The sequence below is a fragment of the Lysobacter enzymogenes genome, assembly GCF_017168095.1.
In the GTDB taxonomy this organism is placed as follows: Bacteria; Pseudomonadota; Gammaproteobacteria; order Xanthomonadales; family Xanthomonadaceae; genus Lysobacter; species Lysobacter enzymogenes_D.
The window spans coordinates 1-52,070 of record NZ_LXSD01000654.1 but is presented as its reverse complement, the minus strand read 5'-3'; the positions used below and the strand labels follow the sequence as shown (position 1 = coordinate 52,070).

Sequence of the window (52,070 nt, the reverse complement as noted above, 5' to 3'; positions counted from 1 at the left end):
AGGCCGATGCCGTGGCCCTGCACGCGCTCGTCGCCGCGCACGCCGCGCTGCAGGATCGTGGCGACCTTCTCGGCCGGAATGCCCGGGCCGTCGTCGTCCACCGCCAGCAGCAGGCCGGGACGGCGGTTGGACGCGGTCTCGCCGGGCTTGACCGTCAGCAGCACCCGCGAATTGGCCCACTTGAACGCGTTTTCCAGCAGGTTGCCGAGCAGTTCCTGCAAGTCGCCCGGCTCGCCGTGGAATTGCACGCCGTCGGCCAGATCGAACTCGCACAGGATGCCCTTGGACGCGTACACCTTCTCCAGCCCGCGCACGATCTCTTCGGCGTGCGGCTCGATCGCGATCGGCGCGGCGAACAGCGCATGGCCGCCGGACGCGGCGCGCGCGAGCTGATAGGACACCAGCTCGTTCATGCGCCGCAGCTGCAGGTCGAGGTCTTCGCGCAGCTCCGGCTCCATCTTCGCGCCGCTGTCGTCGTCCAGGCGCGCGCGCAGCACCGCCAGCGGCGTTTTCAGGCTGTGGGCGAGATCGGCCAGGGTGTTGCGCTGGCGGTCCAGGTTCTCGCGCTCGCTCTCGATGAAGGCGTTGATGCTCTCGGTCAGCGGCTCCAGCTCGCGCGGGTGGCGCTCGCTCATGCGCGAGGCGGCGCCGCGCTGCACGCGCTTGAGTTCCTCGATCACGCGATTGAGCGGGCGCAGGCTCCACTGCATGATCAGCGCCTGCAACAGCAGCAGGATCACGCCGGCGCCGCCGAGGTAGCGCCACAGCGCCTGGCGGAACACGCCGACCTGGTGGCGCAGCGCGCTGGTGTCTTCGAGGATGTAGATCGTGTACTGGAACTCGCTCTTGGGATCGCCGTCGGCGCTCCAGATCAGCCCGCGCCCGTAGCGATAGGCCTCGCCGGACTTGCCGTTGATCTCGGTCAGCGGCAGCGGGCCTTCGAACGATTCCTGCGCCGCCCTGAGCATGCCGCCGTCGGGCAGCACCGGCCCCTGCGCCGACATCGAATCCCAGTGCCCGTTGGGCAGGATCACCTCGGCGTACAGGCCGCTGCCCGGACGGTCGAAGCGCGGATCCGGCGGGTCGTAGGGCGGGATGATTTCGCCGCCGCGGCCGAAATCGGTGTCGGCGGCGTAGGCCAGCGCGTAGCTGGTCAGGCGCTGGCGCAGGTTGTTTTCGGCGGTTTCCAGGAACGCCCGGTCCAGCGCGACGCCGGCCAGGGCCAGGAACGCGAGCAGGCCGAGACTGGCCGCCAGCAGTTGGCGCGCGCGCAACGAACGCGGCTGGCCCCAGCTCATGCCGGCCGCCGCGCGGTCGTGGCCGCTGGGGCCGCAGCGGTGGAAAACGCGGGCCGCATGGGTCCGAACTGCTCCTGGGACCGAACTGGGGAAAGAAAACGCCGCCGCAAGTGCGGCGGCCTATTGGATCGCCGCCGCGCGGAGGCTGTCAACGCGCGGCGGCGGAGCGGGCGATGCGGGAAAGGATCAATCGCCGCTGCGGGGGATGGCGAAACGGTAGCCGCGGCCGCGCACGGTCTCGATCGGCTTGAGCGCGCCGTCCGGATCGAGCTTCTTGCGCAGGCGGCCGATGAAGACTTCCAGTACGTTGGAATCGCGGTCGAAATCCTGCTGGTAGATGTGCTCGGTCAGGTCGGCCTTGGAGACCAGTTCGCCGGCGTGCATCATCAGATACTCGAGCACCTTGTACTCGTAGCTGGTGAGATCGACGTTGCCGCCGTTGACGCTGACCGTCTGCGCGGCCAGGTCCAGCATCACCGGGCCGCATTCCAGGGTCGGCTTGCTCCAGCCGGCGGCGCGGCGGACCAGGGCGTTGAGGCGGGCCAGCAGCTCCTCGACGTGGAAGGGCTTGACCAGGTAGTCGTCGGCGCCCTGCTTGAGGCCCTCGACCTTGTCCTGCCAGCTCGAACGCGCGGTCAGGATCAGCACCGGGAATTTCTTGCCCTCGTCGCGCAGCGCCTTGATCAGCTCCATGCCCGACATCTTCGGCAGGCCCAGGTCGATGATGCCCAGGTCGAACGGCACCTCGCGGCCCATGTACAAGCCCTCCTCGCCGTCTTGCGCGGCATCGACCGCGAAGCCCTCGCGCTTGAGGCGCGCAGCCAGGGTCTCGCGCAGCGGCGCTTCGTCTTCGACCAGCAGAATTCGCATGGGCACTCCCTTGATAAATTGCGGCCCGACAGGATCGTTTTGCGGACCGTCGGAGCGAAGGTTAGTCGTTATTGTTGTCGTCGCGGCGTGTAGGGCGGTCGTCGTCGCGGCGCCCGCCCCGCTGCTGCGGGTCGTCCATGTATACCCGGACCCGCCCGCTGGAATCGACCACTTTCACCCGATTGACGTCGCGGCCGTCGAAGGGAACGCGCTCGGCGCTCAAGACCTGGCCGCCGCCGCTTTCGCGCTCGAACCGACGTACCGAGTCGGACAGCGAGCTGCGTTCCTCGCGGCGCTCGTGCCCGCGCCAGCGGCCGTCGTCGTGCTGCGCCCAGGCGTTGCCGGCCGCCAGCGAGGCGACGAGCAGCAGCGACGGGACGCGGGCAGAGCGGATGCGCATGGCGTTCGGACGAGCCCCCAGCGGAACGATGAAGTGGCGAATAAGCGACGTGCCGGCATTTTCGGAACGCAGCGGTGAATCCGATCTGAACTTTTCCGGCCCCCTCGGGACGGCATTCAGCCCGCCCGGAACCCGGTCACATCGTAGCCGCACGGGCGTGCGCGGGCTTCAGAACACCTCGCCGACGCAGCATCGCAGCGAGCCGCCGGCGGCCTCGATCGCGTCCAGTTCGACCGCGACCACGGCGAATCCGGCCGCCGCCAGGGCCTGCCGGGTGGCCGGACGGGCGGCGCGCGCGGCGCCGGCGCTCATCCAGACCGTATACGTCGACAGCGCGATCGCGTTGGCGACGAAGCCGGCCTGCTCGGCCGCGTCGAGCACGATCCCGCGCGGGCCGTAGAACCCCGCGATGGCCGCGGCCACGGCCGGGTCGGCGAAACCGGCGGGGCTCACCAGCGCGGCGCGGCCGGCCAGCACCGCCAGCACCACATTGGTGTGGTACTCGCCCGGGGCCAGGTCGAACAGCAGGGTCGCGCGCAGGCCGAAGGCTTCGTGCATCAGCGCCGCGCCGCGCTCGTCGCAGCGCTCCGACAGGCCGGCATAGCCCAGGCCGCGGGCGCGGTCGATCACCAGCGCGCCGGTCAGCTCGCACGGGTGGCTCTGCCGCGACAGGTCGCGTTCCTCGTAGCCCAGCACTTGTTCGAAGAAACCGCGGATGTCGGCGCGCTCGGCCTCGCGCTGGCGCACCGGGTGGCGCATGCGCCCGACCAGGTAGCGCGGCGCGGCCCCGGCCGCGCGCACGGTGGCGAAGACGTTGTTGGGGAACAGCGCGTCGGGGGTGTCGGCGTCGCCGGCGAAGCTGATCGTCGGCAGGGTCTGCGACAGCGCCAGGTGCAGGGCGCGGTGCTGGGCGCCAGCGCGCCCGGGGTCGAAGTCCGCGGCCGCGGCCATGTAGCGGTTGTCGCCGGCCGACTGCTCGGCGCGGGCGAACCCGTCCGGGGCGACCAGGAACGCCGCGCGCGCGATGGCCGCGCCGAAGTCGGGCGCGAGGGTGCGGGCGTGCTCGAAGAAGGCGGTCGGGTCGCGGGAGATCATCGGCGGGCGCTCAGGCGGAGGGTCGATACGCGCCGCGGCGTCGGCTGCGGGCGGTGGTGCGGTCGGGCAAGCGCGGCCCGCGGAACGGCCGGCCCGACAGCGGCTGTTCGCGGCGATGGATGGAAAGGGACTGAGCCGCGAACGGCGAGGTGGAAAACGCAGGCGCGCGCTCAGGCCGCATCGCGCGCGGCGAAGGATTCGGTGACCTCCAGCGCGCGCTCGATCAGCGCCCAATCCGCGCCGGGGCGGTGCGCGCCCTCGCTGAGGATCTGCCGGAACGCGCGGCCGCCGCGCTCGCCATGGAACAGGCCGAGCAGGTGGCGGGCGATGTGCTTGAGGAACACGCCGCGTTCGAGTTGGGCTTCCACGTACGGGCGCAGCGCGCGCAGCAGTTCGGCTCGGCTGCGCTCGATGCCGCCGAACCAGGCCACGTCCAGGCGATGCAGCAGATACGGGTCGTGGTACGCGGCGCGGCCGAGCATGGCGCCGTCGGCGTGCTCCAGGTGCGCGGTCGCTTCGGCCAGGTCGGCGATGCCGCCGTTGACCACCACCTGCAACTGCGGCCGCTCCTGCTTGAGCCGGTAGGCCCAGTCGTAGCGCAGCGGCGGCACTTCGCGGTTTTCCTTCGGCGACAGGCCCTTGAGCCAGGCGTTGCGGGCATGCACGACGAAGCTGCGGCAGCCGGCCGCGGCGACCCGGTCGATGAAGTCGAGGAACACCTCGAAGCGGTGCTCGTCGTCGACGCCGAGCCGGCACTTGACCGTGATCGGAACGTCGCAGGCGCCGATCATCGCCGCCACCGACTCGGCGACCAGGTCCGGCTCGCGCATCAGGCAGGCGCCGAAGCGGCCGGCCTGGACCCGGTCGGACGGGCAGCCGCAATTGAGGTTGATCTCGTCGAAGCCCCGGTCCGCGCCGATCCGCGCCGCCTGCGCCAGCAGCGCCGGCTCGCTGCCGCCGAGCTGCAGCGCCACCGGGTGCTCGACCGGATCCATCGCCAGCAGGCGCTCGCGGTCGCCGTGGATGACGGCATTCGCGTGCACCATCTCGGTGTAGAGGCGGGCGTGCGGGGCGAGGCTGCGGTGGAAGACCCGGCAGTGGGAGTCGGTCCAGTCCATCATGGGCGCCACCGACAGGCGGATATCGCCCGGAATGTAAGCCCCGCGCGGGTTTTGGCCTGAATTGATGGTGGCTGGCGCGCCGGGGATCGTCATGCGTTTTCCGGGGTTTTCTGACGTTTGCCGAGAGGCGGTGCTACGCTGAGTGCTACGAAACGGACCGCGTAGCACTGCCTCGATGGGAACCATCAGCACCCGCCGTCGGAGGGACGGCAGCCAAGGATACACCGCGCAGATCAGGCTCAAGCGCGACGGGAAGGTCGTCCACTCCGAGTCGGAGACCTTCGATACCCGCGCCCTGGCCAAGGCCTGGATGGCGCGCCGGGAGGCCGAGCTCCAGGCCCAGCGGTCGCGCGGGCAGCCTGCCGGCAAGCGGGTGACTCTGGGCGACCTGGTGGCCTGGTACGAGACGCGGGAGCGGCCCGAGGAACCCTGGGGCCGCAGCAAGAAGGCGGACTTGAAGCGGCTGAAGGCGGGAGCGCTCAAGGACCGGATGGTCGACACGATCACCCGGGGGGACTTCATCGCCTACATCGACGGCCGGCGGAACGCCGGCGCCGGACCGGCCACCGCCGGGAACGACCTGATCTGGCTCCGCGGGGTGTTGAAAGCCGCGGCGGCGGTCCTCGAGATCCCGGTGCCGCTGCAGGAACTAGACCTGGCGGCCGAATACCTGCGGCGCGAGCGCACGATCGCGAAGCCCAACAATCGCGAACGCCGCCTCAAGCCGGAAGAGGAAGCAATCCTGCTCCCCTACCTCGATGATCGGCGCGGCCCGACGCCTATGGGCGACATCTACCGGTTTGCCCTGCTATCGGCGCGGCGTGAGGGCGAGATCACTCGGCTCTTGTGGACGGACCTCGATCGAGCGCACGGCACCGCCCTGCTGCGCGACGTGAAGCACCCGCGCAAGAAAATCGGCAACCACAAGATCTTCCGACTACTGCAGGAGGCCTGGAACATCATCGATCGGCAGCCACGCAAGATCGTGTTAGGACCCAACGGCGAGAAATCACTGGACCCGCGGATCTTCCCTTTCAACGAGAAATCGGTGAGCGCGGCGTTTACGCGCGCCGTCGCCGTTCTCGGTATCGAAGATCTCGACTTCCACGACGCGCGACACGAAGCCACTTCACGCCTGTTCGAGCGCGGCTACTCGATTCAAGAGGTCGCGCAGTTCACCCTGCACGAATCGTGGGCAACGCTGAAACGCTACACGCATTTGCAGCCGAAGGACGTACCCGAGCGCGCGCGGCCGCCTTCGAAGCAAAATGCGACCGAGCCGCCAGCTACGGATTAGGTCGGCTGCGCCCAGGCCAGCCCGCCAATCCGCGGCCCGAGGACCAGCTTCCATCTTGAGCCCTGCACCCGGTGCTTTTCTGCCCAGGTGTCGCCCCCAGTCCCCTCGACGTACAGGAGCCGCCGGCGCACCAGCCGGCCCGGCTCGCCCCACTCGTCAGGCTCCCGCTCCTCCTCGATCACGGCCACTTTCTCCCCGTCCTCGAAGGATCCTGGGACAGTCGTCGACTCAAGGCGGCAGGGGTAGCGGGAGTGGCAGATCGGCATGGGCGGCATGGTACCGCCGGCTGTCTCACGGTTTGCGATTGGCGCCGGTAGGATTGCCCCGGGCCACAAGGAGGCACCCCGATGCCGCTATCGATCCGCCGCGCGAAAGCCCGAGCCGCGCAACTGCGCGAAGCCCTTGAAGTCGGCGAGACCTGGGATGCCTCAGACGCCGAGCGTGCATTCAACTTCAGGAAGCGCTGGGACGAGCTGATCGCCCAGGCGCCGCGCGGCAAGCGCGAGCACTACGAGATGCTCGGAGCGCTGATCGCCGAGGAATCGCCGACGTTCAAGCGGCTGGTGTGGTCAACGTGACGAAAACGCCCCGCTCAAGGCGGGGCGAAGTTATCCAGTCTCGGACTGGGTTACACGCTGGCGCGGGAAGTCAAGGGGTTCTGGGGGTGCGCCGCTGCTCGATGATGCCTGCATGGACTTCGGTCCACACTGTCGCCAAAGACTTGCCTATCTTCTTGGGGTCCGAATCCCCCAAGTAATTCAGTCCCTTTTCGGTCGACAAGAGTGCAACAACGATCTCTGTAGCCTGCTCTTCTGCTGTCTTACTCATCTCCTGCTCCTTGCGTTGATGGTACACAGATCCTACAACGCGTTTCGAAAACGCGCTCCCCTAATCGTCTAGGGCTGCACCCATCACGTCGTCCTACTCGCATTGCGCAATAGTCGAGAAAGAACAACCAGCCGCCCCACCTTCTCCGAGAGCCCAACAAAAAGCCCCGCATTACGGGGCCTTCTGTCACTTTTTGAAGGATTCGATGGCGCCTTTCATTAAATCTACAAAAAGTTTTCCTAGCTCAGTTGTTGGCGCTTTCAGGTCAGGAGCTTCGCTAGAAGGCTTGTCGCTGATCATCTTCACCAATGCCATCAGGAGGGTCATCGGAATCGCTGAAAACAATGCAAACAGGGCCCCCATAAGAACCAATCCGTGCCATCCCACGCTGCTGCCATTCGCTGCGCCGACAACTGCTGCAAGCGCGTTTCCCGACAGCGCCTTGACGAAAGCCACGAGCAGAAACACCAAGTAGATCAGGCTGACCACCCCGATAACGCCGAACGCGATCCAACGCATCGATCGGTTCGCTGCTTGGGTCTGCTGGATTTGAGAATTGAGGTCCTCCGTCCACGCAGTCTTAGGCGTTAGATCGACCCAAGACGGATCCTCTTGGCGCTGTCCCGCCAGCTTCTCTTCAACCTTGGCTGCAGTCGGAATTTCGCTATAGGGATTTGAATCAGTTGGCTGCTGCCTCGTTCGCGGCCTCTTCTGTTCGATCCCTGATCCTCGCGATCTTTCGTTCATAGAACGCCTTGATTACGTCGTCGTCAATGACTGCGAAGTACTGCGATCGGCCATCGTCGTCAACCCAAGCAGTCCACCATGGCGACCCTTGGCGATGCGTCATGTCCGATAGTTCGGTGCCGCTGTAATGGCCATAGCCCTTCCACACCATATCCAATAAAAGAGCGGTGTTCTGATCGACGTCGGTGTCCTTAGACCACGGAAATCGTCCAGTCGGGAGGAGCTCGCGCACCGCCCCACGACCGTAATGCTTAACTTGCTTGTACAACGAATGCACAACAGGTCCATAGCGCCATGCCTGGACCTCTTCATTCAAGAGGGGCCGCCCTTCATAGCCCAGATGCCAACCATGCGCGATGTACACAAGCTTCAGCAGTTGCATGGGCGTGAGCGCCCGATCCTCCGCCGAGGCTTTGTTCAAGAAGTAGTTTGCGATGACTGAGGGCGAGTAAGACATGGCAGCTCCTGAGACTGCTTGGGGGAGCGCGGCGGAAGTCCTTGTGGGACCGCGGGAATATAGCAGCACAACCTGTGGATAACCTGTGTGAAAGTCAAGGTGGTGCCAGTCCCAGGGCGTCCTAGGAAGGCTCCTGGAGGCCCATGTTCGCGAGCCCTGATCTCTCAAACGGCGACGGTGGCGAAGGCCAGACTTAACTGAACAGGTCACCCTGGTGCAACCTACGTATGGCTCGGTACGCGTTGCCCCATCGGGCGCCACCTGGTCTAAACCGCGGCAGGGACCGGCGCTAGGATGGAGCTTTCGAACGGGGCCGCACCATGTGCTACTCAGCCAAGGTCCGCGCGGAGTACCGCGCCTACGTCAAGGAGTTCGGGGCCCACCTGACCCTGGACGAGTACGTGAAGGAGTACTGGGAGCAGTTCGGCGACGAGTGGGTGCCGAAGCTGCCCCAGGCGATCCGCGCCTGGTTCGACGACCCTACCGTGCCCGGCCAGGCTGAGCTCCACGAGGTGGTCGCGGCCTGGAAGGCCCGCACGATCGCGAAGACCGAGACGGACCTGTTCGCGCAGGTGAAGCGCAAGGCCGATGCGGAGCGCGCGCTCCAGGCCAAGATCACGAAGAAGGCGCAGGAAGACCTGCGGATCTCGACCAACAAGATCGGGCATTTCAAGACGAAGCTCGACGACCTGAAGCGGTCGGAGCTGAAGCCGCGGGACTCGCGCATCTACCCGGGCACCCTGGTGCCGGTGATCGTCTGGGAGGATGGCCGGCGCGTGATCCGATTCATGCGCTACCAGTGCCGGCTTCCGGGCTGGAACGAGAAGACCGAGCGCCAGTACCCGGGCACCTACAACGCCCGGCGCGACAAGCTGGAATCGTCCTGGTCGCAACTCTTCGGCCGCCGGCACGGGATCATCCTGGCCGACGCCTTCTACGAGCACGTGCCGCGGCACAAGCTGGAGCAGCGAGAGCTGGGCGCCGGCGAGGCCGAAGAGGACGTGGTGCTGGAGTTCAAGCCGCGCGGCATCGGCACGATGGCCGTGGCGTGCCTATGGAACGCATCGCCGGTCGACGGCCGCCCTGACCTACTCTCGTTCGCCGCGATCACCGACGAGCCGCCGCCGGAGGTCGCCGAGGCTGGCCACGATCGCTGCATCATCCCGATCAAGCGAGAGAACATCGACGCCTGGCTGCAGCCGGACCCGAAGAACGTCGCCGCCAGCTACGCCATCCTCGACGACCGCGAGCGGCCGTACTACGAGCACGAGATCGCGGCGGCGGCCTAGGTCTGAATTTCGTCGCCGGCGATCAGGCCGGCTTCGGACAGTATCGCGTTCTGGAACAGGAACGCGGCGTCATAGGCGTCGTCAGAGATTCGCCCGGCATCCTCGAGGATGGGATCCACCACCGCGGCGTAGGCGTCCCAGAACGCCTCGCCAGGGTACTGTGTCGCGAGCATCGGTAAGTGCTGGCGCAGCTCGGTGAGGCGCAAGCTGATGGCTTCGTAGTCGGTGTCGGTCATCGGGTTGCCCTGTACGGATTGCTGGCTATGCGCTCACGCAGAATGGCGTCCACCTCTTCCCTGATCGCTGGACCGTACTTGCGCAGCCAGCCTGTGACGTAGTCAACGCCGCGGTCGAAAGTGCGCGTCCAGACGTGGTGCCGGCCCGACAGGGCCTCACGATGGTCGCCGATATGGGCCACCCAACCCTTGCCCGTTACAAGCGCGGAGACCAACGCGACGCGCTTTCCCTGGTACCAGACGCCCGCCAGATCTCCGGGGCGGTGATAGTCGTAGAACGAGCCGCCCCAGGCGAAACCGTCCGGCAGCGCCGGAAGGCCGTCGAGGTCGGCCGGAGACCAGCCGCGGTCGCCAAGGGGTGGAAGTTGCGTGACCATCGGCACATTCTGCGCGTGGTCGTCACACAGGATGCGACCAATGGTCGGGTGCAGCGAGAGCCTCAGCAAAGGACTCATCGGACACTGCCAACGTCACCGCTCCCGCTTCAGCACGCCCCCGAGATTTCGAAGAACCTCCGCATAGGTCGCCGCGCTGATTCGCTCTTTCTCAAGGCCGACCGTGGACTCCCCTTTCTCGAGAATAAAATTACGCTCTGTCTTCACCAAATTGTCGATAATGGAAAGGAGCACAGGCTCGCCTCCAGCTTGCTTGGCCATTGTCACAGCGGCCCATTTAAACTCAACATTGGTCAGTTCATTCTGATAGTACTTAATTTCTTCTATCGATTGCTTGTACAGTCGGAGGAAAAAATATGCGAACACCTCAATCATTATCATCAAGGATATCCGCGGCACCAAACGAATGACTTCACTCTCAATTGAGGCCGCCCCCCGGATTGCTACCACAGCTGCGGAGGGCGCCTCAAGCACACCAAGCATTACAGCAACACCAGCGAATGCAAGAAAAAAACCGATAATGAGATTAATGTTACCTCTTCGACCCTGACTACGAATCTCTTCAGACAGGCGAACACTTATTTTGTGATAGAAAGCCTGCAACTCGAAATACTGATTTTCCTTTGCTTCTCGCTCCGAATCACGCCTTAGCTCATCTCTAATTTCATCGAGCTCTCGATTGATTGCCTCTCTAACCAACCCCTCCTGAAGGCCCCGAACCTCAGCACTCGGGTCGAAGTCAGCTGAAAATCGTATATTCGCCTTTGCAATCTCTAGACCGACTATCTCCTCGACAAGCTTGCGGTCCAGCCTCTTTGAAAGGGCACGAAATTCTTCATCTGCCAGAAAGACATCTGTTGAACTAGAAGGCCTGAGATAGATCAACATCGCAGCAGCGATAATACTTGCAAATAAAGCCGTCAAAGCAGCCAATTTCTCAGACCCTTTGAAAGCCCCCTGGAGTAACTGAGGAAAAAGATAGGCCGCGGCACTCACCAACATTGCCCCGAGCGTAAAAAAAATGACTATCCTCAACTGGCGCCGCACCCGATCGTTGTCCATAACCGCCCTCGTATGTATTCCTACCCGTCGTTAGGAAAGCCGCCCAAACAATACTTTGAGCGTCTAGGTGCCACTCATCTCAAGCGACCTATCGCAGCGATTGTTCACGCCTGCCAGATGAATCATCAATCTAGAGCGCCCCAACATCTATCACCAAAAACGCATAGTAACGCTGGAAGTAAGATCCCAGGTCCACGCTGCCAATGGCGTAAGGTCCACCGGTTCCGAGCTGGGCGAACTCGCCATGGAAGGTGTCGCCCGACGCCCGCGCCAGCCCGCCCATGACGAACTGCTGGACGTTGGCGGCTGGCTGCCCTGGCGGTGGCGGCACCGGCGCGTAGAAAGTCTGATAGACGAAAGCGCACTGTAGGAACGCAACCTGCTTACCAGGGTAGGTCAACGTGCCGAAGTTATGGCCATTGATCACGTCGCCCTGCACTTGGCCAAGCACCCTCACCGGGCGGCGGCCGGCATCGAAGGCGATCGATCCATCTTCTCGAATCACCTGCAGGCCGAAGCTCGAACCACCGGGCGCCGGCCTGTCGAAATGGAAGAACTCGACATCCGTGGGGGTCTGCGCGAGCACGGTAACGGTGAAGGTGTAGCTGTTTCCGTTGATCGTCGGTGCGGTCAGCATCGCCAGGGCAGAACTGCGCAGCGCGATCATCGGCATCTCGCCCGTTACCGTGAACGTTCCCTGCCTCGTGATGGGGCTCCATGTGGTGTTGCATGTCACGATGCCCTTTTGCCGGAACTCCATGTTGTAGGTATCAGTGTCGATCTGCACCGTCTGCAGGTCGCTTACGATTTGGATTCCGACTGGCATCAGTACGTCCCGTAGATGATGCGCACGGCGCGCGGCGGCCGCTGCGATTGACTGTCGTAAGTCCAGCTCAACGTCGTACCCGAGATCGAAGGGATGGGCGGCTTCGACTTCGTGGTCGTCACCGCCTCGATTGCCTCGAAGTCGAGCAGCTGAAACCATCCCTTTCCGTAGGCCAGGCGAGGATCTGAAATCGAGCCGGCCGCGGGGCCAATGATCGCGGTTCCCAGGACCAGGCTAATCCGGTCCGTGGTGTCGATCAGTGCCGCGCCGTTCTCGTCGAAGACTTGAATACCGGCCGGCATTACCAGAACCCCATGCGCACGCACAGCGCGCCATTCGGGCGATAGACCTCAATCCGCGACTGGGTGATCAGGAGCCGGCCGCCGCCCGCGGCGCCGTTGATCTCGATGTTTCCGTTCTTGTCGATGCGCCAGCCCTGCTGCCCGGCCACGTAGTTGTTCGATTGGATCACGTCGCCAATCTTCGCGTTGGTGATCGTGCCGTTGGCGATGAACGCGCTGTTGATGAAGGTCTGTCCGTTCTCGATCACGAACGGCGTACTGAGTGCGTTGTTCGTGACGTTGATCAGGGCGAAGCGGTCTGCCTGGAACAGCACCTGCGTCTGATAGGTCCCGTCGGGTTGCTGCTCAACCCCCAGGCCCATGCCGGCGGCATAGAGCAGGCCGTTGGATGCGACCTGCGCGCGCAGCGTGTACGTCGCGCTGATCCTGCCATTGAGGTCGACCGTGGCCTGCGCAACCTGCTGCACCGTCGCGGACGTTGTATTCACTTGGGCCTGCACGGTGTCGACGCGCTTCGCGATCGCCATGTCGCCCTGCTGTTGCGCGTAGACCAGGGACCAGACGCCGGCATAGCGGACTGCGTCGCCGGCGAATATCGTCGCCTGGCCAGCCATGTCCGGGGTGATCGACTGGATCGGGCCGAGCAGATCCTGGGCCAGTTCCGTCTTCCCTATCTTGCCGGCCAGATAGGCCAGGATCGGCGCCGCGTCAGCGCTGCTCTGGCCTTGGATGCCAGCGTTGGCGGCCGCCGGGTACCAGGGGCCAATGTTGCCGGAGCGGTCGACGAGCCGCCCCCAGAAGTAGAAGGTGACGCCGGCGGCCAGGCCCATCATCGTGTGGCGTGCCTGCGGAAAGGCGAAATCGCCCAGCTTCACGGCGGCGCCGCGGTTGTTGGTCGCCGAGTAGTAGATCTCGGTCCGCTGGGTATCGTCGGAGTCTTGCGGGAAGCCCCATGCCAGGTTGATTGAGAAGATCCCACCTGCCGCCGTCAGCGACGTCAGCGCCGGCGGCGGCGTGATCTTGCCCGTAATTGCGGTCAGCACGCTGGTGCCCGCGATGGACAGCGTCCCCAAGGCGTTCAGCGCGCGCACGCGCGCCAAATACTGGCCGGCGTAGATGCCGCGGACCTCGATGCTTGTTGCGCCCGTGCGACCGGCCTTGACCCATTCGAGCGAGTCTCGTCGCCACTCGATCTCGTAGGCCACGGCCTTCTCTGCCGGCGCCCACTCGATGGTCAGCACGTGCGTGGCGATGCCCTGCTCGATCACGCTGCGGCTCGACAGCGCCACGCTCGCCGGCGGCGGTTGCACGCTGGGCGGCACCACCGAAATTGGCGGAAGTTCGAGCCGCGTGCCATCGTCGATAGCCGCATATTTCTGCGGTACGTGCTTCAGCGCCGTGATCTTGAACGAGATCTCGTCGGAGTCCGAGGGTTCGATTCCGATGATTCGGACCGTTTGCGGCGCCAAGTCGGAGTTGGCCACGATCCAGATGGCCTGCGGCGACGGGACGGTTGACCAGGGGGCGTTGACTGCCACCACGGCGCCGTCGACACCGGTCACGGTGCGGGCTTCGTTGCGCCCGTTCGGCAGCATGACGCGGATCGTGTCTCCCACCGCCAACGCCGGGGGCACAGCGTCCAAAGTGGCCGAGAGGGCCGTGGCCGCGCGCAGCCTCCCGCCATTGCGGCGGCCAGCTCGGTTGGGGTCGGCCACCTGCACCACGTCGAAGGGCTGCACGTCCGCCCCTTCCAGGCCTACCTCGAAATTGACCGTTTCGTCTTCGAGGTTTTCCGAGATGAGCACGTGGTTACCGACGCGCTGCGCCTGCGAGCGCCGGGTGCATCCGAAGGCCGACATCGAGGTGTCCTGGAGGCCGTGCCGACGCAAGCCCTCGCGGTGGACCACAGGCTCAGCCTTCGGCCGCCCGAAGTCGTCGGGATCGTTCCAGGACACCAGAGCGAAGTTGCGCCGTGCCTTGCGCGCGGTGCCGAGGTAGGTGAATTTGCCGTCTTTCACGTTGGCCGCGGTGTAGAGCTTCACCGGATCTACCGGCATGTCCGCCGCGGCGACGATCTGGCCCTGGCCGTAGTAGGAGACGCCTCGATAGCAGCTGGCGATGTCCTGCAGCAGCTGCAGCGCCGCCGCGCGCGTCTGGATCTGCTGATCGAGCAAGAAGCGCGGCTCGAGCCCTCCGTGGCCGTCGCTCACCATCTGATCGCAGTACTGGGCGATCTGGTACAGAGCGTACCGGCTGATCATCGCGGCGGTGACCTCGGCGCCCAGGCCATAGCGGTCGTTGGTCGCGATGTCGTAGAAGACCCACGCGGGGTTGTTGCTGCAGGCGCGCTTGAACGTCCCGTCCCAGATGCCGCTGTAGGTCCGGCTAACCGGGTCATAGTTCGAAGGCACCTGCACCAGGATCCCCTGCCAGCGCACGCCAATGGTCGGCAGCGACTGGAACTGGCTCGCCTCGAACTCCAGGTAGAGCAGCGCGCGGTTCGGATACCGGAACTTGCCGTCGATGATCGTGGTCAGGGACTGAACCGTCATCGTGTCGGCGATGGTGCTGCTGTTCTGGTTCGGCGTCAGCCGGCGAAATCGGATCTGCCACGACGACCCCGGCGGGAGTTCGACCCGGCGCGATCGCTCGTAGCCGTTCGTCGACTTGCCGTCGAAAGCGTCGCTCAGCACAGTCGTGAAGGCGCCGCCGTCGGTTGCGATATCCACGGCGTACTCGATCCGGTAGCCGGTGATGTCGCCGTTCTGGGTGTTTGCCTTCTGAAGTTGCGGAACGCCGATGCGGTAGCGGATCGCGGACAGGTCGGCGCCGGTGATCGTGCGCACGACCGGGCTTCCGCTGCGCAGCTCCACCCCCACCGCCTGTTCGCTCTCGACGGCGGGGAAGCCGGCGATGTGCTCCTGGTGCTGGGTGCCGGGCCTCCATTCCGCCCGCACGTTGTCGAAGTTCATCGTGCCGTCGGAGTTCTGGATCGGCGTGTCGTTGAGGTAGACCGACTTCAGCAGATTGCCGTTCGGCGGCCCCTGTACCTCGCCCTGGGAGACCAACAGCAGCACCTTGGCTATCGCGGTGCTGCGCAGGCTATCGGGGCTCTCCACCGGTTGGCGGCCGCCGCCGGCACCCTTCTTCGCGCCCTGGATCGACGTCACTGCTGATCCTCCGCGTAGATGCCTGCAGAGAGGATCGCGCCGCCGGCCCAAACACCCTTCCTGTCATGCCCCTCGCCGTATAGGAGCGGGACCGCGGCGCCCTGCGCCTGGGTGTTCACGATGCCACTGAACATGTAGCTCGGCTGGCTCTCGGGCCGCTCGCGCGCGTTGAGCCCCTTTGGTTGCGGAGACAGCAGTTGCACCGCGCCGCCGATGGCCATCGACCAGCCCATGCTCGTCAGCGCGCCGGCCACCGCGACATTCAAGCCAGGGATGAACGCGGCCGCGATCAGCGCGGCACCGAGGACGATCTGGAACAGGCCGCCGCGCTTTGCGCCCACGAGGATCGGCGCGATTCGAATCGGGTGATCGCCGGGCGGGTCGGTGAGCTGGGATTCCACCAGGTTACGGCGGCCCAGGAAGACCGCGAAGCCCAGACCCCGCGCCTTCGCTTCCTGCAGGTATGCGCGGAAGCCCGGCAACTGGATGCAGAGCGCCTGGATCGCCTCGGCCGGGCTGGACACGACCAGGCGGAACTCGCGGCCGAAGCGCGCGCCCAGCGTTCCGTACAGGCGGATCAAGCGGGCTTTCTCAGCCATGGTCGATCCTCGATTCGCGATGTCGCAGGTGCAGCCGCGTCGCGTTGCGCCAGTAACCGCCGTAGGGCACACGCTCGGACAGGCGGCCGTAGAGGTGGTGGATCATCATTCCGTCGCCGAGGTAAACGCCGGCGTGATTCGGCACCGGCGCGCGCACCTGCATGACGATCAGGTCGCCGCGGCGCGGTTCATCCGAAACTTGTTCGAAGCCTTCGGCGCGCAGGCGCTCGACGCTGTAGAGGTCGCCGCCCTGGTTCCACCAGTCGTCGGTGCGCTCATGGTCGGCCAGGGCGATGCGCAGTTCGCGCGCGTAGAAGTCGCGGACCAGCGTGTAGCAATCGAGCACGCCGTGGGCGAACTGGCGACCAACCAGCGGCGCGACGAACCCGCAGGGTTCGATGGTGATCACCTCGCCGCCGCACTCCGGCCGGCCGTCAACAGCGCCGACGCTGACGATCACCCATGGCAGTTCGGACGCCTCGCACTGGACGCGGTCCGCGTCCGACGGCGTGGCCGGCGCGTCGGGGTGGCTGTGCACGACGGCCAGCACCGGCCCGACGTCCTCGGCAGCGGCGAAGTCCTCGGCCGCGATGCGGAAGTGCTCTGAGGGCGTGGCCGCGCGATTGGTACAGGGCCAGTAGGCCTGGCCCGCCGGCGCGGCCACGACCAGGCCGCACGCCTCGTGCGGGTACTCGGCCTCCGCGTGCGCGCGAACCGCGGCGAACGTCTGCTCGGTCAGGTTCACGTGCGCAACCTCCCGGCGCCGGGGAAGCCACCGTATGGGAGAGGGTTGTTCTGGCCGAAACGCAACTTGCAGCCGCGCACCAGGCCGCTGCATGAGTCCAGCGCCGGATCCGAGGTGGGGTTGTCGTCGCCGTCTGCGACCGGCGGTCCGCTGTAGCCGCAGTAGGGCCCGCGGTACCCGCCGCGCTGGATCCAGTTGCACATGTCGGCCACGACCTGCTCGCTCGGCAACTGCGCGTCGCCGAAGTCCGCAGGCGACCGCAATTCAAAGACCACGGACTCGGCGTCCTCGCTGACCTTCCGCTCGATGTACCAGATCTCGTCCTGGAACTGCTCATCAGGGTCCGCGGCCGGGTTCCCGCCCGGGAAGTTCGCGGCGTCCAGGTACTCGGCCAAGGTCGAGCGCCGAGTCAGCTTGGCATCGAGCAGATCGCCGAACAGGATGCAGAGCGACGAGATCGTGCCATCGATGTTGCTGACCCGCAGCGTCGGCGTCGGCTGCTGCTGCGTCGTGCGCGCGAAGCCCTCGGCTACGATCGGCCAGGGCGAGTACTCCTGCCCCTGCCAGAAAATTGGCCCGGCTTGGGCGTGCCCGTGGAACAGCAAGAGATCGGCGCCGATCGCGCGCGCGTCGAGCTCGTAGAGCCGCACGCGCGCGCCGGGCTCCAGGCTCTGGATGCGGTCGGTGATGGTCATGCGCCGGCCTCAAGGTTCGCGAGCCGGCCTTCCACGTCCGCCAGCCTTGACGCCAGGCCACGGCACAGGAACATGCTGAACTCGTCGGGCCGCAGGCTGTAACGGTCACCAGCCTCGCGCGCCGGCTGGATCTCAAGCCCCTCGGCGTCGACCACCGCCGGCTCGTCGCCCCAACTGTCGTAGCAGACGAATCCGTATCGGAACGGATCGAGGCCATGCTGCTGCATCACCTGCATGATGCGCTGCACCGTCTGCCCGACGTGCACGCGCGCGTCGTAACCCTTCGCCTGCACGGCCTGCAGCCACTGGTACGTCCCGATCTCGCCGGCGAGCTGCTGGGCGGCCGCGCACTCGGCCGGCGTCAACGGGTGTACTGCGGTCTTCTCGCGCGCGTCGGACGTATTGATCGTGCCGGTGACCGCGCAGACCACTTCCCATCGACCACCGGCGGGCACGCCGCAATACCCGCTGTTGTCCACGACGGGGACGATGTGATACCCGAAGGTCACCACGCCATCTGCGCGAACTACCGCCTGTTTCGACGTGGAATCGGCCCCGTTTGGACGCAGCGCAATCGACGTCCCCGGCGCGCTCAGAACGCAAGGCATTCCTAGGGTGGTGCCGTTGAAATGATTTCCGGCGACCTTGGACCTGCCGCCAACCGTAGAATCGCCGGTGCTGCTGGTGGTGCCGGTGACGGAGAGGCCGTTCGACACGGTGGCGGCGCCAGTTACCGCCAGGCCGCTCTTGGCAGTGACCTTGCCACTCTCGTCGACGAGGTTACCCAGGGTCGCGTAGTTCTCGCTGAAGTTCTGATTGACCTTGTCGAAAGCGGCGCGAATGGTGTCGCCATCGGCGCCTCCCGGCGGCGTGCCGAGGACGATTAATTGCTTGGCCATGCTGTGTCCCTTAGGGCTGGTAGCGCTGGGTGAAAGTCGCGCGCAGTCGCCAAACGCCGCCGCCGAGGTCGTCCGTCTGGTACTCGTCGCATTGGAAGAAGGCGAGCGGCCGGCGCGGTGCCTTCCACTGGAAGGACACGCCCGCGTGCGCATCGAGGAACGCCTCGATTTCTCCGATGGTCGCGGCCGCGAAGACGAAGACCAGGTTCCAGGTCTGCCCCACGGCGTTCAGACCATCTCGAACGGACTGCGCGTAGCCGTCGCCGAATTGAGTTCGGCGCACGCGGAGCGCGGCGCCACCTGTCGATTCGGCCGTGGCGCGCCAGTTGAAGGTGTCGGTCATCGGCGTGCCCCCTGGACCATGTTCCAGATGTGTCCCCCGGGCCGCGTGTCGCGCATCATTTGCTCGCTGTAGTACGCCTTGAGGTATTCCCCCAAATCTTTCCCGAGCGCACCGTCGGCGGTTGCACTGGCATCGGAGCCGCCATCCGGGTAGAGGTTGACGGTCACGCCGACGCTGATCGTCGTGGCGGCAGCGTTCCCTTGAGCCGACACCCCTAGGCGACCATCCGAGCCGCGGCGCAGCGGCATGATTGCCTCCGGCCCGGCTTCGCCGAAGACGCCGGCACCCTTGGCAAACGCGAACAACTGCGGCCGGTCATAGACTCCACCGGAGAATGCCGACAAGCTCGGACTGCTGTAGACGTTGCCCTTGGCGTTGGCGCGAAGTCCGCTGCTCAACCAACTGGTGTTGTTGCCGAACGAATTGGCGAACGCGGCGCTCACTCCGGCCCCACCCCCGCCGCCCGGCAGGAAGTTGGAGACCACCTGGAGCAGCGACGCGATGCCCTGGGTGGCCTTCATGCGCGCCAGCTCGGTCAGCACGCTGGAAACCAGGTCTTTGATCGATCCCTTACCCTTGGTGGCGAAGTCGACGAAGGCGGCTCCGGCCTGCTTCAAACCGGACGTCCACAGGTCGCGGGTGAGGCCGGCGGCATCTTGCGCCGCGGCTTGGTAGTCGGCGATCGCGCCACGCGCGCCGTTGACCCAGTCCCCCTGCGCCGCCTTCATGCGCTCGTATCCGTCCGCGACAATCTGGACTTGCGCGTCGGTCGCGATTCGCAGGCTCTCAACGCGATCTCGGTACTGGCGCTCGTCGATGTCGAGCGAGGCGCGCTGCGCGGCGAGGTTTCGCAGCTCGTCGGCCTGCTTCTGGTAGATCTGGTTGACCCGCTCTTGCTGCTGGTATTCGCGCTCCCCCATGCCGACCCGCGCCACAGCCGAGTCCTGCTGCCGCTGCAGCGCGTCCGTCTGGGCGCCCAAGGCCCGGCGATAGCCCTCCAGAGCCTCCTCGCGCCGGCGCAGGGCGTCGGCCTCTTGGATGCCCAGCACTTGGACCGCGCTCGCGCCGTCGGCGCGCACGCGCGCCAGCTTGGCCTCCAGTTCGCCCAGCTCACGCTGGACGTCGACGCTGTCCTTGCCGGCGACGTTGCGCTTACGAAGGTGGTCGATCTGCCCCTGAAGCGCAGTCTCCTGGGCGGCGCTCCCGCGCGCGAGCAGCTCTCGCTGCCGGCGGTAGTAGTCCTCGATGCTCACCAGGCGCGCGCCGTACTCGGCCTGAAGCACGCGCGAACCGTTCTGGATCGATGCCTGCTCTTCGGCCAGGTCGTCCTTGATCGACTGCAGGGCTGCGCGCGAGGACGCATTGTCCAAGGCGCGGGCAGCGCTCGCCGCGCCGCGCCCAGACCGCGCCTCACGGTCTGCGTAGACCTTGCGGATCTGAGCCTCGGCCGAAGCGATGTCCTCGGCCGACTTCTTGGCCGCGGCGCCGCGCTTGCGCATGGCGTCGATCTCCAGCTCCATCTGCTGCCGCGCGGGCAGGAACTGGCGGATTGAGCTGTCCCACGCGTCCGTGGCCTTCTTGGCCGCTTCGGTCGCCTCTTTGCTCGGCGGCGGCGCCGGCCGCGACAGCGTCGCCGGCGCGCCCGCTGCGGACTGCATCGCCCACAGGCTGCCGATTCCGCCGCCCTGCATGGCCTGGGCCAGGCGCGAGAGCGTGCCCAGGCCTTCCTTCGCCACGCGATCGACGTCGGCCAACCCGCTAACGATTCCGTCCCAGGCGCCAGCGCCGGTATCCTTGATCGACTGCAGTATCGCGCGCGTCAGTTCGAATTGCGACACGACCTGCGGCGCGCGCTCGTTGATGGTGTCGGCGTAGAGCCGCACCGCCTCGCTCGCAGCGTCCTGGAAGCGCCCGCCCTCCTGCAGGGATTCGACGTACTTTCGCTGCTCCTCGGTGGCGAACCCGTACTTGTCGCCGAGGGTCTGCAGGGCTTGCGCCGGGTTCTTGGTCAGCTCTTCGAACTCGGTAATGGTGTCCGAGATCGCGGCCCCGGTCGCACGGCGCCAAGTCAGCGCCGCGCCGGCCACTTCATCGAGCTGGTCGCCGGTGAAGCGCGCCGAGCGGACCACCGTGGCCAGCGCCTCAGTGGCGGCCCCTTCGGTGATGCCCGGCGCTTCGGCTAGGTGCTTCGCCATGTCGCGAAGTTCTTCGCCGGTGACTTGGGCTCGATTGCCGACGACGATCAGAGCTGTGTTGAGCTCTGCTGCCCTGCCCTGCGCCTCGTACAATGCGAAGGCCATGCCGCCCAACAGGCCCGCCGACAGCGTCAGCGGGTTCACCATCCCGATCACCTCGGCGCCAAGGGCGCGCGCGGCAAGGCTGGCGCTGCCGAACTGGTCGCGCAGCTGGCCGCCCTGCTGCAGGAACACGGTCAGCGGGTTCTGGCCGCCCTGCAGTGACGTGACGATGTCGGTGATCTGGGCGGGAACTCCGCGCACCGCTGCGTCGTACTGGCCTTTGCTGATGTTGCCGTAGCGCGAGGACTCCGCGGCCGCCGCCCGGCCGGCGGCGTCGGCCCGAGACTGGTTCGCGGCCGCCGCCGCCTTCGCCGCGGCCTCGTTCTTGGCCAGCCGGCGGGTGATGTCGTCGAGCAGCGCGCCCTCCGACTTCAGCGCCGCGTTGTACGCGACCTGCTGCGCCCGGGTGAGCCCGACGGTGTCCGCCTGTTTCACCAACGCGTCGACGCGGCGTCGCTCCGCCACCGTGAGCTTCTGATACTCCTGCTGGGCCGCGGTCGACATGTCGGCCACGCGGTTCTTTGCCGCCTGGATGGCGGGATCGAACTGCGCGGTGTCGAGCATCACCTTGATTGAGGCGGTGCCGAGAGTCTGTTCGGTCATGGTTACGCCTTGTGGATGCAGTCGAGTGCAGCCGTCTCGATGACGCGAATCGCAGCCATCACCTCACGACGGCTGTCGCCGGTAAGGCCCATGTCATCGAGCTCGCGATAGACGACGTTGTAGTCCAAGCCGATGGGGCCTCCGGCGCCGACGCGCCACTGGGTGGAGACCCGGGAGAAAAGCTCGATGGGTAGCGCGCACTCCGGCCAGAGTTCGACCACTGGCGCCGGAAAGTGCTTCGCTTTCAAGCCGAGCTGTGCAAGTTCGGCCTCGGTGGGGGCGCGCCAGTACAACGCCCCCACCGCCTCGATCAGTTTCCCTTGCGCGCGACCGCGATGCTGTCGTGATAGCCCTGGATGATCGCGACCACCAGGCCGATCTGCTGTTGCTCGGCGAAGCGAACGCCGTTCGCATCGAGCGGAACGTCGGCGTCCCATTCGGCAACCAGCTCGAGCAACGCATCGGCAGGCGTCTTCTCGCCAGCGGCCAACGATTTGAACAGGGCCTGGTAGCCGTCGGCGTCGAAGTGCCGATACGTCAGGTTGAGCTTCTGCTCACGGCCGTGGCCCACGATGGTCAGCACGGCCTTGAAGGTGTCGGGAGCTTGGACGGTGAACATCAGGCCTCCACCAGGACCGAATCGCTGAGGGCCGCGAAGCTGGCAGTCGTCAGCATTGGCGTATTCGAGCCCATGACCGGATCGCCGTTGTACGAGAGGTAGCCGTACCAGTACAGGACATCGCCGTTCAGAAACTTTGCCCGCAAGATGACCGCTTCATCGCTACGCGCGTCGACCGACTTCAGAGCGCGATACCACGGCTGCTTCGGATCGTAATACAGCGGGATCGCGAGCGTCTTCGGAGACTTGGTCGTCGGCAATTGGATCGACTGGCCTGACGGATCCTCCAACAAGGTGCCGGACCAGTACTGCTGCTCGCCGCCGGACATGGTGGGATCACCCTGCTGAGTGAGGTCGACGAACGGGCCGGCCTTGAACAGCGAGCCCGCGCCGCTCACCCCGGGGTACAGCACGACGTCCGTGGTGTCGATGCCGAGTAGCTCAATCGCGCCCGCGCTTTCTGCACCGCCTTGCGCAACACGATTGTTCAGGGCGCGCCACCCTGGTACTTGGATCAGCACTACGTCACCGGAATCAACAGCGTTCGCCGCGATACTGGCGAGCGCGGGATTGGCCTTGGAGACGCCGGTGGTCGGAATCGCGACAGTAGTGACCTGCGCGAAGCCGAACTGGGTTCCCTTCGGGAGCTTGAGAGACATGGTGTGTAACCTCGCTGGGTGAGAAAAACCCGGCGCGAGGCCGGGGGTTCGGTGAACTGCTGTTGTGGATCAGGGATCCGGATACCAGAGCCCGAAGTCGAGCCTGGCGCCGTATTTCTTGATGGCATCCTCGTACGTCGCTACCGCGGCACCGAAGGGCTCGGAATGCGGCAAGCCCGCGCAAATCGCCCCCTCGATTGACCGGATGAGGCGCATTGTCTCGGCGCGACTCGCCGACCACACCGTGATCTGCACACGCGCGTGTTTGTGATCAGGCATAGCGCCCTCGCTGAACCATAGGGCCCGGCCGCCGACTTGCTGATAGACGCCGCATGGGTAGACCACCGGCTCGCGCGGCACGTCGGGATAGAGCCGGCCGTCGAGGATCGGCGCGATCAGCGCGACCAGCTGCGCCTCATAGCTCATCGGGCTTCTCCGGCTGGCTGGCCAAGATCTCCGCGAGACGTTCGCTGCCGCGCGCCAGCATCGCCTCGCGCGCGCGCGGCATGGCCGCGTCGTAGGCGGGTCGGAGGAAGGGCTTTGCGGCCACCCACTTCGGCACCGGCAGCGGCGCGCCCCGGCGCCATTCGCCGGCGGCGTCCAAGTAGGCCGCGTGGGTCTGCCAGTGTCCGAACTCGACGAGATGCCCGTGGGGCGCCCTCTTCGCGTTCCAGGAGACCTGATAGACCTGGCGCGACTCGCCTGACTGGCCGTCACGGTGCGCGAGATAGATCGCGGCGCGCAACGCACCGGGAACATTGTGGCTGCCGTCTACGTTACCGACCGGCGCCCGCAGCTTCGCCTCGTCCCGAATCACCTTGCCGCCGGCGACGGCCATCGATCGCGCCAGCCCTACCTTCGCCTCGGCCAGATTTTCCAGGCCGGCCATTGCTGAGCTGAAGTCGGTGATTGCCTTCGTATTGCTCATCCAGCGTTCCCCCCCTGCTCGGTGAGGATGTAGGCCTTGCCGCGATGCTTGAGATCCCGCACCACGCCCTTGATGTCGAAGATCAGGCCGTCGTGCTCCATACGCATCCCTTCGTTGACCCCGAGCTCGCGGACGCTCTCGAATCGAGCCTCGAAGCTGTAGCGAGCGATCGATGCTGGGACGTTTCCTTGTAGGCTCGAACGAATCGCCCCCATGCCTGTTTCGTTGGCGATGCTGACCCACAGGCTCCCCAGTACCTTCCAATCGTCTGCCGGCTGGCCCGCATCGTCGTTCGCGTCGACGCGATACTTGACGGTGGCGCGTCGGTTGTATTTTCCAGCGCCCATCAGAACCTCGGCGGCAGACGAACAACGTCGAGCAATGCATCGAGATAGCCAACCGGAAGTAGCGACGCCACCTCTCCGGTGCTTGCCAACTCCCGGTTCTCGTACGCCAGACCGGCAGCCAGCGCGATCCATTGCAGAACAGAAGGTGCCTGCTCCGCATCGATGCCGGCGGTCACAACGACGTGCACGTCTTGCGCCGACGCGGCAAGGCGGAGAAACGCCTCCCGGCCACGCCACACAATGGTCGCGCCGTCGACAGCGGCCCCAGCCGCTGTCACCGATTCCAGCGTGCGCACCGCCCCAAGGTCGAGTGCGGTATCGCCCGCCGGCAGCGACGCCCACTCGCTGGCATAGCGCCCCAACCGGATCGCTGCGCCGCTGCGTCGCTCAGCCACCTGGCGCGCGGCCGGGATCACGATCTGCGAAAGCACCGAGTCCTCGCCGTCATCGGCCTTTTGCCAGAGCTTGAACTGCTCCAAGCTCAGTGGCTCGGGGCCGATGTGCTCAATGAGCCTCACTGGCCCGCCTTCGCCTTGCCGGCGCCGGCGCGAACGGCGGCCTTTTCTTCGCGAGGCATAGATGCATGCTGAGGCACCTGGGCGCTGGCGGGACCTTCGGCGTCCTGGGCCACGGCCGCAGCTTCGAGCGACGATTGCTTCGCCTCGTTGGGATCGAGGCCGAGGTCGGGTGAAGCGGTCGACGTTCTTTCCAGAGATAGCTCCGGGGTCGAAGCCGGCGAGTCCAAACTTGCACTTGCGAGGCCCTCACCACCGCTGCCAGTCAGGCTGGCCTTTTCCTCCACCAGCACGTGCATGGCCACGCCGCCTTCGACGAGCCTATCGGCGTGCTCGGCCGTAAAGCCGGCAATTTCCCCGGGGTTGTACTGGCGATACGCCTTCGTGAACCTGATCAGCTTGTTCGACATGTGATTCTCCTCATGAGGCAGCAGGCGACGAGACCGCCTGCTGCCGGTTTTTCGCGCGACCGCGTGGCTCCGCTTACGCGCCCCAGACCACCTTCTGGATCACCGAGATCGACTCGACGTGACGCGGGCCGAAGTCGTGCTGGGCGATCACGCGAACGAGCGTTTGGTCGCGCTGGAAGGCAGAGACGAAGGTGTTGCCGTCGTGGTAGGCAGCTTCGGTGCTGAAGGCGATGACCAGGCCAGACTGCTCCGCGATGAAGGTGTCGCCGAAGTCGGTGAAGTAGATTTCGCTCTCGTTGCCGCCGGCGCCGAGGTTGATCGGGATCTGCGAAGTGATACCGACCGGGTACCCCTTCAGCGTCGGCTCGCGCCCCTCCAGCGTCGGGTAGACCTTGGCGCCGTTCGAGTTGCGCAAGCCCTCCAGGAACCGATACGTGCGCGGCGCCATCGCCCAACCCGGGGCGTACATGTTCGCGTCGGCGTTTTCCAGGCGGAGAATGGCCTTGTTGAGGTCGACCTCGATCTGCTGCAGATCGGCGCCGGAGCTGGCGTCGAAACGGTTGGCCGCGAGCGACCAGCCCAGCAGCCCCTTCGGCAGCGTCGCCGAGCCGGCGCTGCGCAGGAACGTGACGTCTTCCTTGGACGCCATGCCGGCGGAGATATCGCTGACCACGAGCTGATCGACGTTGGGATTGACGCCCGAGAAGCCGAGGAGCGTGTTGCTGATAGGCACCAGCGCCGCCAGCTTCTTCGCCGTCAGCGTGAGGTCATCGAACTGCTGCTGGGAACTCGGGATGTCGGAGTCCTGGCCGATGTACCCGACGACCGCACCGCCCTTGAGCCGCGGGATCGTGATGTTGCCGTTGTTCATCGGCATCGACCGGGCACCCAGACGGCGGACAACCGACCTCGGCCGCAGCAGCTCGATCACCTCGCTCGACATGTTCTCGGGCACGAGCACGCCGCCCGCTTCCGGGGTCAGGGTGTTCAGCGCCATCGACACGTCGGCGCCGTAGCCGTTCTGCTCTGCGATCTGCGCGGCGAGTTGCTGGTTGCCCTTCGCCTGGACGAGGGACCGGACCATGTGCGAGAACGAGGCTCCGCGTACGGCCGGCGCCTTTGGGGTCGCCGGCTCCTGCGGCGCGGTCACGCCCGGATTGACGGGCTGCGCCGTGGCGGCCTGCATCCGCTCGGCCCATTCGGCGCGCTCGATCTGGGCGGTCAGGCTCTCGAACTGGCCGGACAACTTCTCGAAGTCTGCGAGCTGTTCGGCGGTCAACTGGCCGCCCTCGACCTCGATCTTGGCGAGCGCCTGGACCGCAGTGTTCACCTGCGCGCGTTCGCTCCGGAGCTGGTTGATCAGGGACATGGGATTTCCTCTAGTCGTAAAAAAGGCCCCGAAGGGCCGCGGTATTGAGTGCGAACGCGCTCAACTCTGGTTGGCCAGGGCCATCGCCCGGGCCTGGTGGGTAATACGCCGCGGCGGCGCGGCCGCGCGACTGGCGCGGGCTGCCTGCACGGCGCCGGCGATGCGGTTGACGGCCGCTTGGGGCGGCTCCAAGCGATCCGCGAGCCCAATGTCGATGGCCCGCTGGCCGAAAAAGACATTGGCTTCGGTCGCCCTCACCGCCTGCTCCGGCATTCCGCGGAACCGCGCGACGGCGGCGACGAATCGCTCGTAAGACGTGTTCACCATGTCCTGCAAGAACACCATCGACTGCTCGGTGAGGGGCTCGTGCGGGCTGAGGTCGTTCTTGTGCGCGCCGGCGAATACCGTGGTTACTGATACGCCCATCGACTCGTTGCGCTTTGAAAAGTCGGCGTGGCGCGCGATGACGCCGATACTGCCCAGACCTCCGGTCTCCGAAATCACCATCTCGGTCGCGGCGGCGCCCAGCAAGTAGCCGCCGCTGTACGCGGAGAAGTTCGTAACCGCCGTGATGGGCTTGACCTGCCTGGCGGCGAAGATGTCTTCGGCCAACTCGAACGCGCCGGCGGCGCTGCCGCCTGGGGAATCGATGTCCAGGACGATGTGCTCGACCATCGGGTCTGCCAGAGAGCGCTGGAGCTCGCGCCGCAGGTTCTCGTAGCTGGTCGTCTGCTCGCAGGGGTTCATGTTCATGGTGCGCGCGACGAGCAGGCCGTGGATCCCCAGCACCTCGACGCCGGTTTCCGCAACCAAGGCCTGGCGCCGGTCATCTTGCGCCCGCATCTGCGCCGCGGGATCGGCATCGTCGGAGAACAACTGCGCACCAGGCGAGTTGACGACATTCAGCTGCATGGCCTGCTCGGCCCAATTCGCTACGAAATTCAGCGCATCTGGCCGCACGAACAGCGGGACGTTGAAGATCAGATTTTGCAATCGGGTGAAAGACTTCATTGTTTGAGGGCCCTCGCGACCTCTTCCCGGAAAGATTGCGCAACCCGATCGGCGCCGACTTCTGTGCCGGCGCCGACCATGTTCATGGGCTGCAGGTAGGTTCCTCCGCCCTCGATTGGCGGCAGATTTTCCAAGCGACGAATGTCGTTGACCGACAGCCATCCCCATTGCCGGCCGATCGCGTACGACTCGTACCGGGATTTCTGGTCGCCGCGCATCAGGCCGGCCACGTTGAACTCGATGTAGTACTGCTCCCGCTCGCTCGGCAGGAGAAAGTCGCGCATCATCGCTTCTTCGTGACGCTTCAGCCACGGAAGCAACCCGTGCCCAACGTACTGGATGGCCTGGTGCTCGATGTTGCTGAAGGTGGCCCTATCGAGGTCGCCGATCATGTGCAGGGGGATCTTGTAGATCCGCGCGGAGTCCGCCGCGGTGAGCTTCAGCGCTGCGATCAACTCCGAGTCCACGTTCGTCATGGCCAACGGAGTGAACTGCATGCCCTCCTGCAACAGCGCCACTTTCCCCGAGTTGTTGGAACCCGCGTAAGTGCTCTGCCATTGGCCTTTGATTCGCTCGATTTCTTCCTGGTTGTGGATCGGCGTGGCTTCCTTCGGCCGAGTCAGGACGCCAGACAGCGCCGTCCCGTTCACGAACGATCTCGAAGCGTGGTCCCGGATAGCCATTCCCATGCCCAGCGCGTCCCTGTGCAAGATCACCGGTGCAATGCCGACGTAGCCGTTCCGCGAGATCCATCGCACATGGTGGATGTTCCGTGCTGGCAGCAGCTCGCCGCCGTCGACCTGATAGAAGGGCTGGCCGTTGGCCGCTCGGTACAGTTGGACAGTCTTGCCCTGGATCGGGATAAGCGCTTTCACAGAAGCGTCGCCGTTGCGCACGATCTCGCTAAAGCAGTTCCCGTTGAGGCCTAGATCAATCTGGCTACCTTCCTTGAATTCGAATGGCGTTTGCCAACCATTCGGCTCGTGCTTCAGCACGCGGTAGAGAGTGTGGTCAGTCGCCCTCTCGCGCTGCCCTTCTCCTCGCCGGCGGTACAGCTCAATGGGGAGTTGCGCCACCGAATCGGACAGCGTGGTTACACAGGCCTGCACCGGCACCATCGCCAGCGCGCTATCCGCGTTAACCAGCGGGCCCGCCGCCGATCGCTGGCCGCCAAGCAAAGACGAGATCCACGTCCCGCCACTGCACGAGAACGGCGGGACTTGCCTGAACATGCCGGAGGTGAACATCAGTTGGCCCTCGCCAGGAGGTAGGACCATCCCAGCAGGCCCACACCGGCCACGATTAGGCCCGCCGCGGGGTGAATCAGCGCGACGCCGGCCACCAGGCAACCGAAGCCGATGGCGCCGGCGCCGAGCGACAGCACGTCTTTCCTCGTCATATCGTGACCCCTTCGTCGTAGATGCTGTTCCGTCGGCGCGCGACTGGGTTAAGCGACATCAGCGACACCGCGTTCAATAGCGCCATCAGCGGATCGATCTTTGCCGAACCGCTGACCTGCTTGGTGATGATCTTTGCGTTGCCGACCGGGACTACTTTCGCGTTGCCGACGCACCAAGCCATCAATGGCTGGCCGCCATGGATCAGGGTTCCGCCGGCCAGCGCGCGCTCGGCGGTTCCGATGGCGCCGTTGAGCTTCCAGCCCTGCGATACAGCCACAATCCGCTCAAGCAGGATTCCCCGGTCTGGGATGGTCAGCTCATCGACGATTGCGCCGATGCCAGCCGGGTCGACACCGATTGCATGCTTCTCCGGCAGCAGGCCGGCGGCGTCGACTTGGCAAACGATGTCCGCAACTTCCTCGACGTCCTGGCCAGGTAGCTCAACGATGGTCAGATCACCGGCCTTCTCCAGGTCGCGCAGCTTCGGCTCAAGCTCCTTGCGCCGCTCCAGCACGATCTCGTGCGCCCATGCATGCGCCCAGGCCAGCCAGCGGCGAGACCCGCGCTCGCGGCCGACCAGCACCAAGCCCAATAGGTCTTCCAGGCCGCCACCGTCGATGCCAACCGTCACCACTTCGCAGCGCTCGACTAGGACCTCTGGCGACAGCACCATCTCCGCTCGTCGTTCCCAGAATTCCGCGCCTGCCCACCCCGCGGCGGCGAGCGCTTGTCCGATCTGGATATTCAGGTGCTGCGATGCCCAGATGCGGAACGCGGCCTCGCCCTTCTGCTCCTCGTCCGTGGCCGAACGAGTCAGCCGCTCGATGTCGATGGAGCGGCCGACGTTCGGCGTCACCAAGCCCCAGTTCGCGGGATCACGCCAGGGCTTGGCGCGATCCGCCTGCATCGACATCGGAAACTCGTACAGCACCGGCAGCACGGGCGACTGCCTCTTACCGTCGCGCACTGCCCGTGCCCGCTCAAGATCCTCGGCGAACACGCCGACAGGCGGGTCATCGCTCTGAGTCGTGATCGTGGCAAGGAAAGCCTCCGGGAACGGCTGCATGCCGCCGCGCAGTTGGACCATCGCCTTCGCCGCGCGCGCCATTTTTCCCAGTACGTGCAGTTCGTCGATCAGGGCCGCCACCACCTTTCGGCCGGTGATGATGTCGGGGTCGAAGGTCACCACCTCCAAGCGAGCGCCCGTCTCGCGATGCACGATGACCTTCAGGTGGTCGCGCACATGCAACTTCTTCTCGAGCACCGGATCCAGAGCGATCGCGCCGGAGATTGCGCTGAACGCCTCGTCGGCCGTCTTCTGCATCGGCGCGGTGAGGAGCATCGGCGCGCGGGGGCGCTCGTTGAGCAGTAGCGCCGTCAGCATCAGCAGAGCGCCGTTGGTGGTCTTGCTGTTCTTCTTTGGGACCAGGAGGAACAGCTCTTCAATCATCCTGCGCTTCGTCGCCGGATCTATCGACCCGAACAGCGCGCGAACAATGTCGCGGAACCACTCCCCGCCCGCTTCCCCGAAGGTGGGCGTGCCGGTCACGTCGGCCAGCCGCAGGCGATCCATCACCGCCACCGCCCGGTTGCCCGCTTCCCGATCAATCGGCAGATCGGGCACCAGGGATCGGCCGGCACGCATCCGCGCCTCCCAGTCGCGGCAGCTCAAATCCCACATGCGTCAGGCGGGCTTCCGGATCGGAGTTACGTTGCCAGGCGGCAGTAGGCCGTCCCATCCTGTGCCGTTCTGAGCGGTGCCGGCGTCCTCCTGAGCCTGCTCCTTCTTCCCCTTACGCGGCTTCCTGCCAGGCTTCTCTTCCTCCGGAGCAACCATGAACTCTGGCTGGTTGGCCAAGTACGCGCGCGCGGCTGACGTGCTGCCCTTCTTCGCTTGCGACAGCAGCTTTTCCAGGACTTCCATTCGCCGAAGCGCCGCGCCAGACGACAGCTCAACCTCGTAGTGCTTTCGCAGCGTCGGCACCGAGATCCGCAGGGCGTTGGCGATGTCTTCCAGGCGCATCCCGCCGCCTGCGGCTGCCGATACCCGGCGCCGCGTCGCCGCCGTGGCCTTGTGTTCGGGTCGTGCCATAGCCTCAGGTCGTTTTTTGCTTCATGAATGGGCCGCCGTGATTTTCTGCGGCGAGAAAAAAACCCGCGCGTGCGGGGACAGCCGGTCTAGGCGTCCGGCCGCACCAGACTTTCGACCCGCCCCCCCGTATGGTTCCACGTCGGCCGACCCGGGCAGCGTTCCACGCCGTCCGGTCTCGACCCCACCTGCGACTTCAACCCGCACTCGGTCGATGGTCAGCGTCACCGCGGTGTGCTGCCCTGCGCGGGCGCTCATCGCGATGCCCTGCACGCTCAGGACGGCGCCGTCGCTCAGCACGGCCTCCATGTGGCCGTCGGGGTGGATGCGCAGCACGTCGACGCGCACGCAGCGCTGGGGCGCAGCAGGAGGCTGGTACGGCGTGCCCTGGTACGGCATCCCCATGACCAGCCCGTCGACCACCCAATGACCTCCGCTTGCGTGGCTGTAGCCGTTACCGCCCATTGCTCTGCTCCTCTCGCTGCTTGTCCCGGCTGTGGTGCGTGGCACACAGCGCTTGATGGTTGGTCCGATCCCAGAACAGCGCCTGGTCGCCGCGGTGCGGCCGGATGTGGTCGACCACTGTAGCCGCGGTCACCCTGCCCTCTGCCTCGCACATGGCGCACAGCGGGTGCGCCGACAGGAAGCGCAGGCGGTATTGCTGCCAGCGGTAGCCGTACCCACGGGCCGTGCTGCTCTGGTCGCCGGTGCGCCAGCTGCCCGCCTGCACGCTGGCCAGTCGGGAGGGCATGCCCTGCAGGCGGTTGGGAACTGTCCTCAAGCGCGCCATGTAGGTGCCCGTTCGGAAAACGCGCAAGAGGACTCAATCGACTGCGGCGTCGATCCTCTCCCCAAGCCGTCCGATTGCCGGCCGGCATTCAGTGGAATCGCACCGCCATGCAAGTAGACATCTGCTCGACCGCCGAGTTGTTGATGCACCTGGGCCAGCTGTTGACCTCGATCGCCGCTCTGAGGCAATGCAGGAGAGACCATGCCGTTGTTTGGCGCCCAAAGTGCGGTCGTCCTGGGATTGAGTACGATAGGCATGACCTCAACGGAGTGAGCACGCCAATGCACCCTGCCCATCAGCAACAAATCCTCCTGAGCATCGCTGCTGGACAGTCGGTCACACGAGACGAGCTGACCTGGGCGGTAGAACTGGGGTACGTCGTGATTCACCCGGACAACTCCGTTGAGGTAACAGAGAAAGGCGTGCAACTCCTCAACCATCTGGCTTAAGGCTGAGAAGTCGCCGCGGGCTTGCCCTGCACCAGCTCGATGCGATCCAACTGGGCCTCGTACTTGCCCAGGCACTCCTTCCGCTTGTTGGCCACTTCCATCGCCTGGGACGGCTTGCCCGTACGCGGCCAGGTGCAGCGCTTGGTCAGCTCCGAGGCGATCGGGACGTACACGTGCACCGGCACCTCGATGACCGCCGGCGCCGGCGGGTTGGCCTTCGGCGCGGGCGCGCTGGCGCAGCTGGCGAGCAGGACGGCCGCGGCCGCCATCATGATCAGGCGCATCAGAATCCCCCTTGGCCGGAACAGGCCTCGTCCAGCACTTCCAGCGCGGCCTGGCAGGTCTTGGGTCGCTTGTCGTACCGCAGGCGCCAGGCCTTGGCATCGGTCTCGGCCTTGGCCAAGTCGTCGGCCAGGCCGGCAAGGGCCGCGGCGCTCTCGGCGCGCAGGGCCTTGAGCTTCTCGGCCTCGGCGCGCAGGTTGTCTGCGATCTGAGCCAGGCGCGCGTCGCGGTCCTGGACGTCCTGCTGCAGCTGTTGCTTGTCCGTGTCGCACTGCGTGGAGATCACCACGATGCGGTCACCCAGTTCGCGCGCGCGCTGCTCGGCGCTGTAGGCCGCGAGGCCGGCCGTGAAGGAGCAGAACGCCAGGAAGGCGCAGAGCACCTTCAGCAGGCTGCCTGGCTTCCTCAGCCATGCGATCTGCCGGCGCGCGCGATCGACCACCATCTCGGCCGTGTCGACCACGAAGCCCACGACGCCGCCCAACAGGTCTGCGATCTTCATTCCTTCGCGCCTCCACCGATGCCGCCGGTGACGCGCTCCAGCACCTTCAGGTAGCCGGGGAGCATTCGGCGAATGACCACACCCGAGATGCCGGCCAGCGGCAGTTCGGGCGACCCTTGCAGGAACGGGAACCAGCTCGACGCCAGCGCCACCGACCAAGCAGCGACGACGGCATAGGCCAGGACCACGCCGAAGATGGCCACCAGCCGCACGCCGAGCTGCAGCGCGCGCGGCGCTCGCTTCAGGTGCGCCGCCGGCTTGACCCGGTCCGTGTCGCGCTCAGGCAGCAGCACAACTCCGATCAGGGCGCCGGCGACCGCGACCAGCAGGACCGACCAGGAAACGCCCACGATCGGCGCCAGCTGCTCGGCCTTGTTGGCGGCGTCGGCCAGGGCCGGCACCGCAGCGCCGGCGGCGAGCGTGCCGGCCACCAGCTTCACTGCGCTGATGGGGTCGCTCATCGCACGCCCCGAAGCGCCTTCTTGGCGCGCTCGTACCGCTCGCGGCGGTCGGCCGCACCCGCGGCGCCGCCGTTGATGCGGCGGGTGATGGCATCGAAGTCGCCGGCGTCGGCCAACGCGTTCAGGTCGTGCTCGCGCCAGTACATGGCCGCGGCCAGCGCGGCCCAGCGCGGCTCGCTGAGCGCGTCTGGGAGCGCGACGAAGTCCGGGCAGTCGGCGATGCCGAGCGCGCGGAGCCCGTCGCGCACGGCCTCGTAGTTGGCGCGGCCCGTATTCTGGATCAGCCCGCGGCCGCGGTAGCGCCAGCCGTCGCCGCTCGCCTCGTCCCGGTTGCCCATGCGCCCGCCGTAGGCCGCGTTCGCGAGCTTGGCCGGCTGTCGCGCCAGCTCGGCCGCGCGCGGGCCGAGCGAGCGCCACCGCGTGCCCGGCCTGGCCTTGGTCGCCAGGTCGGCGATGCGCTCCGCGCTGTAGCTCAAGTTCTCGGTCGTGGTGCTGAAGCCGGCCGACTCGTGTCCGGTCTGCGCCAAGAACGGCGCCAGGCGCGCCAGCGTGCTGATGTCGGCCAGCCGGTACGCGTGCGCGAGGTACGGCGCCCACGTCGCGGCGAGCGCGCGCGTGCAGCCGACGGCCGCCGCCAGCTGGTCTGCGGTGATCGGGATCATCGGGGCTCCAGAAACAGGAAGCCCCGCGATTGCTCGCAGGGCTTGAGGGGCGGCGCGCGCGGCGCCTGAAACGGCGAAGCCCCGGCTTTCGCCAGGGCTTCAGATACAATTACTGACCGTACGAAAATCCTGCTACTTCGTTACGTCATTGTCAACGCTTTTCGTCGACCCCGGACTAGCGGCTTCTTCTGCCTGCGCAACCTCATCGGGCGCCTCTGGCTCACTGGCTGAGCCTTCGCCTTTAGCGCTAACGTCGCCTTGTTTTTCGTCGGCAACCGCAGACTCGCCATGCGTCAAGATAACTTTGCTCTGGCCGCTCTCACGCATCTTGTTCGCGTCGGCAGCCGCTGCGATCGTCTGCAATATCCTCATCCATGCTGATGACGCCGAGACGATATTGGACCCAGGGCTTAGCTTCAGCCGCGACCGACTTAGTTCTCCCTGAGCTTCCGAAAGTGCACGCCGAAGGTTCTCTTGCTCTGAGCGCGCCGCATCAGCTTGGATCGTCCCAAGTTGCACCTCCTGCGTCAGAGTAGCGATGCGCGCGTTCAGCTGATCGATGGTCGCTTTGAGCGCGGCCTGTTGAGCATCTTGCTCGAGTAGAACACGAGCTTCCGGAACGATATCGATCCAGTTCTCTATGGACGAAGTGGTCTGATCTTGGAGCGCACGGCAATTCTCGATGACCTCGTCATAGCTTCTTTGGACCACTTCCGGCGAAGGTGTGGCGTTTGAGAAATCGCTCTTAAAACTTTGAATGCGAGCTTCTAGCGATGAAGCCTGACGAAGCAACAATTTGAGACTACGCACAGCTACCAAGCCTTTTGCCCCAAGGAGCCCGGGCTCGGCAAGCTCGGCCCAATGCTTGGCGATACGACCGCCTAGCACACCGGATAGAACCGTTTGCGTGGTGAAGATCAACGACAACGCGAGAGGCGTGACATTCTTTTCCTGCGACCGATCAAATAGCCACCAGATCGCAACGATCAGTCCAATGGTCCAAGGCTCGAGAACGGCAGATAAAAATTGGGCCCAACGACCCGCCAAGGCAATCAAAGGATCGAGCAGCTTAGGCGGCAGTTTTTTCGAATGATTGCTTGTTTGCTTGTGAGTCATCGACACACCTTCCGTTGGCCAGGCTCATGCCGCCCGCCTACCTCTCATCCAGTCCAAAGCCCGCCCAAGTTCATTGCGATACTGGCGCAAGGTCAGGCTCCCCCCATACTTTCTGGCAACTGAAGCTGCCTTGTCCGCTTGAGTTCCAACACCACAAAACTCCTCGCGGATGATCAAAGCTCGTACTGGCGTCTCTCCGCTGCGCTCCAGTTCTGATAACGCAATATCTATCCAACGGAGGTCATCCGGCGTGCCATGATCGACGGCGGCGCCGTCGCCGAGCCGGAGATCCCTCGGTGGACCTGCATCGTTCCGCGCCGGCATCGGATCGCAAGCCCAAGTCGGTACCATATCGAGGATCTGCGCGCCGCTGCGCTCATCATAGAGCTGCCGGGCCATCAGGCGCCGCCGCGAGCGGCCGTCGCGCCCAATCAGCTGCTTCGCCACGTTCTCCCGCGTCATCGGCGCGAAGGCGCGGGCGCGAGAAATCGGGTTCTCCTCAGCCGGCTCGTCGTCGTCCGGAGCACGGTAACCGCTGTCCGGTTGACCTGATGGAAGCCCCAGGACCTGAGCTGCGCGCGAAGATCGTCCGCTCGCTTCATGCCGCCCTCGCCCACCCCTGGGTGCTTTCGTGCCAGCGCGCCAGCAGCAGCGCGTCGGCGCGGCCGTTGTCCTTCTTCCGCTTGAGGTCACCGGCAGCGCGCGGGAAGAGGCGAATGGCCAGCTCCCGGCCAGCGTCCTTCCCCTGCCCCAGCAAGCCGTAATGCCGTTTCCACACCGCGGGGATCGCTCGGCTGTACGGAATGGCCAACGATTCGAGCACGCCGACGATCCGGCCCGTTCCTTCGCCAAAGCGGAAGGCCGAGGTCGCGCCGTCTGTCGGCATCGCACCGACCTTCTCGACGCAGGCGGTGAAGTGCGCGCCCGGATGCGCTTCCCGGACCTGCCGCAGCCAGGCCACCAAGGCGGCGGCGTCGACCTCGCCCCAGTCGCCGACCTTCCTCGTCGGCATGTCCAGGAACGGGCCCGGCTCGCCGTCTATCAGCGGCCAGACGGCCCCCGACAGGCCGGGGTCGATGCCGAACGCAACCCGGAGCGTCATCGGCCGGCGCTCCGCTGCAGGGCGACGAGGTTGTAACCGTGGTCCCAGGCGTCCCGCAGTGACCGCAGTTCGCTGGTGCTGCCGTGTTTGTACGGATTGGCCTCCCTGCTCTTGCCGGCGCGGCGCGCCTGCTGGCCGAGGTCGAGGGCTTGCTGGTATCGCTGTTCGTTCATCGCTGCATGCTCCTGAGTCGTTCGATGAGCCGGTCCTGGTACTGCTGCCAGCCGGCGGTGCCGCGCGCCGCGCCGTCGCCTAAGACCTCAGCGGTCCAGGCGCGGAACTCTCGCGCGTGGTGTTTGAAGCTCGGGCCGAAGCGCGCGCGCATCTGGTCGCGCGTGTGGCCGGGAAGTTGGTCGCCGTCGTGGTGCCAGGCGCCCAGGGCGACGACCTGGTCCTGGCCAAGCTGACGCTGGCCGTGGAGGTCACCGAAATTGACGTGATGAATCTGCGTCGGGCCGCACTGCCGGCCCGTAGGCTGCAGGCCTCGCGCGGCGCGGAACCGGCAGACCAGGCAACCGAGACCGCGGGCCACGTCCTGGTACTGGGCTTGCGCCTTCGTCGCGGTGTCAATGGCTCGGCGCATCAGGCCGCCTCTCCGAATAGCGGCGCCTGGCCAGCGGCGGCCGCGCGCGTGCGCCGGCGCGTCTCGGCGTGGTGCGCCTTGTCGTAGTTCAGATGGCAGCGCTGGCACCAGGCGCGCAGGTTGTCGTCGCCACAGTTTTCGGGGACGTGGTCGAGATGGCCGATGGTCAACACGACTCGGCTGCCGGTATCCGGGTGCGGCTCGTAGTTCGCTGCGCGGCAATCCGGATAGTCCGAACTGCCCTCGCAGCAGTTGCCGGCGCGAGTCAGGATGCGCGGCCGGATCTCGGTGCTCCAGTTCGCCGGGTAGCGGGCGCGGTTCTCGGGTCGGATCGGCATCAGCAGCCCTCCACAGACTGGCCAGTTGCCGGCCCGCCGAGATCACCCGAGAATTGCTCTACCACGTGAACAGGGGAAGTTCTGCTATGGAATTTTGTCCGCTGGAAGCTAATTGGGGAAATATCGCTGATTGGGCCAGTGTCGCCATTACATTTTTTCTTGGCGTAGTCGCTGCACGCCTCACAAGCGCAGCGAACAGGATTGCCAACGAGACTCACGAGGCAAATAGATCGAAGCACGCAAACGAGCTTGAGCAGCTTCAGTACGAACTTTTCAAGCTCTCTTCTGAGGTCGAAAGCAACGCTGATCGAATTGTCTTTTGGGTCCGAAAAGACAAAGACGGGGTTCGACTGAGCGAGTTCCGGCGCGACCTGTTTCGCGACCTTGCAACATTCAAGGAGGAACGTTTGACGGCCCTGTCCACTCGCCTCCCCATCCTTAGCGCTGACGCATTGCGCGCTGTGCAAAGCATGGAAACCCAGCTCAGTTACCTTTTGCCAGCAATCAGGGATGCATACACAGGAACGGAGCTCGGCGAAGCAAGTCTCGATTACATTGAAGGTGGGTGCGCTCGCGTTCACAACGCTGCCCGCGAGGTACAGCGCTCCATAGGCTACGTCGTCTTCGGCGACGATCATTGACCGGCTCCGTTAGTCATCAAAACGTACTCGGTGCGCACCTCATCGGTAAGGCCCGCGACATAGGTCATGTCGATGTGATTCGTGATGCCGCGGAAGAACTCGGCGAACTCGTCCTCTTCCATCTCGTCAAAGGCAAGGCTGCGCGCCACGGTCACCGGCACGCAGCCGACCGGCACGGCCAGGTCTCCGATACGGATGGTGCCCAGGTCGACTTCCTGCTGTTCGCAGCACACGCCGGCTTCGCGCTGCACGCGCTTTATCGCGTCATGCGCGCTCAGCGATTCGAAGCCGTCGACGTTGTCGACTAGCAGGTGGCCCAGCGCATGCGCCAGCCGGTGGAACTTGACGTTACGCGCCTTCTTGAACTCCGCCCGCGCCTGGTCGCCGCGGCGCCAGCCGCGTTCTTTCATCAGCCGTCCGTCGATTGGATGCTGGGTGACGAAGGCGACGCGCTGCTCGCCGGTCTCCAACACCGCGACGGCGACGAACTCGCCGTAGATCGGCCGGCGCGCACGCTTCGCCTTGATCTTCTTTGCAGCCGCCGTCTGCTTCATTGGGCACCTGCCGCGGCGTCCGCCGCCGGGTTGCCGCCCTTGCGACCACCCATACCGCGGCGAGCCGGCTTCTTGCCTTCGGGATCGGCCGGCAACGGCTCAGGCTCCCAGTCGCTTGGGAGGTTCTCGAACCGGAAGCGGTCGCCGCGGTAACGCGCTCGCACTTCCGCGGGCGGGCCATTGCGCTGTAGCGCGACGATGATTTCGGCCGTGCCGCGATAGCGGCTGCCCGGGTTATAGACCTCGTCCCGGTACACGAAGATCACAACGTCAGCGTCCTGCTCGATTGCACCGGAGTCGCGCAGGTCGGCTGGGATCGGCCGCTTGTCGACGCGCTTCTCAAGGTCGCGATTCAACTGCGACAGCAGCAGGATTGGCAGCTTCAGTTCGTGCGCCAGTAGCACCAACTTACGCGTTACCTCGCCAAGGCCTTGAGCGCGGTTGTCGCCGCTGGTCTCGATCAGCTGCAGGTAGTCGATGACCACCAGCGACAGGTCTGGCTGCTTCGCCTTTAGCCGGCGGATCTGCGCGCAGATCGAACCGATACGCGTGCTGCGCGGCCGGGACATGAAGATCTTTGCCCGCTGGATCTTTTTGATCGCCCAGTCGGCACGTCCCCACTCGTGGTCGTCCAGTGTTCCTCTTCTGACCGAATCGGCGGGGATATCTCCCACGGACGAAATCATTCGATCGCCCTGCGATTCAGCTGTCATCTCGAAATTGAAGAACGCAACGGGGCGGTGCAACTCAATGGCCAGATGCTCGGCGATGTTCTGCGCGAGCGTCGTCTTGCCCATCTTCGGCCTGCCCGCAAGGACGTACAGCCCGGGGCTCAGCCCGTTGATGGCCAGGTCAAGGTCATCGATCCCGGTGCCGAGGCCTTGAATCTGTCCGCCGTTGGCGTGACGTTTCGTCAGTCCTTCCCATACGCGAGACATGACCGGCGAGATGGGTTCCAGCTCGCAGGGCTCGCCGACCATTAACGACGAGAACTTCGTCTGTGCGTTGCCGACGAGGTCGATGGTCTCGACCGCGCCTGCAAACGCCTCATTGACGAGGTCGGTTCCGAGCTCGATTACTCGCCGGCGCATGGCCTTGTCGCGGACGATGTCGGCGTAGGCCGAGATGTTCGCCGCCGATGGTGTGGTCGTCGACAACTCGATCAGGTAGGCGCCGTTCGCCACCTGCTCGGCCAAGCCCTGGGCATGGAACCAGTCGCCCAGGATCACCGCGTCAAACGGCTTGCGCCTCTCGGCGTGCTCGCTGATGGCTTCGAAGATCAACTGGTGGTCGCGCCGGTAGAAGTCGCTGGCCGCGATCGTGCCCTCGATGCGCGAGAAGGCGCTGGGCTGCAGCAGCAGTCCACCTAGCACCGCCTGCTCGGCTTCAATGCTCTGCGGCGGCACACGCAACTGCATGAGGTCGCGCGGATCCTGTTCGCCCGGGCGCATCATGCGGCCTCCGCTTCGGCGCTGCCCTGCACGCGGCGCCAGGTCTCACCGACGGTGGTCAGCGCAAAGCCGCCCTGCGGCTGCGACCACCACAGGCGCAGCCAGTTGCCCTTCACCGCGTTGCGGAACACCGCGCGCCAGTCGGCGTACTGCTTCGCCTCGGCGCTGTAGCGGTCTTCGAACGCCAGCCAAGCCAGCGTCAACCACTCGTCGGGAATGCCCGCCTTCTCGGCCCAGGCGTAGATCGGGTCAGTCGCCGGGATGGCGTCGCCCTCGGGGATGGTCTGAATCCAGGTCTTGAAGGCCTGCTTCTTCGCCCTACCCTCTTTGGCGGTTCTTGATGGTTCTTGACGGTTAGTGTCCGCCTGGCGGACAGGTTCGGTTCGCGAGGCGGACAGGTTAGGTCCGCCTGCCGGACCGGTTCGTTTGGCGGACCGGTTCGCCTCGCGGACAGGTTCGGGCTCTAACCTGTCCGCCTGCCGGACCGGTTCGCCTCGCGGACCGGTTCGCCTGCCGGACAGGTCGCGCTCGACGATGACCTGATATCGGGTATGCCGGCCGTTGCTGCGGTCCGCCTCGAGATAGCCCTCCTGCTCGAGCCAGCGGATCGCGTCGATCACTGCTGTCTTCCCGAAGCAGGTTCTGGTGCAGATGTAGGCGAGCGACGGAAAGCAGAAGCCGCGATCGTCGGCATTATCGGCCAGCGAGATCAGCACCGCCTTCTGCGTCGGCGGCATCTGCAAGGGCCAGCACGCAGACATGACCATCGTCGACATGGGCTTATGCCCTCCGCAGCGTCGACACGTTCGACGGCGCCGGCGCGTCGATGACCACGGCCGCAAGCCGTGTGTGCAGTTGCAGCGCTTTGGTCAGCAGGTCGCCGAGTTGCTCCAGCGCCGGGCCGATGTGCTGCAGATCCGACGCGTCAACCTTGCCGTCCGCGAAGATCGGCGCCAGCGCGATGGCGGTCTCGCCCATCTCGGCCAGCAGTTCGCCCAGGTTCGCGGTCTGCTGCGCCGGCGCGGCCGCGGCGCGCGGATCTTGCACCGGCAGGTGGCCGCGGCGTGCGGCCAGATCCTGCTCGCAGTGCTGCCGATACGGCTCCGGCAGGCATTGCACCCAGGCGTCCTCGAGGTCGGCAGGGAACGTGTGGACGATGCCCTGGACTAGGCGATCGATCACCTGGCCGTTGGCTCGCTGCGCCTTCAGCGCCGCATCCATCGTTTCGCCCTGCTCCCGGAGGTTGACGGTGCGCTGGTCCGGTCGCGTGTCGGCGAGGTAGCGCTCAGCCACCGCTTCCGAGAACGGCAGAACCCGCAGCGCCCCGTCGGCGACCGCCTTGCGGGTGTGTCGGAGGATCGTGCGCGAGCGCGGTTCGCCGGGGTGAGAAATGTTCGTCATGGCGGGGTTGCGTCTCTGGTGGTCAGATGCGCTGCATGGACAGCACGCGCATGGATGCGGCTCAGCGCCGCGGGCAGTCAGGGAGGGAGGTCGCAAGGCGATCACGCTGCGGAGCGGTTATGCTCGCGTCGGGCAAAAAGGAATCCCGCGCATGGGCCTCTGGAGCAGGTTCAAAGGGAACTACTGGGACGACGAACTCGTGTCCATCGACTCGGCCAATCAGGCGCATTTCCGCGTGCGCTGGCTCAAGCGTTGGTTCGGCCCAGCCGTCGCCCACTGGCAACGCAACTGGCAGTACTGGCTCAACTGGGGGCTGGCCGCTCTCACCTGCTTCGCAGCAGTGGCAACGCTTTGGCTGCAGCTTGGGAAAGACTGCGACTGCGACGGCAAAAAGCAACAGCGCGAAAAGCACCCCGCTCCCGCAAGCCGCTCCAAAACCGACAAGCCCGCCTCCGCCCTCAAGCCGAGTAAGCCGGCGCTCTAAGGCCTCAAGCCTCGCACGCTCTTCAGGCAGCATCGGGCAGCTCCTCGGCGAAAGCACGCAGGCGCGGCGGCGGGCACGGAACGCCCGCCCCACCGCCGCGCGAAAAGGTGGACTCACGCTGCATCGGGCACCGGGTCGTCTTGATCGATGACGCTCGGCGGACAGGCACCGACAGGGACGCGGTAGTGCGTCGCCAAACCGGTCTCGGGATCCCGGACCCACTCCAGATCCGGGCGCAGCAGTTCGCAGGCCACGCCTGACACCGCCTCGATGTACGGGCAGTGCGCCGGCGCAATCGGCCGCAGGCCAGTTCTCCACTGGCTGACAAGAGCCGCGGAGATGCTCACGTGCGGGGCGATCTGCTTGATGGCGCGGACCAGCGCGGAGGCGCCGCCCTGCGCGTCGACCGCTTGCTGAATGGGGTTCAAGACTAGTTCCAGGTCGTCGGAGACGTCCGGACGATAGCAGCTTTGATAGCACTGCTTCAATACCGATTCGAATGAGCCGTTAGCATTGCTATATGAACGCCAAGGCCAAACTTGACCCCTTTGCAGAGGCATTCGCGCTCGCCGCGGACAACAAAGGCCTAAAAAATGTGGAGATCGCGAATGCGGTCGACACGAGCCAGGCGTTCGTCTCGCAATGGCGGCACGGCCGGCGCGGAATTCCAGCAGACCGAGCGCCCCATGTGGCCCGACTGCTCGGAGTTCGCCCAGAACAGATCAGCGAGGCATACGCGAAGCTGATTGAGTCAGCTGGCCCCAACGAGATCTCGTCGGCCCTGGATGCGAGCGCCGCCGGCGTCCCTCAAGGGCATGTCTCAATCCCGGCGCTCTCCGAACTCACTCGAAACACGAGGCTCCATCGGCTCGTCCTGCCCGAATTTCTTGTTCGGCAGAAGGTTGGCGCAACGCCCATTCAGCGCGTCCGATGGGGCGTCACGCATTCAGATTCAATGGCGCCGCTGATCGAACGCGGTTCCATAGTGTTTATTGACGTGGGAGCCTTGGACCACGCGTCGGTCATCGATGGCGAGACTTACGCTTACACGCTTTGGGATCGACCTGACGTTCGCCGCGTGACGATAAGGAAAGACCACTGGACCGTACGCGGATACGCGAAAGATTCGGAGTTCACGGACCTTGAGGCTCAAGACCTTCCGAGTCTGAAGATTCTAGGGCACGTCGTGGGCTGGCTGTAACGCAATTCGCAATAGCTACCGGCCACCTCCGTCGACTGTTGCTATTTTGGCCAGCAGATCACATTCTGCCCGGCGGTGTTAGCAAACAATGCTATCAACGCTACAGGGGCAGATGCAGGATGCTTTTCGGCCGCAAGGATGCCGCGAATCGAGTACGAATTTTCGAGTCCCTGGCCGTCGCGGTCGGCTACGCCATGTTGTTCATTTTTGCCTGGCGCCTTTCGCAAGACCAGTGGTACCTCCCTGCAGGCCTCCGTGCGGCATCGTTGCTCTTTCTTCCGATGAGGCTTTGGCCAGCCGTCATAATCGGCGACGCTGCTGCGGTTCTCAGCAATCGCATCGGCATGCTGCACAAGTACCCAGCCGAGTGGGTGTTTGGCAGTTCCGTCCTTCTGATGCCGTCGATCTCAGCTGGCGCATGGGCGCTCCGCCAGTACGTAGGCCCGATCGGCGAGAAACTCCACCTGACACCGCTTTACGCGGCCGCCCTGGCGATTTGGATGGGGTTGTCGAACTCGACCGTTAATGTCGTTCTGAATGGTCCGGCTGGAGACATAACTCCCTCATCATTTCTGAAGTTTGCCCTGGGTTACTACCTGGGCATGCTGCTGATTCTTCTGCCCTGCCTGCTCTGGCGCCAACGTCAAACGAGCCTGCTTGTCCCGCAGAACTTCGCGCGGGACTGCATGCTGGCTGGCTCAGTGATTGCCGCGTTGCATTTGATTGCAGTGCTCTGCACCGACGCCGCATCCGATCAACGCGTGAGCTTCTTGTTGCTAATGCTGCTGCCGGCGGTCGCGCTGACTTTTACTCACGGCTGGCGTGGAGCGGCGGCTGGCGTCGTGATGGTCAACCTAGCCATTGGTTTCATCATGCCGAACCCGAATACGGCCGGTGCACACGATGCAGTGGCGTATGTCGCACAACAAGCTCTGGCACTGACGGGCACGATGCTTATCGTACTGGGCTCGGTCATCTCCTCGCACTACGAAAGCGCCAGGCTACTGGGGATCGCCGAGCGCGAGGCACTATCGATCGCGCGCAACAACGTGTTTGCAAACGAGCGCATTCTTCGGAGCAAAGCCGTCGACATTGCCCAAGCGCAGGCCCACATAAACTTCACTCGGCACGAGTTGACCCAGTGGCTTAGAACCCACGGTCATAGTAGAGCTGCCCTTGAGCTCAACTCGTCTGGGCTAGCGCACTCCAAGCTATTCAACAGTCATTTGGCCGCCCTGTATCCGCTAGGCATAGAGGATCTCGGTCTCTATGCGATTCTGCAAACCACAGTCGGAAGTGGATTTCTCGGAAATGGTGCGCAGGTGAAGCTGAAGCTGCGCGGTTACCCGCGCCGCCTAAGTCTTAACCTTCAGCTCGCCGCGTATCGAAGCGTCGCCGACGCAGTGACTATCCTCACCAGCAACGGCGCAGAAGAGATCGTCGTGCGCGCACGCTGCGTCACCTCACGGAAGTCGAATGGCGGAATCGTCCTCTCGGTATCGGGGGCTTCGACGAGCGGCATAGAGACCGAGGCCGCGCGATTAGCGAGCCTCGATCTCCGCGCGAGAGCATTTGCGCTAGGTGGGAACCTTTCGATCACGACGTCCCGCGTGCGCGTCTACCTTGCAGCCGCCCCGGCTGACGCTGACTACTTGGCCGCCGGCGAAAACAGCCAGACCGGGCCCGCGACTGTCTGATACAGCGTCACCGTCAGTTCGCCAGACGCGTACACCACCTTCCCCACCACGCCCACGGGCACGCGGCTCGGGTCGGTCAGCACACGGTCCACATCGTTGCCGACAGGCAGCACCCATGCGGTGTCGCCGATGTAGCCAACGGCGCCTCGTACGACTCCAGCCGAGTCGTTCACCTGGGCGTACCTGATCCCATCACGCTCGAATTTGTACACCTTCCAAACCGAGTCCGTCGCCAAGTTCTGAGCTGCCGGGAACTCCTCCCCAAGACCACGGGCCTTGGGCGCGTTGCCGTCCGAAGGACAGCATGCGAACACTTCCAGAGAAATCAGACACAACCCCGCGCCAACGAGCCCGGCGGCCAAACGGCGGCCGCTCCCCTTCTTTGCTTCCATGTCCATCTCCTTGTCTGAACGGCTAATAAACGCCGAGGCCAGACTTAAAGCAGCGCTATTGATAGCGCTTTAATAGCGCTGCTATCGTCCTTCTCAACGACCGATTTGAGCCTAGCACAGCGATTTGCGGGGCTCTTCGGCCAAAACGCCCAAATCCGTGGGCAGTTGGGAGAGCAGCATGGACGACAGCAATTCGGGCGCCGCCGCGCCGCAGGCCGAGCAGGCCGCCCCCCGCTTCTACTGGAACGGGATCAAGGACGCCAAAGGCGCGAAGCTCCAGCGCGCCTACTACAGCGACATGGGCCCTCGGCCCAGCGTTTCGGGCAAGTACCCGGCGCACACGATCAGCATCTACGCTCGCGACTACGAGAGGTTCAGCGCGCTCGTCCGGTCGCACTTCGTCGTCGAGAACAACAGCGACGGCATGACCGACTACTTCGAAAACGACTCAATCCGGGTCGTTCCGTCGCACCCGCTCTATCCGCAGGTCAAGGCGGCGATGGACGCGCGTTCGGCGCGTGTCGAGCGGCGTAACGGAGGTGGCCGGTGAGCGGCGGGGCGCGCGGGCGCCTCACCGCGGAGCAGACGAACGCCATGTTGGCGGGCCTGCGGCTGCTGCAGCACTTCAACGACTCGACGCTGATCGTCACCGACCGGAGCGGCGCCGCGCGGCACTTCCGCATGGAAGAGATCGCGGAGGTCGCCGACGAGAGCGGCTGCCGTCTGACGAACGGCGAGATCGATGCGCTGTGCGATGCACTGGTCGCGGGAGAGATCGCGTGAGCGCCGGGGCCGTGGACTTCACCGCGCCGGAAGTTGTCTGCGCAGTCCTGCAGCCGCTGTACGACATCGGCGACGTGCGGGAACTCAACGGACCGAGCGGCCGCTGGCTCGCTGCTCTGATCCATCCCCGGGACGCAGGCGATTTGACGGTCCGCGAGGTGCTCGACCTGCTGAAGCAGGTGGACGCGATGTGGGATCGCGAAGTGGGGGGCGGCCATGTCTGAGCCCGCTCCGGACGTGCTGGCGCTGGCTGCGCGAGCCGGCCTCGCCGTCGGCCAGACGGTCAACGTCCTCCTCACCCTTCCCGACGCCGAGCCGATGCGTCGGCGCCTCACACGCGTCGTCGTGCGCCGGATGCACGGCAAGGACTGGCTCTACTGGTACTGGCATCCGACCGGATCGACCCCTTGGGGGACCGCGGACTGCGGTTTCGGCGGGAACGTCATCAACGCTGAATTTCTCGCCGAGTTGCGGGAAATCGCAGGAAGGGAGGCTCGCCGCCATGTCTGAGCCCACTGTGGCTGTGCTGCGCAGGCATCGGACTACGTGCCCTGTGCAGGATTGTGAGTGGTGTGCCGAACTGGATTGCGTCATCGCCGCCGTGGCGGAACTGATCGAGGCGACCCGGCCGGCGATCACCGAGGAAGGCATGGATCAAGCCGAACTCGACCGGCTGCGCGAGGCGTTCGCCCGCGTCGGGGGTGCGGAGTGAGCCGTAACCGCTCCGAAGCCTCCCGCGCGAGACAGCGCCGCGGCCTGATCCGCGATGCGCTTGCCGTTGTCGGCGCGCTCTCCGACTCGCGGCTGCTGCAGCTGGCTCCCGGGATCCCGCCGAGCCAGCACCGCGCCGAACTCCTCACCTTCGCAGAACGCGAGCCGCGCCGCGCGCTGACGGCTTTTGCCAAGGAGACCAACCGTTGAACGCTCTCCTCGCTCCCGGCCTCATGGCCGACATGTTCACGGCTGCGGCCGCGCCGACCGAGATCGTCCGGAACGGCCGCACTTATCGGCTGGTGCCGAAGATGGTCAACGGCCAGCCGCGGTTCTCGATCAGCTGGATCGAGCCCGGCCGCTCAGGCGTCATCGGCGGCTTCTACCTCGACGAGCGGGCCGCACTGGAGCAGATCGGACTCACCGAGCAGGCCCGCGTCGCGCGCGCCGCTCAGGCTGGGAGCCCGTGATGGTCGCGATGATCGAATCGCGCCCGCGCGGCGGCGTCGCGCTCCGCATCGCCGCCGGCGCGGCCGCAGTCGCCAGCCTGGCCGGCGCCATCTTGAGCGCCGACCCGGTCTGGATCGGCGCCGCCGGCCTTCTCTCCGCCGCCGCGGCAATCTGCATGACCGTCCTGGATGGCTGCGGCCATGCCGACCCGTAACCCCCACCTCGTGTCGCGCTTGGCCAAGGCCGGGCGCTGCCCTGTTGCCCGGAAGGAGGAAGCCATGAGCAACGTCATTCCCCTGCACGCCCACCGCATAGCGAAGGGATCCGGCGTGTTCGCCGCCGTCGCTATTGCCGCGACGCGGATGGGCTTCACGCCCGAGGACGCCGAGCGGTTCGCCGCCAGCGCGCGCGCCGCGGTGCTGCGCACGTCCTGCAGTCCGGCCGCGGCCGTCAGCCAGGCCAAGGCCAAGTTGCGCGCCCAATCGCAGGAGCAGCTCGCGTGAGCCTCCCCGACGACTTCATCGCAGGGTTGTTCTGGGGAGTGCTGGTCGGCGTGGCGCTGTTCGCGCTGCTGCTTTGGGGCCTCGACGCGATCGATGGAGGCCGCCGGCGCCGGCGCGATTTGCGCTACCTCGTGCCTCCCACCGCTCGCGGCTCCCACACCCCGCCGGCGCGCAATCCGCCGCCGTCCTCCCTTCCCTGATCGCCGGCGCCGGCCGGCCCACCCTGCGAGGCACCCATGTTCGAGATCCAGAACCACGACGCAGCGCTCACCAACATCAACCAGCGCATCGAGCGCCACGGCGACGAGCGAGTGCTGGCCGTCGACCTGTCCCTGCTGCTGGCCGGCCCCAACACCATCCTGGACGGCATCCACCCCGACCTGCGCGCCTCGCTGTACCGCGCACCGGCGAGCGGCGATCAGGGCGACTTCGTCAACGACCAGAAGGCGAAGGAAAGCGGAATCGACGATGGCCTGGTCGCGCGCCGCATTTCGTGCGTCAGCAGCTTCCCGATCGCGCAGGTGTTCGAGAACTACGAAGTCACCGTGCGCGGCCAGCTGAAGCGCTCCAAGTCGATCAAGTTGATCGACGCGAAGATCAAAGGCTTGGTGGTGCGCGCGCTCGATGGCGGCACGGTCGAAGTCTCCTTGAAGGCCTCCGCCGAGGTCGAGCCCGACGACCTGGCGACGCTTGGCAAGCTCCATCTGATCGGCGACATCCGCCTGACCCTCACGCCGCCCGACTCGGTCAGCGCCGGCGCCGAAGACGATGACGACGAGGAGGACGAAGACGGCGACGAGTCGGACGAACCCCAGCGCCGCGGCGATCTGCTCGAAGAGCAAGAGCGTGAAGAAGAGCGCGCCCGCGCCGCCTGACCAAATTCCGCGCGTCCGCGCGAATAAGCGCCGGCACCGCCGGCAACCATCCCAGGAGAAGAAGCAATGTCCGAAGTGAAGGCAGGCAGGAAGTTCACGCTCAAGACGCGCGGCGCCGGCGGCAGGGTGCTGGACCAGACGAAGGTCACGGTGAAGGAGGTCCGCGCCGCCGGTCGCGGCCACGCGGTGCTCTACATCGCCGACGGCGAGACCACGGTCCAGAGCACGACGATGGGCACCTTCCTGAAGCGCGCGGCCTGACGCGCAGCGACGAACCTCCCCGGCCGACTGCGGCGGCCGCCGGCGCCAGCAACTGAGCGACGGTCCTGACCACTCCCGCGACCGCAGCGCGGGCCCCTTTCCGAGATTCCCTCATGGCCAACATCCCGATGGTCGAGGTCGAGTCGTCGCAGATCCACAGCATCGGCCACGACCCCGAGACGAACACTCTCGCCGTTCGCTTCTACCGCGGCTTCGGTCGCGGCAAAGAACTCGGCCCGCTTTACCACTACGAGAACGTCTCGCCCGACGACTTCGCCCAGTTCCGCGACGCCGAGTCCAAGGGCCGCCACTTCGGCCGCTTCATCAAGCCGTTCTCCCACAAATACCCATACACCCGCGTCGCCGCGTAACTGCGCGCGGCCGACTGGAGCCTCATGAACGCCATCGCTCAAAGCAAACCCTCCGGCGGCGCGCTGGTCACCGCCGAGCAGGCCGAAGCCGTCCGCACTGCGCTCAAGTCGAGCCTTTACCCTGGCGCGTCCGACTCCTCCGTCGATTTGGTGCTGGCCTACTGCCGCGCCGCTGGACTCGACCCGATGCAGAAGCCCGTGCACATCGTGCCGATGTGGGACGGAAAGACGCGGCAAATGCGTGACGTGGTCATGCCCGGCATCGGCCTTTACCGCACGAACGCCGCGCGCACGGGTGAGTACGCCGGTATGAGCAAACCGGTCTTCGGGCCGATGGTCACCGAAAGCCTCGGCGGCCGTGACGTGACCTTCCCCGAGTGGTGCGAGGTCACCGCATATCGGCGACTTCCGTCCGGCCATATCGCCGAGTTCACCGCTCAGGAGTACTGGATCGAGAACTACGCCATCAAAGGTGGCAAGGATCAGGACCAGTCGCCCAATGCGATGTGGTCGAAGCGCGCGCGCGGTCAGCTGGCTAAGTGCGCACAGGCCCAAGCGCTGCGAATGGCCTTCCCGGAAGCCGTCGGCGCGGCGCCCACTGCGGAAGAGATGGAAGGCAAAGAGGTGATCGACAGCACCGCCAGTGTCGTCGCCACGCAGCCGGCCACGCCTCAGTTGCCGCCTCCGTACCCGGAGGAACTCTTCGCGACGAACCTTCCTGTGTGGCGCGCCGCGATCGCTGCCGGCAAGAAGTCGGCCGACGAGATGATCGCCATGGTCGAAACGAAGGGGCGGTTGAACGAGGCGCAGAAGGCTGAGATCCGTCGCGTGGACAAGCCGGCGTCGAACCCCGATTTCCCGCTTCCCGACGACGACGCCAACGCCGATACGCCGACTGCGGAGGATGCGGAATGAAGACCCTGCAGCTGATCCAGGGCACGCCCGAGTGGCATGCCCACCGCGCCGAGCACTACAACGCCAGCGACGCGCCCGCGATGCTCGGCTGCAGTCCCTACACCTCGCGCTCGCAGTTGATCCGTCGAGTGGCGACCGGCATCGGCGCCGAGATCGACGCCGCGACGCAGGCGCGATTCGACGTCGGCCATCACGCCGAGGCCAAGGCGCGCCCGCTGGCCGAAGTGATCGTCGGCGAGGAGCTGTATCCCTGCGTGGGCGTGGCCGAAGCTGGCCCCTACTCCGCCAGCTTCGACGGCCTGACGGTGATGGAGGACGTGGCATTCGAGCACAAGGCGCTGAACGAAACCTTGCGCGCGGCGATGTTCGAGGGCTGCACCGGCGCCGATCTGCCCAAGCCCTACCGCGTGCAGATGGAACAGCAGCTTCTGGTGTCCGGAGCTGCCCGCGTCCTGTTCATGGCCTCCAAATGGGAGGGCGACACCTTCGTCGAGGAACGGCACTGCTGGTACACGCCGGACCCGGCGTTGCGCGCCGAGATCGTGGCTGGCTGGGACCAGTTCGCAGCCGACGTCGCTGCCTACGTAGCCGAACCGGCGGCCGCGCCGGCAGCGGTCGCGCGCGCGCCGGAAGGTCTGCCCGCGCTCTCGGTCGTCGCCCGCGGTCTGGTGGAGCACTCGAATCACGTGGAGTTCCGAGAGAAGGCACTGGCCGCGATCGCCGCAGTTAACCGAGACCTGCAGTCGGACGATGACTTCGCATCGGCCGAGCTCACGATCAAGACCTTCAAGGATGGCGAAGAACTGCTCGAGGCGACTCGCGCCCAGATCCTGGGTCAGATGGCCGACGTAAACGCCGTGATGCAAACCATCGACGACGTGTCGGCCGCGCTGCGCCGCGTGCGCCTGGATCTCGACAAGCTGGTGAAGGCCGAAAAGGAGAGCCGCAAGGCAGAGATCGTCCAGGCCGGCGCGCGCAGCGTGCGGGCGCACTACGACACGATCAACGCGACGATGGGCGAGCACCGAATCCAGCCGCCGCAGTCGCTGATGCTGGATCTGGGCGCGGCGATCAAGGGCAAGCGGACGCTGTCCAGCATGAAGGACGCGGTCGACACCGCCGCCGCCGCGGCGAAGATCGCCGGCAGCCAGCAGGCGGAGCGGGTCCGCGCCTGCGTGCGCGTGCTGGAAATGGAAGTCGGCAACTACGGCTCCCTCTTCCCGGACCGGATCCAGCTTTGCACGTCCAAGCAGCCCGAAGACCTGAGAAACCTTATCGCCGCGCGCATCGGCGAGCAGCAGCAGCGCGACGCCGAGCGTCTTGAGAAGGAACGCGAGCGGATCCGCGCAGAAGAATCCGACGAGGCTGCTCAGCAGCTCATTGCACAGGCGGCCGCCGATTCGTCGCACGGCAACGCAACCGCAGGTGGTGTCCCCGATAGTGGTGAAGTCCCTGATCGCGTCCGGCACATGACCGGCTCCGGGAGCCACGCACAGGGTGCCGGGACGCCTGCGACCGATGACTTGGTAACGGCGGCGGCCGCCCTCTACCTCCCGCGCGCAGACGAGAAGATCAAGCTCGGCGACATCAATTGCTGGATCGCCCCGTTGACGGTCAACGAAGCAGGCCTCGCCGAACTCGGATTCAAGCCTGTGGCTACCCTGCGCTCGGCGAAGCTCTACCGATCCGCGGACCTACCGGCGATTTGCGACGCGCTCATTCGAGTCGTCGCGGCCGCGCCTGCCCGGGCTACGGGCCAGGAGGCTGCCTGATGGCCCGCGGGATCAATAAATGCATCCTGGTCGGCCACCTCGGCAACGACCCTGAGACCAAGTACACCCAGGGCGGCATGGCCGTGACCACGATCAGCTTGGCCACCACCAGCCTGCGCAAGGGTCGCGACGGCAACGCGCAGGAACGTACCGAGTGGCACCGGGTGAAGTTCTTCGGAAAGCTCGCCGAGATCGCCGGCGAGTACCTCCGCAAGGGCAGCCAGGCCTACATCGAGGGCTCGATCCGCTACGACAAGTTCACCGGTCAGGACGGTGTCGAGAAGTACTTCACGGACATCATCGCCGATGAGCTGCAGATGCTCGGCGGCCGGTCGGAGGACGGCGGCAGCCGCGGAGAGCGGCGCACCGGCGGCGGCGCCGGCGGCAGCCGCGGCGGTGCGC

The 52,070-nt window shown here is 65.7% G+C and carries 75 protein-coding genes (1 of these 75 running past the window's edge); 22 read left to right on the top strand and 53 right to left on the bottom strand.

Features of this window, described 5'->3' with window-relative positions:
- From A7A76_RS25190 to dusA, 5 genes are all read right to left on the bottom strand, one after another.
- Positions 1-1,298: the 5' portion of an ATP-binding protein gene (locus A7A76_RS25190; protein WP_206413895.1), read on the bottom strand. Its footprint begins 109 nt before the window's first position; 1,298 of the gene's 1,407 nt are visible here — the first part of the coding sequence; the start codon lies at positions 1,296-1,298; the stop codon falls past the left edge of the window.
- A gap of 186 nt (positions 1,299-1,484) precedes the next feature.
- Positions 1,485-2,168, bottom strand: coding sequence for a response regulator transcription factor (locus A7A76_RS25185; protein WP_031372686.1), 684 nt, complete (start codon positions 2,166-2,168; stop codon positions 1,485-1,487).
- Positions 2,169-2,229: 61 nt separating this feature from the next.
- On the bottom strand, positions 2,230-2,568 hold the full coding sequence (locus A7A76_RS25180) for a hypothetical protein (RefSeq protein WP_074862173.1): 339 nt from the start codon (positions 2,566-2,568) through the stop codon (positions 2,230-2,232).
- A gap of 168 nt (positions 2,569-2,736) precedes the next feature.
- On the bottom strand, positions 2,737-3,663 hold the full coding sequence (locus tag A7A76_RS25175; protein ID WP_206413894.1) for an arginine deiminase-related protein: 927 nt from the start codon (positions 3,661-3,663) through the stop codon (positions 2,737-2,739).
- A 170-nt stretch (positions 3,664-3,833) separates the two neighbouring features.
- Positions 3,834-4,877: a tRNA dihydrouridine(20/20a) synthase DusA gene (gene dusA, locus A7A76_RS25170; protein WP_206413893.1), complete on the bottom strand. Its 1,044-nt coding sequence runs from the start codon at positions 4,875-4,877 to the stop codon at positions 3,834-3,836.
- Between the two features lie 82 nt (positions 4,878-4,959).
- On the opposite strand from dusA, the gene A7A76_RS25165 reads away from it, so the two are divergent.
- Together A7A76_RS25165 and A7A76_RS25160 are read left to right on the top strand one after the other, a co-directional pair.
- On the top strand, positions 4,960-6,081 hold the full coding sequence (locus A7A76_RS25165; RefSeq protein ID WP_206413892.1) for a site-specific integrase: 1,122 nt from the start codon (positions 4,960-4,962) through the stop codon (positions 6,079-6,081).
- A 347-nt stretch (positions 6,082-6,428) separates the two neighbouring features.
- Positions 6,429-6,659 (top strand): hypothetical protein, encoded by a 231-nt coding sequence (locus A7A76_RS25160; RefSeq protein WP_206413891.1) that lies wholly within the window; start codon positions 6,429-6,431, stop codon positions 6,657-6,659.
- Between the two features lie 70 nt (positions 6,660-6,729).
- Here A7A76_RS25160 and A7A76_RS25155 read toward each other — a convergent pair whose 3' ends face one another.
- From A7A76_RS25155 to A7A76_RS25145, 3 genes are all read right to left on the bottom strand, one after another.
- Positions 6,730-6,909, bottom strand: coding sequence for a hypothetical protein (locus tag A7A76_RS25155; RefSeq protein ID WP_206413890.1), 180 nt, complete (start codon positions 6,907-6,909; stop codon positions 6,730-6,732).
- 186 nt (positions 6,910-7,095) lie between these two features.
- Entirely contained in the window at positions 7,096-7,428 is a 333-nt protein-coding gene (locus A7A76_RS25150; protein ID WP_206413889.1) for a hypothetical protein, read from the bottom strand.
- A gap of 160 nt (positions 7,429-7,588) precedes the next feature.
- The gene (locus A7A76_RS25145) at positions 7,589-8,113 is read right to left on the bottom strand and encodes a Panacea domain-containing protein (RefSeq protein WP_206413888.1); all 525 of its coding nucleotides are present in this window, start codon (positions 8,111-8,113) and stop codon (positions 7,589-7,591) included.
- Positions 8,114-8,433: 320 nt separating this feature from the next.
- Between A7A76_RS25145 and A7A76_RS25140 the strand changes: the two genes are divergently transcribed.
- Complete coding sequence (locus A7A76_RS25140; RefSeq protein ID WP_206413887.1) at positions 8,434-9,402, top strand: SOS response-associated peptidase family protein; 969 nt, start codon at positions 8,434-8,436, stop codon at positions 9,400-9,402.
- Here A7A76_RS25140 and A7A76_RS25135 read toward each other — a convergent pair.
- The 43 genes from A7A76_RS25135 to A7A76_RS24925 form a co-directional block, all read right to left on the bottom strand.
- Positions 9,399-9,638 carry a hypothetical protein gene (locus A7A76_RS25135; RefSeq protein ID WP_206413886.1) on the bottom strand — a complete coding sequence of 80 codons (240 nt, stop codon included), beginning with the start codon at positions 9,636-9,638 and terminating at the stop codon, positions 9,399-9,401. The two genes, A7A76_RS25140 and A7A76_RS25135, sit on opposite strands and share 4 nt — an antisense overlap.
- A complete protein-coding gene (locus A7A76_RS25130) occupies positions 9,635-10,093 on the bottom strand; it encodes a hypothetical protein (protein ID WP_206413885.1) in 459 nt (152 codons plus the stop codon). The genes A7A76_RS25135 and A7A76_RS25130 overlap by 4 nt, the downstream gene beginning before the upstream one ends.
- A gap of 15 nt (positions 10,094-10,108) precedes the next feature.
- On the bottom strand, positions 10,109-11,095 hold the full coding sequence (locus tag A7A76_RS25125; protein ID WP_206413884.1) for a hypothetical protein: 987 nt from the start codon (positions 11,093-11,095) through the stop codon (positions 10,109-10,111).
- Between the two features lie 130 nt (positions 11,096-11,225).
- Positions 11,226-11,882: a hypothetical protein gene (locus A7A76_RS25120; RefSeq protein WP_206413883.1), complete on the bottom strand. Its 657-nt coding sequence runs from the start codon at positions 11,880-11,882 to the stop codon at positions 11,226-11,228.
- A gap of 38 nt (positions 11,883-11,920) precedes the next feature.
- On the bottom strand, positions 11,921-12,223 hold the full coding sequence (locus tag A7A76_RS25115) for a hypothetical protein (protein WP_206413882.1): 303 nt from the start codon (positions 12,221-12,223) through the stop codon (positions 11,921-11,923).
- Complete coding sequence (locus tag A7A76_RS25110) at positions 12,223-15,393, bottom strand: host specificity protein J (RefSeq protein ID WP_343225408.1); 3,171 nt, start codon at positions 15,391-15,393, stop codon at positions 12,223-12,225. Before A7A76_RS25110 ends, A7A76_RS25115 begins: the two co-directional genes overlap by 1 nt.
- Positions 15,390-15,992 (bottom strand): tail assembly protein, encoded by a 603-nt coding sequence (locus A7A76_RS25105; RefSeq protein ID WP_206413880.1) that lies wholly within the window; start codon positions 15,990-15,992, stop codon positions 15,390-15,392. The genes A7A76_RS25110 and A7A76_RS25105 overlap by 4 nt, the downstream gene beginning before the upstream one ends.
- Positions 15,985-16,737, bottom strand: coding sequence for a C40 family peptidase (locus A7A76_RS25100; RefSeq protein WP_343225407.1), 753 nt, complete (start codon positions 16,735-16,737; stop codon positions 15,985-15,987). Before A7A76_RS25100 ends, A7A76_RS25105 begins: the two co-directional genes overlap by 8 nt.
- Entirely contained in the window at positions 16,734-17,432 is a 699-nt protein-coding gene (locus tag A7A76_RS25095) for a phage minor tail protein L (RefSeq protein ID WP_206413878.1), read from the bottom strand. The genes A7A76_RS25100 and A7A76_RS25095 overlap by 4 nt, the downstream gene beginning before the upstream one ends.
- Positions 17,429-18,331, bottom strand: coding sequence for a tail fiber domain-containing protein (locus A7A76_RS25090; RefSeq protein ID WP_206413877.1), 903 nt, complete (start codon positions 18,329-18,331; stop codon positions 17,429-17,431). Before A7A76_RS25090 ends, A7A76_RS25095 begins: the two co-directional genes overlap by 4 nt.
- Positions 18,332-18,341: 10 nt before the next feature.
- Positions 18,342-18,674, bottom strand: a complete 333-nt coding sequence (locus A7A76_RS25085) for a phage tail protein (RefSeq protein WP_206413876.1) — start codon at positions 18,672-18,674, stop codon at positions 18,342-18,344.
- Complete coding sequence (locus tag A7A76_RS25080) at positions 18,671-21,574, bottom strand: phage tail tape measure protein (RefSeq protein ID WP_206413875.1); 2,904 nt, start codon at positions 21,572-21,574, stop codon at positions 18,671-18,673. Before A7A76_RS25080 ends, A7A76_RS25085 begins: the two co-directional genes overlap by 4 nt.
- Before the next feature lie 2 nt (positions 21,575-21,576).
- Positions 21,577-21,876: a DUF1799 domain-containing protein gene (locus A7A76_RS25075; protein WP_206413874.1), complete on the bottom strand. Its 300-nt coding sequence runs from the start codon at positions 21,874-21,876 to the stop codon at positions 21,577-21,579.
- Positions 21,877-21,884: 8 nt separating this feature from the next.
- Positions 21,885-22,193, bottom strand: coding sequence for a phage tail assembly chaperone (locus tag A7A76_RS25070; RefSeq protein ID WP_206413873.1), 309 nt, complete (start codon positions 22,191-22,193; stop codon positions 21,885-21,887).
- Positions 22,193-22,852, bottom strand: a complete 660-nt coding sequence (locus A7A76_RS25065; protein ID WP_206413872.1) for a phage tail tube protein — start codon at positions 22,850-22,852, stop codon at positions 22,193-22,195. The genes A7A76_RS25070 and A7A76_RS25065 overlap by 1 nt, the downstream gene beginning before the upstream one ends.
- 69 nt (positions 22,853-22,921) lie before the next feature.
- Positions 22,922-23,278: a tail completion protein gp17 gene (gene gp17 / locus A7A76_RS25060; protein WP_206413871.1), complete on the bottom strand. Its 357-nt coding sequence runs from the start codon at positions 23,276-23,278 to the stop codon at positions 22,922-22,924.
- Positions 23,268-23,780 carry an HK97 gp10 family phage protein gene (locus A7A76_RS25055; RefSeq protein ID WP_206413870.1) on the bottom strand — a complete coding sequence of 171 codons (513 nt, stop codon included), beginning with the start codon at positions 23,778-23,780 and terminating at the stop codon, positions 23,268-23,270. The genes gp17 and A7A76_RS25055 overlap by 11 nt, the downstream gene beginning before the upstream one ends.
- A complete protein-coding gene (locus A7A76_RS25050; protein ID WP_206413869.1) occupies positions 23,777-24,127 on the bottom strand; it encodes a phage head closure protein in 351 nt (116 codons plus the stop codon). The genes A7A76_RS25055 and A7A76_RS25050 overlap by 4 nt, the downstream gene beginning before the upstream one ends.
- Entirely contained in the window at positions 24,127-24,606 is a 480-nt protein-coding gene (locus tag A7A76_RS25045) for a hypothetical protein (protein WP_206413868.1), read from the bottom strand. Before A7A76_RS25045 ends, A7A76_RS25050 begins: the two co-directional genes overlap by 1 nt.
- 35 nt (positions 24,607-24,641) lie before the next feature.
- Positions 24,642-25,052: a hypothetical protein gene (locus A7A76_RS25040; protein ID WP_206413867.1), complete on the bottom strand. Its 411-nt coding sequence runs from the start codon at positions 25,050-25,052 to the stop codon at positions 24,642-24,644.
- 73 nt (positions 25,053-25,125) lie between these two features.
- Positions 25,126-26,421: a phage major capsid protein gene (locus A7A76_RS25035; RefSeq protein WP_206413866.1), complete on the bottom strand. Its 1,296-nt coding sequence runs from the start codon at positions 26,419-26,421 to the stop codon at positions 25,126-25,128.
- A gap of 60 nt (positions 26,422-26,481) precedes the next feature.
- On the bottom strand, positions 26,482-27,432 hold the full coding sequence (locus A7A76_RS25030; RefSeq protein WP_206413865.1) for a S49 family peptidase: 951 nt from the start codon (positions 27,430-27,432) through the stop codon (positions 26,482-26,484).
- Positions 27,429-28,679, bottom strand: coding sequence for a phage portal protein (locus A7A76_RS25025; RefSeq protein ID WP_206413864.1), 1,251 nt, complete (start codon positions 28,677-28,679; stop codon positions 27,429-27,431). The genes A7A76_RS25030 and A7A76_RS25025 overlap by 4 nt, the downstream gene beginning before the upstream one ends.
- Positions 28,679-28,831, bottom strand: a complete 153-nt coding sequence (locus A7A76_RS25020; protein WP_206413863.1) for a hypothetical protein — start codon at positions 28,829-28,831, stop codon at positions 28,679-28,681. Before A7A76_RS25020 ends, A7A76_RS25025 begins: the two co-directional genes overlap by 1 nt.
- On the bottom strand, positions 28,828-30,513 hold the full coding sequence (locus A7A76_RS25015; RefSeq protein ID WP_206413862.1) for a terminase TerL endonuclease subunit: 1,686 nt from the start codon (positions 30,511-30,513) through the stop codon (positions 28,828-28,830). The genes A7A76_RS25020 and A7A76_RS25015 overlap by 4 nt, the downstream gene beginning before the upstream one ends.
- A gap of 3 nt (positions 30,514-30,516) precedes the next feature.
- Complete coding sequence (locus tag A7A76_RS25010) at positions 30,517-30,924, bottom strand: hypothetical protein (protein WP_206413861.1); 408 nt, start codon at positions 30,922-30,924, stop codon at positions 30,517-30,519.
- Between the two features lie 21 nt (positions 30,925-30,945).
- A complete protein-coding gene (locus tag A7A76_RS25005) occupies positions 30,946-31,386 on the bottom strand; it encodes a hypothetical protein (protein WP_206413860.1) in 441 nt (146 codons plus the stop codon).
- The gene (locus A7A76_RS25000; RefSeq protein WP_206413859.1) at positions 31,376-31,672 is read right to left on the bottom strand and encodes an HNH endonuclease signature motif containing protein; all 297 of its coding nucleotides are present in this window, start codon (positions 31,670-31,672) and stop codon (positions 31,376-31,378) included. The genes A7A76_RS25005 and A7A76_RS25000 overlap by 11 nt, the downstream gene beginning before the upstream one ends.
- 484 nt (positions 31,673-32,156) lie before the next feature.
- On the bottom strand, positions 32,157-32,444 hold the full coding sequence (locus A7A76_RS24995) for a hypothetical protein (RefSeq protein ID WP_206413858.1): 288 nt from the start codon (positions 32,442-32,444) through the stop codon (positions 32,157-32,159).
- The gene (locus A7A76_RS24990; RefSeq protein WP_241201178.1) at positions 32,444-32,944 is read right to left on the bottom strand and encodes a hypothetical protein; all 501 of its coding nucleotides are present in this window, start codon (positions 32,942-32,944) and stop codon (positions 32,444-32,446) included. Before A7A76_RS24990 ends, A7A76_RS24995 begins: the two co-directional genes overlap by 1 nt.
- Positions 32,941-33,405: a hypothetical protein gene (locus tag A7A76_RS24985; protein WP_241201177.1), complete on the bottom strand. Its 465-nt coding sequence runs from the start codon at positions 33,403-33,405 to the stop codon at positions 32,941-32,943. Before A7A76_RS24985 ends, A7A76_RS24990 begins: the two co-directional genes overlap by 4 nt.
- Positions 33,402-34,067, bottom strand: coding sequence for a glycoside hydrolase family 19 protein (locus tag A7A76_RS24980; RefSeq protein WP_241201176.1), 666 nt, complete (start codon positions 34,065-34,067; stop codon positions 33,402-33,404). The genes A7A76_RS24985 and A7A76_RS24980 overlap by 4 nt, the downstream gene beginning before the upstream one ends.
- A 132-nt stretch (positions 34,068-34,199) precedes the next feature.
- Positions 34,200-35,183 carry a hypothetical protein gene (locus A7A76_RS24975; RefSeq protein ID WP_206413857.1) on the bottom strand — a complete coding sequence of 328 codons (984 nt, stop codon included), beginning with the start codon at positions 35,181-35,183 and terminating at the stop codon, positions 34,200-34,202.
- Positions 35,184-35,207: 24 nt separating this feature from the next.
- The gene (locus tag A7A76_RS24970) at positions 35,208-35,630 is read right to left on the bottom strand and encodes a hypothetical protein (protein ID WP_241201175.1); all 423 of its coding nucleotides are present in this window, start codon (positions 35,628-35,630) and stop codon (positions 35,208-35,210) included.
- A gap of 151 nt (positions 35,631-35,781) precedes the next feature.
- Positions 35,782-36,285 (bottom strand): hypothetical protein, encoded by a 504-nt coding sequence (locus tag A7A76_RS24965; protein WP_206413856.1) that lies wholly within the window; start codon positions 36,283-36,285, stop codon positions 35,782-35,784.
- Positions 36,282-36,458 (bottom strand): ribosome modulation factor, encoded by a 177-nt coding sequence (locus A7A76_RS24960; protein WP_206413855.1) that lies wholly within the window; start codon positions 36,456-36,458, stop codon positions 36,282-36,284. The genes A7A76_RS24965 and A7A76_RS24960 overlap by 4 nt, the downstream gene beginning before the upstream one ends.
- Positions 36,455-36,868, bottom strand: coding sequence for a hypothetical protein (locus A7A76_RS24955; protein WP_206413854.1), 414 nt, complete (start codon positions 36,866-36,868; stop codon positions 36,455-36,457). Before A7A76_RS24955 ends, A7A76_RS24960 begins: the two co-directional genes overlap by 4 nt.
- Positions 36,868-37,206 carry a hypothetical protein gene (locus tag A7A76_RS24950; RefSeq protein ID WP_206413853.1) on the bottom strand — a complete coding sequence of 113 codons (339 nt, stop codon included), beginning with the start codon at positions 37,204-37,206 and terminating at the stop codon, positions 36,868-36,870. Before A7A76_RS24950 ends, A7A76_RS24955 begins: the two co-directional genes overlap by 1 nt.
- Positions 37,206-37,844, bottom strand: a complete 639-nt coding sequence (locus A7A76_RS24945) for a hypothetical protein (protein WP_206413852.1) — start codon at positions 37,842-37,844, stop codon at positions 37,206-37,208. Before A7A76_RS24945 ends, A7A76_RS24950 begins: the two co-directional genes overlap by 1 nt.
- Positions 37,841-38,401, bottom strand: coding sequence for a hypothetical protein (locus tag A7A76_RS24940; protein WP_206413851.1), 561 nt, complete (start codon positions 38,399-38,401; stop codon positions 37,841-37,843). The genes A7A76_RS24945 and A7A76_RS24940 overlap by 4 nt, the downstream gene beginning before the upstream one ends.
- On the bottom strand, positions 38,398-39,855 hold the full coding sequence (gene dnaB / locus A7A76_RS24935) for a replicative DNA helicase (RefSeq protein WP_206413850.1): 1,458 nt from the start codon (positions 39,853-39,855) through the stop codon (positions 38,398-38,400). Before dnaB ends, A7A76_RS24940 begins: the two co-directional genes overlap by 4 nt.
- Entirely contained in the window at positions 39,852-40,628 is a 777-nt protein-coding gene (locus tag A7A76_RS24930) for a helix-turn-helix domain-containing protein (RefSeq protein WP_206413849.1), read from the bottom strand. The genes dnaB and A7A76_RS24930 overlap by 4 nt, the downstream gene beginning before the upstream one ends.
- 4 nt (positions 40,629-40,632) lie before the next feature.
- Positions 40,633-41,253, bottom strand: a complete 621-nt coding sequence (locus tag A7A76_RS24925) for a hypothetical protein (RefSeq protein WP_206413848.1) — start codon at positions 41,251-41,253, stop codon at positions 40,633-40,635.
- Between the two features lie 151 nt (positions 41,254-41,404).
- Here A7A76_RS24925 and A7A76_RS24920 point away from each other — a divergent pair, with 151 nt between their 5' ends.
- Complete coding sequence (locus A7A76_RS24920; protein WP_206413847.1) at positions 41,405-41,737, top strand: hypothetical protein; 333 nt, start codon at positions 41,405-41,407, stop codon at positions 41,735-41,737.
- Between the two features lie 113 nt (positions 41,738-41,850).
- On the opposite strand, the gene A7A76_RS24915 is transcribed toward A7A76_RS24920, so the two are convergent.
- Positions 41,851-42,165 carry a YdaS family helix-turn-helix protein gene (locus tag A7A76_RS24915; RefSeq protein ID WP_206413846.1) on the bottom strand — a complete coding sequence of 105 codons (315 nt, stop codon included), beginning with the start codon at positions 42,163-42,165 and terminating at the stop codon, positions 41,851-41,853.
- Positions 42,166-42,257: 92 nt separating this feature from the next.
- Here A7A76_RS24915 and A7A76_RS24910 point away from each other — a divergent pair, with 92 nt between their 5' ends.
- Both A7A76_RS24910 and A7A76_RS24905 read left to right on the top strand, forming a co-directional pair.
- Positions 42,258-42,938, top strand: a complete 681-nt coding sequence (locus A7A76_RS24910) for a S24 family peptidase (RefSeq protein ID WP_206413845.1) — start codon at positions 42,258-42,260, stop codon at positions 42,936-42,938.
- A gap of 119 nt (positions 42,939-43,057) precedes the next feature.
- The gene (locus A7A76_RS24905) at positions 43,058-44,635 is read left to right on the top strand and encodes an MASE1 domain-containing protein (protein ID WP_206413844.1); all 1,578 of its coding nucleotides are present in this window, start codon (positions 43,058-43,060) and stop codon (positions 44,633-44,635) included.
- Here A7A76_RS24905 and A7A76_RS24900 read toward each other — a convergent pair.
- On the bottom strand, positions 44,587-45,027 hold the full coding sequence (locus A7A76_RS24900) for a hypothetical protein (protein WP_206413843.1): 441 nt from the start codon (positions 45,025-45,027) through the stop codon (positions 44,587-44,589). The genes A7A76_RS24905 and A7A76_RS24900 overlap by 49 nt on opposite strands.
- 178 nt (positions 45,028-45,205) lie before the next feature.
- Here A7A76_RS24900 and A7A76_RS24895 point away from each other — a divergent pair, with 178 nt between their 5' ends.
- The 16 genes from A7A76_RS24895 to ssb form a co-directional block, all read left to right on the top strand.
- Positions 45,206-45,577, top strand: coding sequence for a hypothetical protein (locus tag A7A76_RS24895; protein ID WP_206413842.1), 372 nt, complete (start codon positions 45,206-45,208; stop codon positions 45,575-45,577).
- Positions 45,574-45,810, top strand: coding sequence for a hypothetical protein (locus A7A76_RS24890; protein WP_206413841.1), 237 nt, complete (start codon positions 45,574-45,576; stop codon positions 45,808-45,810). The genes A7A76_RS24895 and A7A76_RS24890 overlap by 4 nt, the downstream gene beginning before the upstream one ends.
- On the top strand, positions 45,807-46,034 hold the full coding sequence (locus tag A7A76_RS24885; RefSeq protein WP_206413840.1) for a hypothetical protein: 228 nt from the start codon (positions 45,807-45,809) through the stop codon (positions 46,032-46,034). The genes A7A76_RS24890 and A7A76_RS24885 overlap by 4 nt, the downstream gene beginning before the upstream one ends.
- Positions 46,027-46,320: a hypothetical protein gene (locus A7A76_RS24880; protein WP_206413839.1), complete on the top strand. Its 294-nt coding sequence runs from the start codon at positions 46,027-46,029 to the stop codon at positions 46,318-46,320. The genes A7A76_RS24885 and A7A76_RS24880 overlap by 8 nt, the downstream gene beginning before the upstream one ends.
- Positions 46,313-46,522 (top strand): hypothetical protein, encoded by a 210-nt coding sequence (locus A7A76_RS24875; RefSeq protein WP_206413838.1) that lies wholly within the window; start codon positions 46,313-46,315, stop codon positions 46,520-46,522. The genes A7A76_RS24880 and A7A76_RS24875 overlap by 8 nt, the downstream gene beginning before the upstream one ends.
- Entirely contained in the window at positions 46,519-46,731 is a 213-nt protein-coding gene (locus tag A7A76_RS24870) for a hypothetical protein (RefSeq protein WP_206413837.1), read from the top strand. Before A7A76_RS24875 ends, A7A76_RS24870 begins: the two co-directional genes overlap by 4 nt.
- The gene (locus tag A7A76_RS24865; protein WP_206413836.1) at positions 46,728-46,991 is read left to right on the top strand and encodes a hypothetical protein; all 264 of its coding nucleotides are present in this window, start codon (positions 46,728-46,730) and stop codon (positions 46,989-46,991) included. The genes A7A76_RS24870 and A7A76_RS24865 overlap by 4 nt, the downstream gene beginning before the upstream one ends.
- Complete coding sequence (locus A7A76_RS24860; RefSeq protein WP_206413835.1) at positions 46,991-47,185, top strand: hypothetical protein; 195 nt, start codon at positions 46,991-46,993, stop codon at positions 47,183-47,185. The genes A7A76_RS24865 and A7A76_RS24860 overlap by 1 nt, the downstream gene beginning before the upstream one ends.
- 64 nt (positions 47,186-47,249) lie before the next feature.
- Entirely contained in the window at positions 47,250-47,474 is a 225-nt protein-coding gene (locus tag A7A76_RS24855; RefSeq protein ID WP_206413834.1) for a hypothetical protein, read from the top strand.
- Positions 47,471-47,674: a hypothetical protein gene (locus A7A76_RS24850; protein WP_206413833.1), complete on the top strand. Its 204-nt coding sequence runs from the start codon at positions 47,471-47,473 to the stop codon at positions 47,672-47,674. Before A7A76_RS24855 ends, A7A76_RS24850 begins: the two co-directional genes overlap by 4 nt.
- A gap of 111 nt (positions 47,675-47,785) precedes the next feature.
- Entirely contained in the window at positions 47,786-48,349 is a 564-nt protein-coding gene (locus tag A7A76_RS24845; protein WP_206413832.1) for a hypothetical protein, read from the top strand.
- 66 nt (positions 48,350-48,415) lie between these two features.
- Complete coding sequence (locus A7A76_RS24840) at positions 48,416-48,610, top strand: hypothetical protein (protein ID WP_206413831.1); 195 nt, start codon at positions 48,416-48,418, stop codon at positions 48,608-48,610.
- A 113-nt stretch (positions 48,611-48,723) separates the two neighbouring features.
- Positions 48,724-48,981 carry a KTSC domain-containing protein gene (locus A7A76_RS24835; protein ID WP_206413830.1) on the top strand — a complete coding sequence of 86 codons (258 nt, stop codon included), beginning with the start codon at positions 48,724-48,726 and terminating at the stop codon, positions 48,979-48,981.
- 24 nt (positions 48,982-49,005) lie between these two features.
- A complete protein-coding gene (gene bet / locus A7A76_RS24830; RefSeq protein WP_206413829.1) occupies positions 49,006-49,896 on the top strand; it encodes a phage recombination protein Bet in 891 nt (296 codons plus the stop codon).
- The gene (locus tag A7A76_RS24825) at positions 49,893-51,668 is read left to right on the top strand and encodes a YqaJ viral recombinase family protein (RefSeq protein ID WP_206413828.1); all 1,776 of its coding nucleotides are present in this window, start codon (positions 49,893-49,895) and stop codon (positions 51,666-51,668) included. Before bet ends, A7A76_RS24825 begins: the two co-directional genes overlap by 4 nt.
- The coding region (ssb, locus tag A7A76_RS24820) for a single-stranded DNA-binding protein (protein ID WP_206413827.1) at positions 51,668-52,070 on the top strand (403 nt) is incomplete at its 3' end. The genes A7A76_RS24825 and ssb, both read left to right, overlap by 1 nt.

Coding starts and splice junctions, on each gene's coding strand:
- A7A76_RS25185 (WP_031372686.1), bottom strand. CDS start 2,168: ATGCGAATTCTGCTGGTCGAAGACGAAGCGCCGCTGCGCGAGACCCTG.
- A7A76_RS25180 (WP_074862173.1), bottom strand. CDS start 2,568: ATGCGCATCCGCTCTGCCCGCGTCCCGTCGCTGCTGCTCGTCGCCTCG.
- A7A76_RS25175 (WP_206413894.1), bottom strand. CDS start 3,663: ATGATCTCCCGCGACCCGACCGCCTTCTTCGAGCACGCCCGCACCCTC.
- dusA (WP_206413893.1), bottom strand. CDS start 4,877: ATGACGATCCCCGGCGCGCCAGCCACCATCAATTCAGGCCAAAACCCG.
- A7A76_RS25165 (WP_206413892.1), top strand. CDS start 4,960: ATGGGAACCATCAGCACCCGCCGTCGGAGGGACGGCAGCCAAGGATAC.
- A7A76_RS25160 (WP_206413891.1), top strand. CDS start 6,429: ATGCCGCTATCGATCCGCCGCGCGAAAGCCCGAGCCGCGCAACTGCGC.
- A7A76_RS25155 (WP_206413890.1), bottom strand. CDS start 6,909: ATGAGTAAGACAGCAGAAGAGCAGGCTACAGAGATCGTTGTTGCACTC.
- A7A76_RS25150 (WP_206413889.1), bottom strand. CDS start 7,428: ATGCGTTGGATCGCGTTCGGCGTTATCGGGGTGGTCAGCCTGATCTAC.
- A7A76_RS25145 (WP_206413888.1), bottom strand. CDS start 8,113: ATGTCTTACTCGCCCTCAGTCATCGCAAACTACTTCTTGAACAAAGCC.
- A7A76_RS25140 (WP_206413887.1), top strand. CDS start 8,434: ATGTGCTACTCAGCCAAGGTCCGCGCGGAGTACCGCGCCTACGTCAAG.
- A7A76_RS25135 (WP_206413886.1), bottom strand. CDS start 9,638: ATGACCGACACCGACTACGAAGCCATCAGCTTGCGCCTCACCGAGCTG.
- A7A76_RS25130 (WP_206413885.1), bottom strand. CDS start 10,093: ATGAGTCCTTTGCTGAGGCTCTCGCTGCACCCGACCATTGGTCGCATC.
- A7A76_RS25125 (WP_206413884.1), bottom strand. CDS start 11,095: ATGGACAACGATCGGGTGCGGCGCCAGTTGAGGATAGTCATTTTTTTT.
- A7A76_RS25115 (WP_206413882.1), bottom strand. CDS start 12,223: ATGCCGGCCGGTATTCAAGTCTTCGACGAGAACGGCGCGGCACTGATC.
- A7A76_RS25105 (WP_206413880.1), bottom strand. CDS start 15,992: ATGGCTGAGAAAGCCCGCTTGATCCGCCTGTACGGAACGCTGGGCGCG.
- A7A76_RS25095 (WP_206413878.1), bottom strand. CDS start 17,432: ATGACCATCACCGACCGCATCCAGAGCCTGGAGCCCGGCGCGCGCGTG.
- A7A76_RS25090 (WP_206413877.1), bottom strand. CDS start 18,331: ATGGCCAAGCAATTAATCGTCCTCGGCACGCCGCCGGGAGGCGCCGAT.
- A7A76_RS25085 (WP_206413876.1), bottom strand. CDS start 18,674: ATGACCGACACCTTCAACTGGCGCGCCACGGCCGAATCGACAGGTGGC.
- A7A76_RS25080 (WP_206413875.1), bottom strand. CDS start 21,574: ATGACCGAACAGACTCTCGGCACCGCCTCAATCAAGGTGATGCTCGAC.
- A7A76_RS25070 (WP_206413873.1), bottom strand. CDS start 22,193: ATGTTCACCGTCCAAGCTCCCGACACCTTCAAGGCCGTGCTGACCATC.
- A7A76_RS25065 (WP_206413872.1), bottom strand. CDS start 22,852: ATGTCTCTCAAGCTCCCGAAGGGAACCCAGTTCGGCTTCGCGCAGGTC.
- gp17 (WP_206413871.1), bottom strand. CDS start 23,278: ATGAGCTATGAGGCGCAGCTGGTCGCGCTGATCGCGCCGATCCTCGAC.
- A7A76_RS25055 (WP_206413870.1), bottom strand. CDS start 23,780: ATGAGCAATACGAAGGCAATCACCGACTTCAGCTCAGCAATGGCCGGC.
- A7A76_RS25050 (WP_206413869.1), bottom strand. CDS start 24,127: ATGGGCGCTGGAAAATACAACCGACGCGCCACCGTCAAGTATCGCGTC.
- A7A76_RS25040 (WP_206413867.1), bottom strand. CDS start 25,052: ATGTCGAACAAGCTGATCAGGTTCACGAAGGCGTATCGCCAGTACAAC.
- A7A76_RS25035 (WP_206413866.1), bottom strand. CDS start 26,421: ATGTCCCTGATCAACCAGCTCCGGAGCGAACGCGCGCAGGTGAACACT.
- A7A76_RS25030 (WP_206413865.1), bottom strand. CDS start 27,432: ATGAAGTCTTTCACCCGATTGCAAAATCTGATCTTCAACGTCCCGCTG.
- A7A76_RS25025 (WP_206413864.1), bottom strand. CDS start 28,679: ATGTTCACCTCCGGCATGTTCAGGCAAGTCCCGCCGTTCTCGTGCAGT.
- A7A76_RS25020 (WP_206413863.1), bottom strand. CDS start 28,831: ATGACGAGGAAAGACGTGCTGTCGCTCGGCGCCGGCGCCATCGGCTTC.
- A7A76_RS25015 (WP_206413862.1), bottom strand. CDS start 30,513: ATGTGGGATTTGAGCTGCCGCGACTGGGAGGCGCGGATGCGTGCCGGC.
- A7A76_RS25010 (WP_206413861.1), bottom strand. CDS start 30,924: ATGGCACGACCCGAACACAAGGCCACGGCGGCGACGCGGCGCCGGGTA.
- A7A76_RS25005 (WP_206413860.1), bottom strand. CDS start 31,386: ATGGGCGGTAACGGCTACAGCCACGCAAGCGGAGGTCATTGGGTGGTC.
- A7A76_RS25000 (WP_206413859.1), bottom strand. CDS start 31,672: ATGCCCTCCCGACTGGCCAGCGTGCAGGCGGGCAGCTGGCGCACCGGC.
- A7A76_RS24995 (WP_206413858.1), bottom strand. CDS start 32,444: ATGCGCCTGATCATGATGGCGGCCGCGGCCGTCCTGCTCGCCAGCTGC.
- A7A76_RS24990 (WP_241201178.1), bottom strand. CDS start 32,944: ATGAAGATCGCAGACCTGTTGGGCGGCGTCGTGGGCTTCGTGGTCGAC.
- A7A76_RS24985 (WP_241201177.1), bottom strand. CDS start 33,405: ATGAGCGACCCCATCAGCGCAGTGAAGCTGGTGGCCGGCACGCTCGCC.
- A7A76_RS24980 (WP_241201176.1), bottom strand. CDS start 34,067: ATGATCCCGATCACCGCAGACCAGCTGGCGGCGGCCGTCGGCTGCACG.
- A7A76_RS24975 (WP_206413857.1), bottom strand. CDS start 35,183: ATGACTCACAAGCAAACAAGCAATCATTCGAAAAAACTGCCGCCTAAG.
- A7A76_RS24965 (WP_206413856.1), bottom strand. CDS start 36,285: ATGACGCTCCGGGTTGCGTTCGGCATCGACCCCGGCCTGTCGGGGGCC.
- A7A76_RS24960 (WP_206413855.1), bottom strand. CDS start 36,458: ATGAACGAACAGCGATACCAGCAAGCCCTCGACCTCGGCCAGCAGGCG.
- A7A76_RS24955 (WP_206413854.1), bottom strand. CDS start 36,868: ATGCGCCGAGCCATTGACACCGCGACGAAGGCGCAAGCCCAGTACCAG.
- A7A76_RS24950 (WP_206413853.1), bottom strand. CDS start 37,206: ATGCCGATCCGACCCGAGAACCGCGCCCGCTACCCGGCGAACTGGAGC.
- A7A76_RS24945 (WP_206413852.1), bottom strand. CDS start 37,844: ATGATCGTCGCCGAAGACGACGTAGCCTATGGAGCGCTGTACCTCGCG.
- A7A76_RS24940 (WP_206413851.1), bottom strand. CDS start 38,401: ATGAAGCAGACGGCGGCTGCAAAGAAGATCAAGGCGAAGCGTGCGCGC.
- dnaB (WP_206413850.1), bottom strand. CDS start 39,855: ATGATGCGCCCGGGCGAACAGGATCCGCGCGACCTCATGCAGTTGCGT.
- A7A76_RS24930 (WP_206413849.1), bottom strand. CDS start 40,628: ATGTCGACGATGGTCATGTCTGCGTGCTGGCCCTTGCAGATGCCGCCG.
- A7A76_RS24925 (WP_206413848.1), bottom strand. CDS start 41,253: ATGACGAACATTTCTCACCCCGGCGAACCGCGCTCGCGCACGATCCTC.
- A7A76_RS24920 (WP_206413847.1), top strand. CDS start 41,405: ATGGGCCTCTGGAGCAGGTTCAAAGGGAACTACTGGGACGACGAACTC.
- A7A76_RS24910 (WP_206413845.1), top strand. CDS start 42,258: ATGAACGCCAAGGCCAAACTTGACCCCTTTGCAGAGGCATTCGCGCTC.
- A7A76_RS24905 (WP_206413844.1), top strand. CDS start 43,058: ATGCTTTTCGGCCGCAAGGATGCCGCGAATCGAGTACGAATTTTCGAG.
- A7A76_RS24900 (WP_206413843.1), bottom strand. CDS start 45,027: ATGGAAGCAAAGAAGGGGAGCGGCCGCCGTTTGGCCGCCGGGCTCGTT.
- A7A76_RS24895 (WP_206413842.1), top strand. CDS start 45,206: ATGGACGACAGCAATTCGGGCGCCGCCGCGCCGCAGGCCGAGCAGGCC.
- A7A76_RS24880 (WP_206413839.1), top strand. CDS start 46,027: ATGTCTGAGCCCGCTCCGGACGTGCTGGCGCTGGCTGCGCGAGCCGGC.
- A7A76_RS24875 (WP_206413838.1), top strand. CDS start 46,313: ATGTCTGAGCCCACTGTGGCTGTGCTGCGCAGGCATCGGACTACGTGC.
- A7A76_RS24860 (WP_206413835.1), top strand. CDS start 46,991: ATGGTCGCGATGATCGAATCGCGCCCGCGCGGCGGCGTCGCGCTCCGC.
- A7A76_RS24855 (WP_206413834.1), top strand. CDS start 47,250: ATGAGCAACGTCATTCCCCTGCACGCCCACCGCATAGCGAAGGGATCC.
- A7A76_RS24840 (WP_206413831.1), top strand. CDS start 48,416: ATGTCCGAAGTGAAGGCAGGCAGGAAGTTCACGCTCAAGACGCGCGGC.
- A7A76_RS24835 (WP_206413830.1), top strand. CDS start 48,724: ATGGCCAACATCCCGATGGTCGAGGTCGAGTCGTCGCAGATCCACAGC.
- bet (WP_206413829.1), top strand. CDS start 49,006: ATGAACGCCATCGCTCAAAGCAAACCCTCCGGCGGCGCGCTGGTCACC.
- A7A76_RS24825 (WP_206413828.1), top strand. CDS start 49,893: ATGAAGACCCTGCAGCTGATCCAGGGCACGCCCGAGTGGCATGCCCAC.